The sequence below is a fragment of the Sphingobium phenoxybenzoativorans genome (genome assembly GCF_018286635.1).
In the GTDB taxonomy this organism is placed as follows: Bacteria; Pseudomonadota; Alphaproteobacteria; order Sphingomonadales; family Sphingomonadaceae; genus Sphingobium; species Sphingobium phenoxybenzoativorans.
In genome coordinates this window covers 111829-168521 of record NZ_CP073910.1, presented here as the reverse complement: position 1 = coordinate 168521, position 56693 = coordinate 111829, and the positions used below count along the sequence as shown (strand labels likewise).

The 56693-nt window shown below is 64.6% G+C and carries 54 protein-coding genes and 1 pseudogene (2 of these 55 only partly in view); 33 read left to right on the top strand and 22 right to left on the bottom strand.

What is annotated here, in order from left to right; genetic code table 11:
• From KFK14_RS00830 to KFK14_RS00790, 9 genes and pseudogenes are all read left to right on the top strand, one after another.
• A protein-coding gene (locus KFK14_RS00830) for a YeeE/YedE family protein (protein ID WP_212609535.1) crosses the window boundary here: on the top strand, positions 1–256 show its 3' portion. 194 nt of this gene lie to the left of the window's left edge; the window shows 256 of its 450 coding nt (coding positions 195–450); the start codon falls outside the window, past its left edge; its stop codon occupies positions 254–256.
• A 16-nt stretch (positions 257–272) separates the two neighbouring features.
• The gene (locus KFK14_RS00825; protein WP_212609534.1) at positions 273–479 is read left to right on the top strand and encodes a YgaP family membrane protein; all 207 of its coding nucleotides are present in this window, start codon (positions 273–275) and stop codon (positions 477–479) included.
• Complete coding sequence (locus tag KFK14_RS00820) at positions 476–886, top strand: DUF6691 family protein (protein ID WP_212609533.1); 411 nt, start codon at positions 476–478, stop codon at positions 884–886. The genes KFK14_RS00825 and KFK14_RS00820 overlap by 4 nt, the downstream gene beginning before the upstream one ends.
• A 37-nt stretch (positions 887–923) precedes the next feature.
• Positions 924–2507: pseudogene (locus tag KFK14_RS00815) on the top strand (bifunctional protein tyrosine phosphatase family protein/NAD(P)/FAD-dependent oxidoreductase).
• Between the two features lie 3 nt (positions 2508–2510).
• The gene (locus KFK14_RS00810) at positions 2511–3296 is read left to right on the top strand and encodes a sulfite exporter TauE/SafE family protein (RefSeq protein WP_212609532.1); all 786 of its coding nucleotides are present in this window, start codon (positions 2511–2513) and stop codon (positions 3294–3296) included.
• Between the two features lie 12 nt (positions 3297–3308).
• Entirely contained in the window at positions 3309–4703 is a 1395-nt protein-coding gene (locus KFK14_RS00805) for a cytochrome ubiquinol oxidase subunit I (protein WP_212609531.1), read from the top strand.
• The gene (gene cydB / locus KFK14_RS00800) at positions 4700–5698 is read left to right on the top strand and encodes a cytochrome d ubiquinol oxidase subunit II (protein WP_212609530.1); all 999 of its coding nucleotides are present in this window, start codon (positions 4700–4702) and stop codon (positions 5696–5698) included. The genes KFK14_RS00805 and cydB overlap by 4 nt, the downstream gene beginning before the upstream one ends.
• Complete coding sequence (locus tag KFK14_RS24320; RefSeq protein ID WP_212609529.1) at positions 5698–5802, top strand: DUF2474 family protein; 105 nt, start codon at positions 5698–5700, stop codon at positions 5800–5802. The genes cydB and KFK14_RS24320 overlap by 1 nt, the downstream gene beginning before the upstream one ends.
• The gene (locus KFK14_RS00790; RefSeq protein WP_212609528.1) at positions 5787–6473 is read left to right on the top strand and encodes a DUF2490 domain-containing protein; all 687 of its coding nucleotides are present in this window, start codon (positions 5787–5789) and stop codon (positions 6471–6473) included. Before KFK14_RS24320 ends, KFK14_RS00790 begins: the two co-directional genes overlap by 16 nt.
• Before the next feature lie 518 nt (positions 6474–6991).
• Here KFK14_RS00790 and KFK14_RS00785 read toward each other — a convergent pair.
• Both KFK14_RS00785 and KFK14_RS00780 read right to left on the bottom strand, forming a co-directional pair.
• Positions 6992–7393 carry a hypothetical protein gene (locus tag KFK14_RS00785; protein ID WP_212609527.1) on the bottom strand — a complete coding sequence of 134 codons (402 nt, stop codon included), beginning with the start codon at positions 7391–7393 and terminating at the stop codon, positions 6992–6994.
• Positions 7386–7706 carry a hypothetical protein gene (locus tag KFK14_RS00780; RefSeq protein WP_212609526.1) on the bottom strand — a complete coding sequence of 107 codons (321 nt, stop codon included), beginning with the start codon at positions 7704–7706 and terminating at the stop codon, positions 7386–7388. The genes KFK14_RS00785 and KFK14_RS00780 overlap by 8 nt, the downstream gene beginning before the upstream one ends.
• A 437-nt stretch (positions 7707–8143) precedes the next feature.
• Here KFK14_RS00780 and KFK14_RS00775 point away from each other — a divergent pair, with 437 nt between their 5' ends.
• Genes KFK14_RS00775 through KFK14_RS00765 form a run of 3 tightly spaced genes read left to right on the top strand, consistent with a single transcriptional unit; the run spans position 8144 to position 9902 of the window.
• Positions 8144–9295 carry a cation:proton antiporter gene (locus KFK14_RS00775; protein ID WP_246524793.1) on the top strand — a complete coding sequence of 384 codons (1152 nt, stop codon included), beginning with the start codon at positions 8144–8146 and terminating at the stop codon, positions 9293–9295.
• A 56-nt stretch (positions 9296–9351) separates the two neighbouring features.
• Positions 9352–9609, top strand: coding sequence for a type II toxin-antitoxin system ParD family antitoxin (locus KFK14_RS00770; RefSeq protein ID WP_212609525.1), 258 nt, complete (start codon positions 9352–9354; stop codon positions 9607–9609).
• Positions 9606–9902 carry a type II toxin-antitoxin system RelE/ParE family toxin gene (locus KFK14_RS00765; RefSeq protein ID WP_212609524.1) on the top strand — a complete coding sequence of 99 codons (297 nt, stop codon included), beginning with the start codon at positions 9606–9608 and terminating at the stop codon, positions 9900–9902. The genes KFK14_RS00770 and KFK14_RS00765 overlap by 4 nt, the downstream gene beginning before the upstream one ends.
• Before the next feature lie 36 nt (positions 9903–9938).
• On the opposite strand, the gene msrB is transcribed toward KFK14_RS00765, so the two are convergent.
• The 10 genes from msrB to KFK14_RS00715 form a co-directional block, all read right to left on the bottom strand.
• Positions 9939–10337 (bottom strand): peptide-methionine (R)-S-oxide reductase MsrB, encoded by a 399-nt coding sequence (gene msrB / locus KFK14_RS00760; protein ID WP_070156091.1) that lies wholly within the window; start codon positions 10335–10337, stop codon positions 9939–9941.
• A 173-nt stretch (positions 10338–10510) separates the two neighbouring features.
• Positions 10511–11962, bottom strand: a complete 1452-nt coding sequence (locus tag KFK14_RS00755) for an NAD-dependent succinate-semialdehyde dehydrogenase (RefSeq protein ID WP_212609523.1) — start codon at positions 11960–11962, stop codon at positions 10511–10513.
• Between the two features lie 199 nt (positions 11963–12161).
• Entirely contained in the window at positions 12162–14288 is a 2127-nt protein-coding gene (gene pbpC / locus KFK14_RS00750; RefSeq protein ID WP_212609522.1) for a penicillin-binding protein 1C, read from the bottom strand.
• Positions 14289–14522: 234 nt separating this feature from the next.
• A complete protein-coding gene (locus KFK14_RS00745) occupies positions 14523–20261 on the bottom strand; it encodes an alpha-2-macroglobulin family protein (protein ID WP_212609521.1) in 5739 nt (1912 codons plus the stop codon).
• A gap of 404 nt (positions 20262–20665) precedes the next feature.
• The gene (locus KFK14_RS00740; protein ID WP_212610960.1) at positions 20666–21523 is read right to left on the bottom strand and encodes a D-amino-acid transaminase; all 858 of its coding nucleotides are present in this window, start codon (positions 21521–21523) and stop codon (positions 20666–20668) included.
• A gap of 11 nt (positions 21524–21534) precedes the next feature.
• The gene (gene rpoN, locus KFK14_RS00735) at positions 21535–23070 is read right to left on the bottom strand and encodes an RNA polymerase factor sigma-54 (protein WP_212609520.1); all 1536 of its coding nucleotides are present in this window, start codon (positions 23068–23070) and stop codon (positions 21535–21537) included.
• 46 nt (positions 23071–23116) lie between these two features.
• Positions 23117–23893 (bottom strand): LPS export ABC transporter ATP-binding protein, encoded by a 777-nt coding sequence (gene lptB / locus KFK14_RS00730; RefSeq protein WP_070158102.1) that lies wholly within the window; start codon positions 23891–23893, stop codon positions 23117–23119.
• Positions 23894–24051: 158 nt separating this feature from the next.
• Positions 24052–24615: an LptA/OstA family protein gene (locus tag KFK14_RS00725; RefSeq protein ID WP_070158099.1), complete on the bottom strand. Its 564-nt coding sequence runs from the start codon at positions 24613–24615 to the stop codon at positions 24052–24054.
• A 2-nt stretch (positions 24616–24617) separates the two neighbouring features.
• Complete coding sequence (locus KFK14_RS00720; protein WP_212609519.1) at positions 24618–25262, bottom strand: LPS export ABC transporter periplasmic protein LptC; 645 nt, start codon at positions 25260–25262, stop codon at positions 24618–24620.
• A gap of 16 nt (positions 25263–25278) precedes the next feature.
• On the bottom strand, positions 25279–25896 hold the full coding sequence (locus KFK14_RS00715) for a ribonuclease D (protein WP_212610959.1): 618 nt from the start codon (positions 25894–25896) through the stop codon (positions 25279–25281).
• 307 nt (positions 25897–26203) lie between these two features.
• Here KFK14_RS00715 and KFK14_RS24170 point away from each other — a divergent pair, with 307 nt between their 5' ends.
• Positions 26204–27019, top strand: coding sequence for a cold-shock protein (locus tag KFK14_RS24170; RefSeq protein WP_212609518.1), 816 nt, complete (start codon positions 26204–26206; stop codon positions 27017–27019).
• Positions 27020–27217: 198 nt separating this feature from the next.
• Here KFK14_RS24170 and KFK14_RS00705 read toward each other — a convergent pair whose 3' ends face one another.
• The 3 genes from KFK14_RS00705 to KFK14_RS00695 all read right to left on the bottom strand — a co-directional run bounded on the left by KFK14_RS00705 (position 27218) and on the right by KFK14_RS00695 (position 28724).
• Positions 27218–27709, bottom strand: a complete 492-nt coding sequence (locus KFK14_RS00705; protein ID WP_212610958.1) for a Dps family protein — start codon at positions 27707–27709, stop codon at positions 27218–27220.
• 116 nt (positions 27710–27825) lie between these two features.
• The gene (locus tag KFK14_RS00700; protein ID WP_212609517.1) at positions 27826–28392 is read right to left on the bottom strand and encodes a TMEM165/GDT1 family protein; all 567 of its coding nucleotides are present in this window, start codon (positions 28390–28392) and stop codon (positions 27826–27828) included.
• 14 nt (positions 28393–28406) lie between these two features.
• On the bottom strand, positions 28407–28724 hold the full coding sequence (locus tag KFK14_RS00695; RefSeq protein WP_070157529.1) for a hypothetical protein: 318 nt from the start codon (positions 28722–28724) through the stop codon (positions 28407–28409).
• 222 nt (positions 28725–28946) lie between these two features.
• Here KFK14_RS00695 and rpmG point away from each other — a divergent pair, with 222 nt between their 5' ends.
• Entirely contained in the window at positions 28947–29114 is a 168-nt protein-coding gene (gene rpmG / locus KFK14_RS00690; RefSeq protein WP_070157530.1) for a 50S ribosomal protein L33, read from the top strand.
• Between the two features lie 271 nt (positions 29115–29385).
• Here the strand turns inward: rpmG and KFK14_RS00685 are convergent, their stop codons facing one another.
• Both KFK14_RS00685 and KFK14_RS00680 read right to left on the bottom strand, forming a co-directional pair.
• On the bottom strand, positions 29386–31263 hold the full coding sequence (locus KFK14_RS00685; RefSeq protein ID WP_212609516.1) for a PhoX family protein: 1878 nt from the start codon (positions 31261–31263) through the stop codon (positions 29386–29388).
• Positions 31264–31382: 119 nt separating this feature from the next.
• Positions 31383–31775, bottom strand: a complete 393-nt coding sequence (locus KFK14_RS00680; protein ID WP_171905907.1) for a response regulator — start codon at positions 31773–31775, stop codon at positions 31383–31385.
• Between the two features lie 41 nt (positions 31776–31816).
• Here KFK14_RS00680 and KFK14_RS00675 point away from each other — a divergent pair, with 41 nt between their 5' ends.
• Genes KFK14_RS00675 through KFK14_RS00655 form a run of 5 tightly spaced genes read left to right on the top strand, consistent with a single transcriptional unit; the run spans position 31817 to position 35088 of the window.
• Complete coding sequence (locus tag KFK14_RS00675; protein WP_212609515.1) at positions 31817–32095, top strand: DUF3572 family protein; 279 nt, start codon at positions 31817–31819, stop codon at positions 32093–32095.
• Complete coding sequence (locus tag KFK14_RS00670) at positions 32092–32721, top strand: hypothetical protein (protein WP_070157533.1); 630 nt, start codon at positions 32092–32094, stop codon at positions 32719–32721. Before KFK14_RS00675 ends, KFK14_RS00670 begins: the two co-directional genes overlap by 4 nt.
• A gap of 31 nt (positions 32722–32752) precedes the next feature.
• Positions 32753–33217, top strand: a complete 465-nt coding sequence (locus KFK14_RS00665) for a RidA family protein (RefSeq protein WP_070157534.1) — start codon at positions 32753–32755, stop codon at positions 33215–33217.
• Complete coding sequence (locus tag KFK14_RS00660; protein ID WP_246524791.1) at positions 33195–33959, top strand: glycerophosphodiester phosphodiesterase family protein; 765 nt, start codon at positions 33195–33197, stop codon at positions 33957–33959. Before KFK14_RS00665 ends, KFK14_RS00660 begins: the two co-directional genes overlap by 23 nt.
• On the top strand, positions 33952–35088 hold the full coding sequence (locus KFK14_RS00655) for a GNAT family N-acetyltransferase (protein WP_212609513.1): 1137 nt from the start codon (positions 33952–33954) through the stop codon (positions 35086–35088). The genes KFK14_RS00660 and KFK14_RS00655 overlap by 8 nt, the downstream gene beginning before the upstream one ends.
• A gap of 117 nt (positions 35089–35205) precedes the next feature.
• Here the strand turns inward: KFK14_RS00655 and KFK14_RS00650 are convergent, their stop codons facing one another.
• On the bottom strand, positions 35206–35502 hold the full coding sequence (locus tag KFK14_RS00650; protein WP_212609512.1) for an SEL1-like repeat protein: 297 nt from the start codon (positions 35500–35502) through the stop codon (positions 35206–35208).
• A 179-nt stretch (positions 35503–35681) separates the two neighbouring features.
• Complete coding sequence (panC, locus tag KFK14_RS00645; RefSeq protein WP_212609511.1) at positions 35682–36527, bottom strand: pantoate--beta-alanine ligase; 846 nt, start codon at positions 36525–36527, stop codon at positions 35682–35684.
• Positions 36528–36642: 115 nt separating this feature from the next.
• Here panC and KFK14_RS00640 point away from each other — a divergent pair, with 115 nt between their 5' ends.
• The 5 genes from KFK14_RS00640 to KFK14_RS00620 all read left to right on the top strand — a co-directional run bounded on the left by KFK14_RS00640 (position 36643) and on the right by KFK14_RS00620 (position 43320).
• Entirely contained in the window at positions 36643–37434 is a 792-nt protein-coding gene (locus KFK14_RS00640) for a division plane positioning ATPase MipZ (RefSeq protein ID WP_212609510.1), read from the top strand.
• Positions 37434–37892 (top strand): DnaJ domain-containing protein, encoded by a 459-nt coding sequence (locus KFK14_RS00635; RefSeq protein ID WP_212609509.1) that lies wholly within the window; start codon positions 37434–37436, stop codon positions 37890–37892. The genes KFK14_RS00640 and KFK14_RS00635 overlap by 1 nt, the downstream gene beginning before the upstream one ends.
• A 48-nt stretch (positions 37893–37940) precedes the next feature.
• The gene (gene pgmG / locus KFK14_RS00630) at positions 37941–39323 is read left to right on the top strand and encodes a phosphoglucomutase/phosphomannomutase PgmG (protein ID WP_212609508.1); all 1383 of its coding nucleotides are present in this window, start codon (positions 37941–37943) and stop codon (positions 39321–39323) included.
• Between the two features lie 396 nt (positions 39324–39719).
• Positions 39720–42131 (top strand): ligase-associated DNA damage response DEXH box helicase, encoded by a 2412-nt coding sequence (locus KFK14_RS00625; protein WP_212609507.1) that lies wholly within the window; start codon positions 39720–39722, stop codon positions 42129–42131.
• A 223-nt stretch (positions 42132–42354) separates the two neighbouring features.
• Positions 42355–43320 (top strand): aspartyl protease family protein, encoded by a 966-nt coding sequence (locus KFK14_RS00620; RefSeq protein ID WP_212609506.1) that lies wholly within the window; start codon positions 42355–42357, stop codon positions 43318–43320.
• Positions 43321–43498: 178 nt separating this feature from the next.
• On the opposite strand, the gene trhO is transcribed toward KFK14_RS00620, so the two are convergent.
• Complete coding sequence (gene trhO / locus KFK14_RS00615; protein WP_212610957.1) at positions 43499–44356, bottom strand: oxygen-dependent tRNA uridine(34) hydroxylase TrhO; 858 nt, start codon at positions 44354–44356, stop codon at positions 43499–43501.
• Positions 44357–44406: 50 nt separating this feature from the next.
• On the opposite strand from trhO, the gene KFK14_RS00610 reads away from it, so the two are divergent.
• The 3 genes from KFK14_RS00610 to KFK14_RS00600 all read left to right on the top strand — a co-directional run bounded on the left by KFK14_RS00610 (position 44407) and on the right by KFK14_RS00600 (position 48519).
• A complete protein-coding gene (locus tag KFK14_RS00610; RefSeq protein WP_212609505.1) occupies positions 44407–44847 on the top strand; it encodes a hypothetical protein in 441 nt (146 codons plus the stop codon).
• A 63-nt stretch (positions 44848–44910) separates the two neighbouring features.
• Positions 44911–45573, top strand: a complete 663-nt coding sequence (pdeM, locus tag KFK14_RS00605; protein ID WP_212609504.1) for a ligase-associated DNA damage response endonuclease PdeM — start codon at positions 44911–44913, stop codon at positions 45571–45573.
• Between the two features lie 165 nt (positions 45574–45738).
• Positions 45739–48519: a TonB-dependent receptor gene (locus tag KFK14_RS00600; RefSeq protein ID WP_212609503.1), complete on the top strand. Its 2781-nt coding sequence runs from the start codon at positions 45739–45741 to the stop codon at positions 48517–48519.
• Positions 48520–48644: 125 nt separating this feature from the next.
• Here KFK14_RS00600 and KFK14_RS00595 read toward each other — a convergent pair whose 3' ends face one another.
• Entirely contained in the window at positions 48645–49346 is a 702-nt protein-coding gene (locus tag KFK14_RS00595; protein WP_212609502.1) for a YggS family pyridoxal phosphate-dependent enzyme, read from the bottom strand.
• Between KFK14_RS00595 and KFK14_RS00590 the strand changes: the two genes are divergently transcribed.
• Complete coding sequence (locus tag KFK14_RS00590; RefSeq protein ID WP_425516648.1) at positions 49345–49959, top strand: thiamine phosphate synthase; 615 nt, start codon at positions 49345–49347, stop codon at positions 49957–49959. The genes KFK14_RS00595 and KFK14_RS00590 overlap by 2 nt on opposite strands.
• 8 nt (positions 49960–49967) lie before the next feature.
• Here the strand turns inward: KFK14_RS00590 and KFK14_RS00585 are convergent, their stop codons facing one another.
• Positions 49968–50678 (bottom strand): hypothetical protein, encoded by a 711-nt coding sequence (locus KFK14_RS00585; RefSeq protein ID WP_246524789.1) that lies wholly within the window; start codon positions 50676–50678, stop codon positions 49968–49970.
• Between the two features lie 322 nt (positions 50679–51000).
• Here KFK14_RS00585 and KFK14_RS00580 point away from each other — a divergent pair, with 322 nt between their 5' ends.
• From KFK14_RS00580 to KFK14_RS00560, 5 genes are all read left to right on the top strand, one after another.
• Complete coding sequence (locus tag KFK14_RS00580; RefSeq protein ID WP_212609501.1) at positions 51001–51453, top strand: DUF3576 domain-containing protein; 453 nt, start codon at positions 51001–51003, stop codon at positions 51451–51453.
• A gap of 44 nt (positions 51454–51497) precedes the next feature.
• Entirely contained in the window at positions 51498–54086 is a 2589-nt protein-coding gene (gene leuS / locus KFK14_RS00575) for a leucine--tRNA ligase (RefSeq protein ID WP_212609500.1), read from the top strand.
• Positions 54083–54610 (top strand): LPS assembly lipoprotein LptE, encoded by a 528-nt coding sequence (gene lptE, locus KFK14_RS00570; protein ID WP_212609499.1) that lies wholly within the window; start codon positions 54083–54085, stop codon positions 54608–54610. The genes leuS and lptE overlap by 4 nt, the downstream gene beginning before the upstream one ends.
• Positions 54607–55632 (top strand): DNA polymerase III subunit delta, encoded by a 1026-nt coding sequence (gene holA, locus KFK14_RS00565; protein WP_212609498.1) that lies wholly within the window; start codon positions 54607–54609, stop codon positions 55630–55632. Before lptE ends, holA begins: the two co-directional genes overlap by 4 nt.
• Before the next feature lie 119 nt (positions 55633–55751).
• A protein-coding gene (locus tag KFK14_RS00560) for a type III polyketide synthase (protein WP_425516647.1) crosses the window boundary here: on the top strand, positions 55752–56693 show its 5' portion. The gene runs 135 nt beyond the window's last position; 942 of the gene's 1077 nt are visible here — the first part of the coding sequence; the start codon lies at positions 55752–55754; the stop codon falls past the right edge of the window.

Genomic DNA, 56693 nt, shown 5'->3' with positions numbered 1-56693 from the left:
GCCGCTTGGTGCGCTCCTCGTCATACTGTCTTCCGGCAGTATCAGACCGCTTTTCACAGGATCAGTCCTGCAACTGGTCATTGCCGGACTGCTCGTAGGTTTCGGCACGCGCCTTGGTTCAGGCTGCACGAGCGGTCACGGGGTCTGCGGTCTCTCCCGACTTTCGCGCCGGTCGATGGTCGCAACGCTGACCTTCATGGTCAGCGGCTTTGCCACCGTTGGGCTGATGCGCGCTTTCGGTTTCATCAACGGATAGTCGGAGGACACCGGACATGAAGAGGAATATGGGAACGGTCGACCGGATGCTGCGCACCATCGCAGCCTTGGCGATCGGCTATCTCTGGTGGACCGGAACGATCAGCGGGGACCTCGGTGTCGGCTTGGCGATCCTCGCAGTTGTATTCCTTCTGACAAGCGCGGTCAGCTTCTGTCCGCTCTACCGCCCGCTCGGCCTTTCAACCTGCGGCACTGGGAAGTGAAGGTCCCCGCCATCTCGTTGCTAGCGGGCACCTTGTTCGGAGCTGGGCTCACCATATCCGGCATGGCTGATCCCGCGCGCGTGCGCGCTTTCCTCGATCTGTTCGGGGCGTGGGACCCCACGCTTGCCTTCGTAATGGCGGGTGCGATGATGCCTATGGCGATCGCCTGGCTGATCCAGAAGCGGATGCCCAAGCCGATCGCCTGCGACGCCTTCGACTTGCCTGGCACAAGCCTACTAGATGCCAAGTTGCTTGGTGGAGCGTCGCTGTTCGGAATCGGTTGGGGGATCGCGGGCCTATGTCCCGGCCCCGCACTCGCCGACCTTGCCATCGCACCAATTGAAGCCGGAATTTTCGTGGCCGCCATGCTCGCCGGCATGACCGCGCACCGCATCATTACAAAATGAAAAGAGGCCCGCTTCAGAGCGGGATCGAGGAGAAGCCATGGATATCAAGCCGCTCAATCGCGACTTTGCAATCTCCCCGCAGATTGATCTCGCCGACCTTCCGGCAATCGCCGCTCAAGGTTACAAGGCGATCATCTGCAATCGACCTGATAACGAGGAGAAGGGTCAGATTGCCGCCACGGAGCTTCGTGAAGCTGCCGAACGACTGGGCTTGGAGTTCACGCATGCACCCGCACGCTCGGGGGCGATTACCGATGCGAATGTCGAGGCCATGGCAAGTGCGCTAGCGCGCCTTCCTAGGCCGATTTTGGCATTTTGCCGCTCCGGCGCAAGGTCGACGAAGTTGTATGAGCTGGCCTCCTCTCGGAGCCAATCGGCCCCTGTAGTCCATATTCACGATGTCGTGATTGTCGGCGGCGGTGCAGCGGGGATTGCGACGGCAGCAAGCCTTCTAAAGCGCAATCCGAAGCTCGATATTGCAGTTATCGAGCCATCCGAGGAGCATTATTATCAGCCCGGTTGGACTATGGTCGGCGCCGGTGTCTTCGAGAGAGAGTTCACACGACGCACTGAAGCGCAGATCATGCCGAGCTGAGTGAACTGGATCCGCGCAGCAGCCTCGGATTTTGCCCCCGACGAAAACAAGGTGATCCTCCGTGATGGCGGCGAAGTCCGCTACCATGTTCTCGTTGCCTGTCCGGGTATCAAATTGGATTGGAACGCTATTCCGGGCTTGGCCGATACGATCGGCAAGAACGGCGTGACGTCCAACTATGGCTATGATCTTGCGCCCTACACCAACAGACTGGTGAAGCAATTTAAGGGCGGACGGGCGCTGTTCACCCAGCCAGCAATGCCGATCAAGTGTGCCGGCGCGCCGCAAAAAGCGATGTACCTTTCCTGTCATCGCTGGGAGAAGGCAGGCGTCCTGAAAGACATCGACGTCCAGTTCCACACCGCCGGCGCGGTGCTGTTCGGCGTTGCCGCCTATGTCCCGGCACTGATGGAATATGTCGAGCGCTATGGCGCGCACCTCAACTTTGAATCGAAGCTCGTCGCGATCGATGGCGCCGCAAAAGTGGCGACTTTCGAGCGCAAGGGTAGCGACGGCACCCGACGCGTCGAAGAGCGCTTCGACATGATTCACGTCGTGCCGCCACAGGTCGCGCCGGATTTCGTGCGCACCAGTTCCCTCGCAGCAGCCTCCGGCTTCATCGAAGTCAACGAGGCGACGCTTCAGCATGTGCGCTATCCCAATGTATTTGCATTGGGCGACGCCTGCTCCGCCTCGAATGCCAAGACCGCCGCTGCGGCGCGCAAGCAGGCGCCGGTTGTCGCGGTCAATGTACTTGCCGCGCTCGAGGGCAAGCCGCCGACCGCTGACTATGACGGCTATGGCTCCTGTCCGCTAACGGTCGAGGCCGGCAAGATCGTGCTCGCCGAGTTCGGCTATGGCGGCAAATTGCTGCCCAGCTTTCCCAACTGGTTGATCGACGGAACGAGGCCGTCGCGCCTGTCCTGGCTCCTGAAGGATACGATCCTGCCGTCGATTTACTGGCATGGCATGCTCAAGGGCCGGGAATGGATGGTCACGCCACACGCGATCAAGACGGCGCACTGAGCCATGCTGGAACCAATGCAATATGCTCTGGGCGGCCTGTCAGGTGCACTTGTCGGGTTTGTGCTTGGACTGGTGGGTGGTGGTGGCTCGATCCTTGCCGTGCCCCTGCTTCTGTATCTTGTGGGGATACGCAATCCACATGAGGCCATCGGCACCAGCGCGCTCGCCGTTGCGGCTAACGCACTTGCCGGGCTCTGGAGCCATGCCCACGCCCGCACCGTGAACTGGCGGTGCGGCGGCATCTATGCGGCCGCCGGCGTCGTCGGCGCGCTCGGCGGCTCGACGCTCGGCAAGAGCATAGATGGGCACAAGCTACTCTTCTTGTTTGCGATACTGATGATCGTCGTCGCGGTCCTGATGTTCCGCGGACGCGGTGACCAAGGGATCGAAGGCGCACAGTGCAATCGGGAGAATGTCGGCAAGGTCGTCAGCTACGGTCTTGGTACTGGCGCCTTTTCCGGCTTCTTCGGGATCGGCGGCGGTTTCCTTATCGTGCCGGGCCTGATCGCTTCGACGCACATGCCCATATTGCGCGCGATCGGCACGTCGCTTGTCGCGGTCGCGGCTTTCGGCCTGACGACAGCGCTCAACTACGCGCTCTCGGGCTATGTCCTGTGGGGCCTGGCCGGCGTGTTCATCGTCGGCGGGGTTGTCGGTAGCGTGATCGGCACGCAAGCGTCGCAAGTGCTGGCAGCTGAAAAGGGTCGGTTGAACAGCCTATTCGCAGTCTTCGTGCTTATCGTCGCTATCTACATGCTATTCAAGAGCTGGTCCGAACTAGCCAGCTGAACGGGGATATTCATGGACGCCATCATTCTTGCAAGGGCGCAATTCGCGTTTACAGTGAGCTTTCACTTCCTCTTCCCGGCCTTTTCTATCGGGCTGGCGAGCTATCTGGCGGTGCTCGAAGCTCTGTGGCTGAAGACCGGCAAGGGCGTCTATGCGAACCTGTTTCGCTACTGGCTGAAGATCTTCGCCGTCGTGTTCGCGATGGGCGTCGTCTCGGGCATCGTCATGTCCTATCAGTTCGGCACCAACTGGTCGGTATTCTCCGACAAGGCAGGTCCGGTCATCGGCCCGCTGATGGCCTACGAGGTGCTAACCGCCTTCTTCCTCGAGGCCGGGTTCCTTGGCGTCATGCTGTTCGGGATCAACAAGGTCGGACGCAAGCTGCACTTTGTCGCGACGCTTGCGGTCGCGCTTGGCACCTTCATCTCCGCATTCTGGATCCTGGCGGTCAACAGCTGGTTGCAGACGCCTGTCGGCTATGAGGTTGGCGCCAACGGCCAGTTCCTGCCGGGGCCAAGCTGGTTGACGATCATCTTCAATCCCAGCTTCCCCTATCGGCTCTTTCACACGGTCCTTGCCGCCTATCTGACGACCGCTTTCATCGTGGGTGCCGTCGGAGGATGGCATCTCTTAAAGGACCGCACCAATCCCGGCGCACGCAAGATGTTCTCTATGGCGATGTGGATGGCGGCGCTCGTCGCTCCGATCCAGATCTTCGCCGGCGATATGCACGGGCTCAATACTCTCAAGCACCAGCCGGTGAAGGTGATGGCGATGGAGGGCCATTTTCAGAGCCACCCGCACGGTGCGCCTTTGATCCTGTTCGGCATCCCCAACAGCGCGAAGCAACGGGTGGATTATGCCGTCGAGATACCCAAGGCGTCGTCGCTGATTCTCAAGCACGAACTCGATGCGCCCTTGAGGGGCCTGGACACCGTGCCACCAGCTGATCGTCCTCCCGTCGGTATCGTCTTCTGGGCCTTTCGCGTAATGGTCGGGATCGGTTTCGCGATGCTCGGGATCGGGATCCTGAGCCTCATCGCGCGCTGGCGCAAGGCGCTCTACGACTGGCCGCTGCTGCATCGCTTCGCTGTGCTGATGGGGCCGTCGGGACTGATCGCAGTGCTGTCCGGCTGGATCGTAACGGAAGTCGGACGGCAACCCTTCACAATCTATGGCCTATTGAGGACCGCCCAAAGCGCCTCACCGCTGGATGCTCCTGCGGTCGCTACCTCTCTGCTGGCATTCGTGGTCGTCTATTTCACCGTTTTCGGCATGGGCATTTTGTATCTGCTTCATCTGATGAAGAAGCCACCTGAGGCGCATGAAACGCCGTTAGGCGATGCGCCTATTCGCAGCGCGGGCATCACGCCCGCGCCGGCCATAATCGAGGGAGCATCGTCATGATCGATCTCACCGTCATCTGGGCCTGTATCATCGGCTTCGCCATTATCGCCTATGTCGTGATGGACGGCTTCGACCTCGGCATCGGCATCCTGTTTCCCTTCTTCAAGGTCGGTCAGGACCGCGACACCGCGATGAACAGCATCGCGCCTGTCTGGGATGGCAACGAAACCTGGCTGGTGATGGGCGTCGGCGGCCTGTTTGCCGCATTTCCTTTGGCTTACGCCATCATCCTGCCGGCGCTTTACGCGCCAATGATCGCCATGCTGCTGGGACTTGTGTTCCGCGGCGTGGCTTTTGAATTCCGCTGGCGGGACCCGGCGCACCGGGCATTCTGGGACAAGGCGTTCACGTCAGGATCGGTTATCGCGACTTTAGCGCAAGGCATTGCGCTCGGCGCTCTGCTACAGGGCATCACGGTCGAAGGGCGCAGCTATGCCGGGGGCTGGTGGGAATGGCTGTCGCCCTTCAGCCTGCTGACCGGGGTTGGCCTACTGGTCGGCTATGCTCTGCTCGGCGCCTGCTGGCTCAACTGGAAGACTGAAGGCGGATTGCAGCGGCAGACAGTGACCTATGCCGGTCGGCTCGGGATCGGCCTGCTCATCATGATTGCCGTCATCAGCTTCGCAACGCTTCGCCTTGATACCCAATACTATCAGCGCTGGCTGAGCTTCCCAGACGTCGTTGCAACGGCGCAGGTACCGCTTGCCACACTGATCGTGACATTCCTGTTTTATCGCAGTCTCCGATTGAAGCGAGATGCACAGCCGTTTTTCTGGGCACTGGCCCTGTTCGGACTGTGCCTGGTCGGTCTTGGCGTTTCGATATGGCCGGACGTCGTCCCGGCGCGCGTGACGATCTGGGAAGCGGCCGCGCCTGTGCGCAGCCAAGTATTCATGTTGATCGGCGCCTCGATCATGGTGCCCGTGATTCTGACCTACACTGCTTGGTCCTACTGGGTGTTCCGAGGAAAGGTCGGCGCGGAAGGGTATCATTAATGCGCCTTTGGTTAAGCCGCTGCGGATGGTTTGTAGGCATTTGGGCCGGGAGCGTTCTCGCCTTGGCACTCGTCGGTGGCGTGATTCGATGGTTTCTGCGCTGAACTGCCGGTGGCTGTCAGTCACCGGATTTCTAATTGCATCCGCGGTTTCGGCCACACCAGCGTCGGCCGACGACGCGCAGCTCTGGACGCTCTCTCGTGTCAACGTGAAGGTCGCGCCTCGTCTCTTGCTCGGCAACGAAACGATATTCAGAACTAGCGAACAGCGCGGCGATTATGACCTCGTCGATCATGTGCTACTCGGCTATCAACTCGATCGAAAAATAACGGTCTGGATCGGCTACACCCATCAGACCGCTATGAACCACGGCCGAACGTCGGCTATCGAGCAACGCTTCAGGCAACAACTCAACTTCGACAACGTCGCTAGCTTCGGCCCCGTCATATTCGGCGGCCGGGTGAGGTTGGAGGAGCGCTGGAGAACAGGTCAGATCGGAACCGGCTGGCGCCTACGTCCACAGATTAGGCTTACCATGCCCCTTACAGACAAAGTTGCTCTTGCAGCCAACCATGAGAGCTTCATTGATTTGAATAGGACAAGTTTCCAATCTGTCAGCGGTGAAGAGCGAATGCGGAATGCCATTACGTTGTCGGCCATACTGAACAAACATTTTTCAGCCGAAGCTGGTTATCTCCAGCAACATCTATTTTATCCTACAAACACGGTGCGCAACGCAAATGTTGCTACATTTTCACTCGCCGCTAATTTTTAGTTTTTCCCGCCTTATCCATGGGCGCCGACTTTTATTAATCAGAATCCGAAAACTTCGCTTTGATTTCGATGTCTGTGGCCCTGACCGTCCCAGCAGCCAAGACGAATGATAGGCAGGATTTAGGAAGCGTGCCGAGGGGTAATGACAGAAAGGGCGCGTAGAGACCACGCCTTTTCCAGCTTGCGAAAGACCGGTTTCGGCATCAGCGGACACTCCAACACCATGCTGGAACGGCGGGATCTAGTCGATAGCAGTCAGTTGAACCTAAGCAGCGACAACTGGTCAGTAAGCGTACTCCTGACTGTTAGTCGTCCGCGTCCAGAAGAGTAATACCCGCCGCACGAGAACGTTTGGCGATCTGCGCAAGAGCTGCGCGTTTTCGCGCCGTTCGCCGAAGCCCTGAGTTGCGCATTGCCCCGGTGCGCTCGGGGCTGTCAACGATACCAAGTTCGACTTTGCGAGCACGTATGCGCGACAGATGTTCGAGGAGAGTAACGTTCATTTTTGTTCCTGCCGCTTCACCAGCTCGCGTTGTTCTCGACATCATCGTCGGGTTTGGGAATCAGCACCCTTACGTGGCGCATGGGAGAGAAATTAGCAGGTTCAAACCCTTCCGAATGTTGTGAGCAAACGGTCGCGTAAAACCCATCAGTCGTTCGCGAAAGAACGGCAGGTTCCGCGCATGTTTGACACAGGGTACGAGAACGAGCCGTAGCGGCGTCAGTAAGGGCAAAAGCTGGTTCGCTGTAAGCCTTCAAATAGACCCGCATTTCGCCAAATTTCTCTTTTGCTTGGACTACCGTTGCGGTTCCATCGACCTCTGCTACATCGTGGATCAGTTGCCGATAGAGCGCTTGCCATCCGGTCGGTAGAGCGACTGCCAATTCGAGATTCCTTTGGAGAATTTCATCCTCAGTCATCTCGACCCGCTCCTATATTGAACATGCTGAATTCCATGTCCTCAGGCCGATCGCGGAACGTGATAGTCTCCGGCGCTTGAAGTTGCACAACGGTTGGAATGGCAGCCAATTCTTCGCCTGGTATCGTCAACGTTGCCATGAACCCGTCGCTGTCAACCGCTTGCCGTCGCTCTCCTCCGGCACTCCATGCAAGAAAATCAAGGGTGACGCTGTTTATCTTCGCGACGCCCTCTTCCGCGAGCACGCACATAGCTGCTGCTACAACCCGATCAAAATCCTCGGGCTTAATATTACCCGTAAACTCGATACGCATGCTCAGTCCTCCAACGCTGCGAGCAGGGGCGGACCGGCAAAGCCGGGTGTTGGTAACTTAGGCTGATGCTCCAAGCGCCGTCGCCTTTAGGCGAGCCTTGGACATGCGCGACGGCCACCCGGCCGCAACACTTTGCGACCGGCCATCAGCTAGAGAGGTTACCACGCCCCATCGTCGGGCTTACCACCAACGACGTCCGATCAGTCGCAGATTGGATTCTGCTCTGCAAGAACAGAGATGAGAAAATTTGGCCGCGTTTTCGCTTTTATTACTTCACCCTCTTCGCCAGGAATTGCACGTCTCAAGTGTTTGACCGGGCCTCCGGCAGAGCCGTCGGCAGGTGCTCAAACGCCCGGAGCGGCTGCTCCGCTTCGCGTAGCTGATGGCTACGCTACGCAGCCGCCCCTTCCTTCGGTTTCGGGGGCTAGGGAATTAAGGTGGGAAAACTGCTGGAGGGGGAAAGCCTGCTCAACGACGTCAGCGGCCTCGTCCTTTTCCGCTTCGCCATCGCCGCCGGGGTGACCGGCGCGTTCAGCACGGTGGATGCGCTGGAAAGCTTTGCGCTGCTCGCCGCCGGCGGGGCGGTGGTCGGCGCAGTCGTGGGCGCCGTCTGGGTGCTCACGGTCAAGCGGCTGGGCGACGAATATCTGATGATCGCCGCGTCCATGCTCGCGCCCTGGGCCGCCTATCTGCTGGCGGAGATGCTGCATGTGTCGGGCGTGATCGCGACGGTGATGACCGGCCTTATCTGCGGCTGGTATCAGCATGTCGTGTTCACCGCCGCCGTGCGCATGCGCGGCACCGCCTTCTGGGCCGTTATGATCTTCCTGATGGAGGCGGCGGTGTTCCTGCTGATCGGCTCCTCGCTGCGCGACGTGGTGGATCGCGTCGGCGGCTTCGGCGTGGTGATGGGCCAGATGGCGGTGCCTGTCCTGCTGATCCTGATCGCGCTGGTCGCCGCGCGCTTCGTCTGGGTGTTCGCGTCGGAGGGCGTCATCCATGTAGCGCGGGCGTTGGGCCTGCGCCGTTATCGCCCGATGGACTCGCGTTCCGCCGTGGTGCTCAGTTGGGCGGGAATGCGCGGCGTGGTGACGCTGGCCGTGGCGCTCAGCGTGCCCGCCGATTTCCCCGGCCGTGATTTCATGCTGGTCGCGGCCTTCGGCGTGATCCTGGGCACGGTGCTGGTCCAGGGCATGACGCTCGGCCGCCTGATCGGCTGGGCGCGGCTGTCGGAGCCGGAAAGCGACCGCCCGCGCATGACGATGAGCGAGGCGGAGGCGGCCATGGCCAAGGCGCAGGTCGCCGTGGTCGAAACCGGTGCCTTTGACGCGGACGGGAAGCTGGTCCACCCGCAATTGCTGGAACGCTACCGCCGCCGCGCCATAATCTCGGCTGATTATGCGGGGCGGGAGGACCATTTTTCGGACACGCTGCACGCCCATTTCGATCTGGTGCTGGTGGCGATCGCCGCCGGCCGCGCCGAACTCATCCGCCTCCACCGCGCAGGCGACATCGACGAGCGGACCCTGCACGAACTGGAGCGCGACCTGGACCTGGAGGAACTCAGCGCCCTGTCGGCGAAGGCGTGAGGGGAGTTTGATAATAGTTGATAACAAGATTATAGTGGCGATGTAGGAGACCGCCGATGATCAGCGCCGACTTGGGCCAGCAACTCGAATCCTTCGTTTCGAAAATGGTGGAATCGGGCCGCTATAATTCGAAAAGCGAAGTTCTGCGTGAAGGCGTGCGTCTCGTTCAGGACCGCGAGGCGCGGCTGGCGGCGCTGGACGCGGCCTTGGCGCGCGGGCTGGCGGATGCGGACGCTGGGCGCACGCAACCGGCGGATGCCGTCTTTGACCGGCTGGAGGCGAAATATAGAGCGATGCTGCGCGACCCGGAATGATCGTCGAAATATCGGCTGAGGCCGAGCGCGATCTGGAAAGGATCGGCGACTTCATCGCCCGTGATAATCCGCGCCGTGCACTGACCTTCCTGCAAGAACTGCGCACCAAATGCATGAGCCTTGCCGGCCTGCCCAACGGCTTTCCACTTGTCCCGCGCTACGAGGCGCTTGGAATCCGTAAACGCGGACATGGCGATTATCTGATATTCTACCGGGTAGACGCAGAGAAAGTAGTCATTATCCACATCCTGCATGGCGCGCAGGATTATGGTGAAATTCTTTCGCTTCTATAGGCCGCATCCTGGCCAATCATACGCCGGTAAAAGGACCTATTCTTCCCGCGGCTTGAAATCCAGCGACGCGCTGTTCATGCAGTAGCGCAGGCCGTTCACGCCCGGCCCGTCCGGGAACACATGGCCCAGATGCCCTTCGCACTTGGCGCAGAGCACCTCTACCCGGCGCATGCCGTGGCTGACGTCGACCTTCTCCTCGACCGCGTCGGCGTCGACCGGCGCGGTGAAGCTGGGCCAGCCCGATCCGCTGTCATATTTCTCGTCCGCGTCGAACAGCTCCGCGCCGCATCCCGCGCAATAATAGGTGCCGTCCGCCTTGTTGGCGTTATATTTGCCGGTAAAGGCCCGCTCGGTCCCCGCCTCCCGCAGCACATGATATTGCTCCGGCGACAGCTTCTCGCGCCATTCGGCATCGGTCAGGTTCAGCTTTTCCATGGCCGGAATATGGGATGGGTTTGGCAAAGGATCAATGGTCCTCAGGTCTCACCATTCCCGTTCGGGCTGAGCGAAGTCGAAGCCTTCGCCTGAACGCAGTGAAGGCACCTCGCTTACGCTCGGCGGAACCCTTCGACTTCGCTCAGGGCGAACGGATGTGGCGGAGCCGCCCCCTACGAAATATGCACCGCCTTGGTGATCATATGCGCCATGATCCCCTCCGGGCCGTCCTCTGATCCGTGGCCGCTGTCCTTGATCCCGCCGAACGGGCTGTCGGGCCAGCTCAGCCGCACAGTGTTGATCGCGACCATGCCCGCCTCGATCGCGTCGCCCAGCATATTCTGCCTGCGCCCGCTCTCGGTGAAGCAATAGGCGGCGAGGCCGAAGGGCAGGCGGTTCGCCTCCGCCACTGCCTCGTCGAACGTGCCGAAGGGGCGGATCATCGCCAGCGGACCGAACGGCTCCTCATGCATCGCCTTGGCGGACAGCGGCACGTCGGCCAGCACGGTCGGCTGGAAGAAGAAGCCCGCATTGCCCCCTCCCGCACCGCCAATCCGCTCGCCGCCGGCCAGCACCTTTGCGCCCTCCGCGCGCGCATCCTCGACCAGCGCTGCGATGGCTTCGGGGCGGCGGGGATTGGCCATCGGCCCCATCTGGCTGGCCGCGTCCATGCCGTCGCCGATCTTCAGCGCCCTGGTCCGCTCAGCGAAACCGGCGACGAAGCGGTCGTAAATCCCCTCCTGCACGGTGAAGCGGGTCGGCGCCACGCACACCTGCCCCGCATTGCGGAACTTGTGGGTGACAAGGACGTCCAGCGTCTTGTCCAGGTCGCAATCGTCGAACACCAGCACCGGGCCATGCCCGCCCAGCTCCATCGTCGTGCGCATCATCGTGTCGGCGGCCAGCTTCATCAGATGTTTGCCGACCGGCACGGACCCGGTGAAGCTCAGCTTCTTGGTGACGGGCGACGCCAGCAACTGGCGGGACACCATGTCGGGCACCCCAAACACGCATTGCGCGACGTCGCCGGGCAGGCCCGCATCCTGGAAACAGCGCAGCACCTCAACCGCGCAGCCCGCGGTCTCCTCGCTCGGCTTGATGATGATGGAGCATCCCGCCGCCACCGCAGGCGCGATCTTGCGCACCACATTCATCACCGGGAAGTTCCATGCGCAGAAGGCGGCGACCGGCCCGACCGGCTGATGCAGCACCAGCGATCGCGTGCCGCTCGGCCGCGGCAGCACCCGGCCATAGATGCGCACCGCTTCGCCCGCGTGGAAATCGAGCAGCGCCGCCGCCGCCATCACTTCGCCCTTGGCCTCCGCCTGGATCTTGCCTTCCTCCAGCGTCGCGAGCCGCGCCAGCAGGTCGGCCCGCTCGCGGATCAGGGCGGCGGTCTTGTTGAGCACGGCGGCGCGCTGCTCCGGCGCGGTCTTGCTCCACTTGGCGAAGCCGCGCTGCGTCGCCTCCAGCGCCCGGTCCAGATCGTCGGGCGTCGCCAGCGGCAATCCGCCCTGCCCCGCGCCGCTCGCCGGGTTCAGCACGTCATGCGTATCGCGCCCCGCGCCGGCCAGCCACTCGCCGCCAATATAGAGTCCAAGCCGTGCCTCATATGCCGTCGCCATGTGCGTCCTCGCGTCGATTGGGGAAGGGAAGGATGATGTGAGCGCAGATAGAATGTTGCGCGGCGCAACACCAGAGGGTGTCCTGTGTTAAAGCTCTGTTGCTCAACATCCGTTCGTGTCGAGCGAAGTCGAGACACTGCGCGTTATGCTTCTCGACTTCGCTCGAAGCGAACGGAAGTGGGTACTATAGCGGTATCCCTCACCGCACCACAAACCGCACCTGGTCCACGATCCGGCCTGAAGGATCGGCCAGCGCCAGCCGGTGCGCGCCCGGTCCGGCCAATATCTGCGGCCGCGCATCGGCTTCGCCCAGGTCGCGATTGTCGAGCAACAGCCGGTGTCCCGCCACCAGCCCCGTCACCTCCGCGCCCAGCCGTTGCCGGTCGATGGGAATGTCCGGGTCCAGCGCATAGACGCTGCCATTCACCGGATTGACGATGCGCGGGCGGCGCGCGGCCTCCGGCGCGAAGGCCAGCGCCGGCTGGCCTGTCCCCTTCACGAACCATTCGTCCCGCTGCGGCTCTATGCTGTTCTGAAAGGCGACCCGCCGCTGCTCCATGCCGTCCGGGCGCGGCGGGGTCTGCCCCGGCTGCCCGGCATGCAGCGCCAGCATCACGTCGCGCCACACCGGGGCCGCGCCGCTGGTGCCCGACACCGCCTTCATCGAATCCCCCTCCAGATTGCCGACCCACACGGCGACGGTGAAGCGGTCGGAATAACCCACGCACCAATTATCGCGCATCGCCTTCGACGTGCCGGTCTTGACCGCCGTCCAGAAGGGCAGGCGCAGCGCGGAATCGACGCCGAAGGTGCGGGTGCGCGCCGAGGCGTCGGACAATATGTCGGATATGATCCATGCGGCCTGCGGCGACACGATGCCGCGCGGCGCGTCATGCCCATCCTCCGCGCGCAGCCGCAGCGGCGACCATTGCCCGCCATTGGCCAGCGTCCGATAGGCGTTCGCCTGTTCCAGCAAAGTCACCTCCGCCGACCCCAGCGCCAGGCTGAACCCGTAATAGCTGCCATCCTCGGTCAGCCCGCGATAGCCCAGATCCCACAGGCGATCGCGGAACGTCTCCACCCCGTCGAGCAGCAGCGCGCGCACGGCCGGGACGTTCAGCGACCCTGCCAGCGCGCTGCGCACCGACACCGGCCCCTTGAAGCTGCGGTCGTAATTTTGCGGCACATAAAGGCCAGACGCGGTGTCGAGCTGCACCGGCGAATCCTCCAGGATCGACGCCGCCGTCAGCCACCCGCGCTCGATCACCTGCGCGTAGAGGAAGGGTTTCAGGGTCGATCCCGCCTGCCGGTATGCATCCGCCCCGTCCACCGCCGCCGCCGTCGATCCCAGCCCGACGCCGCCGACATAGGCCAGCACGTCGCCGCTGGCGTTATCGACCACCACCACCGCCCCGTCGCGCGCCCGGTCCGGCCCCAGCCCCTGCAACTGCCGCTTGAGCGCGACCGCCGCCAGCCGCTGCAACCGCGCGTCGATGGTCGTCGTCACCTTCATGCCCGGCTTGGTCAGCAGATGCGCGGCGAGGTGCGGGGCAAGACCCGGATCGAGCGCCCGGCTCCGCGCCACCGACAGCGCGCTCGCCGCCGCCGCCCGCATCGCCGAACAGTCGGGCAGTTTCCCCAGCCGGCACGCCCGCGCCGCCACCTGCTCCGGCCTTGCCCCCGGATTGGGGAGAAGCGCGGTCAGCATCAGCGCATCCTGTCGCGACAGCGCGTCCGCGCCCTTGCCGAACAGGCTGACCGCCGCCGCGCCGATCCCCTGCGCCTCGCCCCGGAACGGCGCGAGGTTGAGGTATGCGGCGAGGATCTCGTCCTTCGACCACCGCGCCTCCAGCGCCCGCGCCGCGCGCATCTGGCGCAGCTTCTCCCGCCACCCACGCGCGCCGGGCCGGGCGAGGTCGGGCGCAAGGAAGGCCGCCACCTGCATGGAAATGGTCGACGCCCCGCGCGATCTGCCGCCCGTCAGGCGCAGCCGCACGGCATTGCCCATCGCCACCCAGTCGATACCGTCATGATAGCGGAACCGCCGGTCCTCGGAGTTCAATACGCTCTCGACCAGCGCCGGACTTACCTTGTCCAGCGGCGTCCACGCCAGCCGCCGCGCCCGGAAATCCACCCGCTCGCTATCGATCAGCCGCCCGTCCCGGTCATAGAGCCACGCCTCGCTCGGATGCCAGTCAGCGACGACCTTGTCATAGGCGGGAAGGGCTGGAGGCAGGGTGAGGAAGTAAAGGGCAGCGAGCGCGAGCAGCAAAACCGCGCCTACCGCGATCAACGCATGCCTGATCGTCAGAAACCGCCGGATCACGCCGCCGTGTTCCTGCGCAGGCAGGAACCCTGTCCCGCCATCCGATCTGGACTCCTGCGTGCGCAGGAGCACGTTGTAAGGAAGTCACCCCTCACGCCTGCTACCAACATCCGTTCGGGCTGAGCGAAGTCGAAGCCCTCCACTGAACGAAGTGAAGTGCCTTCGCCAGGCTCAGGCTGGCCCTTCGACTTCGCTCAGGGCGAACGGACGTGAGAGCCGCGCGCGCATCCGCCCTCACCGCCTAACCACCGTCAGCCCCCGGTTCGGTACCTGCGCCCGGATTTCCGGCGAGTACATAGCCTCCACCCGGCTCGGCGGCAGGCCGAAGCTGCCGGTGCCGTTCAGCCGCACCACATAGCTTACCGTGAACCGTCCGGCGGGCACCCAGGCGAAATAGCCCCGCCATGCGTCGCGCCCACGCTCGACATAGCTTGGCTGCACGCCCTCCCCGCCATCGGCGGCCGCGCCGAAGATGGAGGACTGCCCGCCCAGATCGCCGACGATCGTCGCCCCCGGCGGCACCGGATCGCTCACCACCACCCAGTTGCGCTCGGCGGTGGCGTCCACGGTTATGCTGACCTTCATCACGTCGCCGCGCGTGATCCTGTCGGGATGCTTGCGGGAGACGAAGGAGACCGCCTTGGTCATGCGATAACCTGCGAACAGGGGCTGGCGCAGCGGCACGGCGGCGGACACGGACACCGTCGCCCAGGGTCCCGCCCCGCCGCTCTGCGTCAGGCTCAACCGCCCGTTGCTCAACGGCAACCGCAAGGGCGAAGCATCCGCCGCCATCGGCCAGCCCTGGCTGCGCGTCGCATTGCCCAGCGCCACGGTCGTCGTGCCCGTGATTGCGCTTGCCGGATAGAGGCTGGCGAAGCGCCGCGCGACGATCGCGCCCCAGGCGTTTGCCGGGGTCGTGTCCCAATGGCCGCGCTTCTGCCGCTGGGCGACGCCGACCATCATCTTGGCCGCCTCATCCTCCCAGCCGCGCCGTCCGAGCACCGCGTCCATCGCCTTGATCGCCATCTCGTCGCTGCTGACCATCATCCACCAGGGCGCATTGGCCCGGTCGGCCAGGTCCAGCCGCGTCCCTTCATAGACCAGGCGGCTGCGCAACATCTGCTCCGCCGTCGCCCGCATCTGCGCGGCGTTGGCGAGGCCCGGCGTCCGGTCGATGATCGTCATCCAGTCGGCCAGCGTGCCGGTCGGCATGTCGGCCGGCACGAGGTCGATGCCGCCCGCCAGCGCCGGGCTGGACTGGCCATTGCGCGCCAGCGCCGCCAGCGCCGCGACCTTCAGCAGCCGTGCGTCCGCCGGTCCCTCGCCCTCGCGCTCCAGCCTGCCCTCGACCACGGCCTTCATCGCCTCGGTCATCCGCGCCTTCGACGCTTCGGGGATCGCAAAGCCCGCCGCCGCCGTGGCGGACAGCACATAGGCGGTCAGCTCCGGCGATCCGCTCAGCCGGTCGCTGGGGAAATACCGCAGCAGGCCATTGCCATCGAGATAGGTCGGGATCGACCCGGCCAGCGCGCCCCACGACCCCGCATCGCCCAGCGCGATCGCCCGCGACGTCTGCTGTTCGAAGCAATTGAACGGATAGGCCGCCATATAGGCCCGCACGCCCCCTAATGGCGGCGCCAGCGTGTCGGACAGCTTCACGTCGACATAGCCGCCGCCCAGCGCCCCGGCGGGCGCGGCCACCGGCACCGAAGCGCCCGGCCCGACCCGCATCAGCGTCGCCGCCCATATCTCCACCGGCACGGCGGGCACGACATCCTGCGACACGACCACCCGGTCGACCGCCCGCCCGTCCGCCGACTTCGCCTCGACCGTCCAGCCGATCCGGTCGATGCCGGCCGGCGCGCGCAGGTTCCACGTCACCGGCGCGGCCCCGCCCGCCGGGATCGTCACGGTCAGCGGCTTGCCGGTGGCGATGCCGGGATTCAGCTTCACCGTCGCCGTCACCTGCATCGCCCGCGCCGATCCGTTGCGCAGGGTGAAGGTCGATCCGAACCAGTCGCCGCTGCGCACCAGCGGCGGCACCCCGGAATAAATGGTCAGGTCCTGCACCGTCCGTACGCTCGTCTGCCCGGTGCCGAACAGGTCCGCGCCCGACGTCGCAATCGCGACCATGCGGAAGGAGGAAAGATTGTCGGACAGCGGCACCGCGACCCGCGCACGGCCGTTGGCGTCCAGTCTCACCCGGCCCTTCCACAGCAATACGGGGCGGAAATCCTCGCGCGTCACGGCGGACTCATTGCCGCCGCCGCCGCCCGCCTCGACCGCCTTCTTGCCATAATGGCGCTTGCCCACGACCTGCGTCTGCGCGGTGGAGGTGAGGACATCCAGCGTCCGCTCCCCCATCATCGCGTCCAGCAGCTTCCAGCTTTCATTGGGGGCAAGCTGCAACAGCGCCTCGTCCACGGCGGCGAAGGCGATCTCCGCCGACTGCGCCGGTTTGCCGCCCGGCTCCGTCACCGCGACATCGACCTGCGCCGTCTCGCGCACGGCATATTTCGCCTTGTCGGTCTTGACCGCAACGCCCAGGCTATGCCCTTCCCAGCCGACCTGCACCTTGGCCATGCCGATGCGGTAACTTGGCTTGGCGAGGTCGACCAGCGCGGTCGGGCTTGCCCCTTCCCGGCTGAAGAAAGGCAGGTTCCACCGCCGTGCAAGGTCCGCGAACCACAGTTTCCACCCGCCGATCCGCCCGCGCACCGCCATCACCGACACATAGACATCGGGCGCGTAGGATGACGGCATCAGCACTTCCACCACCGGGTCCTTCCCCGACAGGTCGGTGACGAAGCTGGACAGCACGCCCTCCCGCTCCACCGTCACCAGCGCGGTTGCGGACCGGAACGGCATCCGCACCTGGAATTTCGCCGTCTCGCCCGCCTTATAGGCTTTCTGTTCGGGGATCAGGTCCATCCGGTCGCCATTGTCGCCGCCGAACCACCAGTCATCCTCGCCCGCCAGCCAGACGGAGCGCACCGAGCGCGCGACATTGCCCTGCGCGTCGGTGGTGGTCGCGACCACCGTCACCTCGCCGGACAGGCCGGGGTCCATCGCGCAATCGGCCAGCCCTTTTTCATCGGTCTTGGCCGAACAGTCGACATCGACTTTCGTCACCTTCTCCTGATTGTCATAGGCATAGAATCCGCCGATCAGCCGCCGCCGCGCGGTGATGATCTCGCGGCTGTAGAGGGCGACGGCGATCTTCTGTCCCCGGACCGGCTTGCCATCCAGCCCCAGCGCCACGAATTTCAGGCGCAGGTCGCTATCGCGCATCAGCCACCCGTCGGTTTTCATGCCTAGCCGCACCGCGGCGGGGTGCAGGGCGATCCGGCGGCTTGCCGTCAGAGTCTCGCCATTGGCGTCCTGATAATCCATCTCGACGGTCAAGGTCGTTTCATTGTCGATCGGCTGGCCGATCTCGACCGATGTCTGCGCCGTGCCGCCGCCGTTCAGCGTGACGGGCAATGTCTGGGAAAATGGCAGGGGTTGCGTAGGCGCTTCGCCATTATCGTCCAGCCGGGTGATCCCCTCCTTCACCGCCGCGCCGCCGAACGTCCATCCGTCCCATCCGTCCGGCGTCGCGCCGCCGCTGTCGAAGGCGGTACGGATGGAGACCGGCAAGTTCGCCGCCCCGCCGCCGGACAGATAACCGACGAACAGCGACAGCGGCACACTGGACGGGCGCACCACTTCCTCCTTCGGCCCCGTCACCGTGGCGCGCATCGTCGGCAGGCGGAACTCGTCCAGCCGGATCGACTGATTGGTGTAGATCGTCCGGTCGCCAATCATCAGTTGCAGGTCATAATCGCCCATCGGCGCGCCCTGGGGGGCGGTCCACACATTCTCGCCGATCCCGTCCCGGCCGATGGACAGCGGCATGTCGAACTGCGTGTCAGACCCGCGATGCGACAGGCGCAGCGTGCCCTTCAACTCTCCCGCCAGCGTGAAGCCCGTCGCCACCGGACGGCGCAGGATATGCTTCATGTTGACCGTCTCGCCCGCGCGGATCAGCGTCCGGTCGAAAATCGTGTGCACAATGTCGTCGCGCGCCGACCAGCCATAGGGCAGGTCGAAATCATAGGGGCGGATGCCCTGCCCCCAGTCGGTAAGGGTAAAGCTGTAATCGTCCCCGCTGCGCGCCGACACCATCAGGACATGGGTATCACCGTCGCAATTGCCGTAGGTTTCCGGCTCCGGCAGGCCGGACTTGATGAACAGCCGCCCCTGCCCGTCGCTGCGCCCGGCGGCGAATTGCTGGCCGGTGCAGCTATCGGTCACGCGCACGTCCGCGCCCGCCACCGGCTTGCCGCTGTCCAGTGAAGTCACCCAGGCGAGCGATCCCTGCCGCCCCCATTTGAAATGCACCGCCATGTTGGTGACCAGCGCGCCTGCCGCCACATAGCGCGGCTGGTCCCGACCCAGCAGCGCGCGGCCCAGCGCCGGGCTGGCCAGCTCGACCACATAGAATCCGGGCTTGGTCAGCGGAATGCCGACCACCTCGAACTGCTTGCCGCCGCCCGGCAGCGCCAGCTTCATCGCGCTGCCCTTGCCCTCCAGCAGCGATTGGCTGCCGGTGTAATTGACGCTTTTCGTCCCGCCCTTGCCGTCCGGCTCGTCGCGATAATCATCGTCGTCGGCGTCATCCAGCTTGCGCAGCCATTCGGCGACATCCTTGTCCGCATTGGCGACCCGCAGGCTCGCCCCGCCGATGGACGACACGCGCCGCGCCAGTTGCGGCTCGACGGCGCGCACCGTGACGGGCAGGACGCCGCCCTCCTTCGCCTCGACAATGCCGAAGGGCGCGGCGAACTTCACCAGCGGCGGCATATGGTCGAACGCCACCTTCAGCGGGAAACGCTCGGCATTTTCCAGCGCCCGGCCGCTGAAATCCTTCACATCCTTGGGCAGTATGATCTGCGCGCTCACCGCCTCGGGGAATGGCCCCTTGAAGGTGATGTCGGAAATCTCCTGCGCGCTCTTGTCATCGTCTCCGAAGGTCGGCGTGCGGCTCGACCCGTCCGGCAGGGTCAGGCGGATCGCCTCCGCCGTGGCGCGGGGGATGGGCGCGGCGAAACGGACATAGCTGTCCTGCACCGGATTGCATCCCGCGCGCGGATTGACGCGCGGGCATTCGAAGCGGGCGGTGAACGCCTTGCGCACGGTGAAGTCGAACCGCTGGTCGCGCCCGGCCTGCTTGCCATGCGCGTCGGCGATATGGGCGTCCCACACCAGCGCCATGTCGCGGCCGGGCGGCAGAGGGCGGCGGCACTTGACCGCCAGCACCCGCGACAGGCTGTTCGCCCGGTCGGCCGGCGTCGCGGACAGTTTCATCGGCAGCCCGGCATTCTCCAGGAAATTGCGCAGATACCAATTATTGTCGCCAAGGCCCGTCAATATCTGCTCGGAAACCTTGCCCGGCAGCACGTCCAGCGCGATCCGCTCGCCCACGCCATCGACCGCGCAATAGCCATAGGCGCCCACCGACCGCAGGTCCGGCGCGACATTGGTGGCGACCAGGAACACCTGCCCCTCCTCGATGTCGCCATAGCCGCCCGCCAACACCGCCCGCGCGGACGGGCCGCCCGTGTCGATGGTGAAGCTGCGCGTGCCGCCAATCGCGACGCCGCGCGTGCTGGCAAGCCCGTCGCGCAGGGACACGGTGCAGGTGAGGCCGCCGGGCAGTGCCCTCTCGAACTCAAACACATAGGTCTGCTGGTCGGCCCAGCGCCCGGTGGCCGGAACGGGGCATTCCAGCTTCGCGGGGGCGGTCGCGCGCGGGTCGCCCAGCGGCACCATCGCCTCGGAAAAGCGCAGGGTGAACCGCTCGATCGCGCCGCTGCGCGGGTCGCCTGATCCGGGCACCGCCAGCGTCACCTGCGGCGCGACGTCGCTGACGGCGGCCACGGGGAGCAGCGCCAGCATCGTCACCAGCAGCAGCCTGAAAAAGCGCGTCATGCCCGTCTCCCCATCTCCTGCCGCCTTTGTGCGCGCTCTGGCGATTGCAAGCCAGATGAAATCATCCGGCGGCGCGGAAATCGCGGCCATGCCTGACGGGCGGGGCTATCCAGCAACCTGTTGGAAGTGTCGACTTCGTTGGAACGGGAAAAGCTGGATAGTTATGTTATATCAATGATTTAGTATGATTTTATGGCTCCATCAAAATGTCCGGATACCGTCGCATTCGCCCGCGCATTTTTGGACACCAGGAGCGCCGAACAGGAGCGCGCTGGGATTGGGGGTGATTGGCAGGCTTACCCTCCTCCGTTCGGGCTGAGCTTGTCGAAGCCCTGTCCTTTTCTTCAGAAGTGAAGGGCAGTCCTTCGACAAGCTCAGGACGAACGGTCCGATAGTTTGCGCGCTCAGGCCAGCCCAGCGCCCCGCGCCGCGGCGATATAAAACTCCCGCAAGCGCCCCGCGACCGGCCCCGGCTTACCGTCGCCGACTGCCTGCCCGTCAATCTCGACAACCGGCAGCACGAAGGTCGAGGCGCTGGTGATGAACGCCTCCTTCGCCGCCAGTGCCTCCGCGACGCTGAACGCCCGCCGCTCCAGCCCGATGCCCTGCTCCGCCGCCAGCGCCCGCACCGCCGCGCCGGTGCAGCCCGGCAGCACCGCGTGCGAATCCGGCCGCGTCACCAGCACATTCTCCCGCGTCAGGATGAACGCCGTCGACGATGCGCCCTCGGTCACCAGCCCATCCTCGACCATCCAGGCTTCCTGGCACCCGGCGGCGGCGGCCTCCCGTTTCGCCAGCACCTGCGCCAGCAGGGCGGTGCTCTTGATGTCCCGCCGCGCCCAGCGCAGGTCGGGCATCGTCCTGACCCTGATGCCGCTGCGCGCCGCCGGCACGTCGATCAGGTCTTTGTGCTGCACGAACATCACCAGCGTCGGCGCGGTCCCTGGCGCGGGCAGGAAATCCCGCCCGCTCTCCGTCCCCCGCGTCAACTGCACATAGACCAGCCCGCCATCCACGCCATTCCGACGCACCAGCTCCGCCTGCACCGCCGCCACCTCGTCCAGCGCGATCGGCAGCGCGATGCCTAGCTCCCCGGCCGACCGCGCCATTCGGGCAAGGTGCGCGTCATTGTCGATCAGCTTCCCGTCCAGCACCGCCGCGACCTCGTAAATGCCGTCGGCGAACAGGAATCCCCGGTCCAGGACCGAAACCCGCGTCTCGGCGAGCGGCAGATAGTCGCCATTGAGGTAAGCGATGGACACGGGCGCCTCGCTCATGCCGCGCGGCTGCCCAGCAGCTTCTGCCGCCGCCGCTGCACCGATGATCCGATGCCCATCGCCTCGCGATATTTCGCCACTGTCCGCCGGGCGATGTCGAAGCCTTTCTCGCGCAGCATGTCGACCAGCGTGTCGTCGGACAGGATTTTCTTCGGGTCCTCGGCGGAAATCAGCGCCTTGATCTGGCTTTTCACCGCCTCGGCCGACACCGCCTCGCCGCCGTCCGCCGACTGGATCGAGCTGGTGAAGAAATATTTCAGCTCATACAGCCCGCGCGCGCAGGACAGATATTTGTTCGACGTCACCCGGCTGACGGTCGACTCATGCATCTCGATCGCGTCGGCAACCATGCGCAGCGTCAGCGGGCGCAGATGGGCGACGCCCTTGCGGAAAAACTCCTCCTGCTGCTTCACAATCTCGCTCGCCACCTTGATGATCGTTTTCTGCCGCTGGTCCAGCGCCTTCACCAGCCAGTTGGCGCTGGCCAGGCAATCGGCCAGCCACGCCTTCGACGCCTTGTCATGCGCCCCGCCCGCCAGTTCGACATAGTAACTGCGGTTGACCAGCACGCGCGGCAGGGTGGCGGTGTTGATCTCGATCGCCCACCCGTCGGCCCGCGGCGCAACGAACAGGTCGGGCACGACCGCAGGCGCGCTCTCGCCGGAAAAGCGCAGGCCCGGCTTGGGGTCGTATCCGCGCAGTTCCTGGATCATGTCGGCCATATCCTCCTCATCCACGCCGCAGATGCGGCGCAGGTGCGGCAGCGCGCCCTTGGCCAATATGTCCAGATTGTCGAGCAGCCGCGCCATGCACGGGTCGTACCGGTCCGCCTCCTTCGCCTGGATCGCCAGGCACTCTGACAGGCTGCGCGCGCCGACGCCGGACGGGTCGAATGTCTGGATCACCGCCAGCACCCGCTCCACATCGGCCAGGGCCACTTTCAGGTCATAGGCGGTCTGCAACAGGTCCGCCTCCAGATAGCCGGCATCGTCGATCTGCCCGATCAACTGCCCCGCAATCACCAGGTCCATGCCGGACAGTTTCGCGCCGGCCTGCGCCAGCAGATGCTCGTGCAGGCCACCTTCGGGGTTGGCGAAACTGTCAAAATCCGGGCCATCCTCGCTATAGCCGCCGCCCGATTCCATGCCACTCGATCCAAGGCTCCGCTCGGCGCTCGCGATCCGGTCGCCCGGCCCGTCGTCGATGAAGGTCTCGGCGGCATAATCGACGTCCAGCGGGCTGTCCGCCGCACCCATGCCCTGCGCGATCAGGGCGTCGGCCCCGCCCTCCTCGGCCTGCACAGCCAGTTCGCCATTGCCCGCGTCATAGTCGAAGTCCGGCAGGTCGGACATCGGCCCGTCCTCGCCGCCCGCCGCCGGGGCCTCCAGCAGCGGATTCTTCTCCAGCTCACCGGAAATGAAGGTCTCGATCTCCAGATTGGACAGCGCAAGCAGGCGGATCGCCTGCTGCAACTGCGGCGTCATCACCAGAGACTGGCTCTGGCGGATATCGAGGCGGGGACCGAGCGCCATCGGCTAGTGCGCCGTTACGGCCTGGGGGAATGCCCGGCCATCATCGTCAGAGCGAGAAGCTCTCGCCCAGATAGAGGCGGCGGACATCCGCATTGGCGACCAGTTCGGTCGGGCTTCCGGCGAACAGCACCCGGCCGTCATAGATGATGCAGGCGCGGTCGACGATCTCCAGCGTCTCGCGGACATTATGATCAGTGATCAGCACGCCGATGCCGCGCGTCTTGAGCTGTCTCACAAGGTCGCGAATATCGGCGATCGACAGGGGGTCGATGCCCGCAAACGGTTCGTCCAGCAGCACGATGGACGGGCTGGCCGCCAGCGCGCGGGCGATTTCGCACCGCCGCCGCTCGCCGCCGGACAGCGCCATGGCCGACGCCTCGCGCAGCCGCGTCAGGCCGAATTCCTCCAGCAACTGCTCCAGCCGCTCCGCCCGCGCGGCGGCGTTGGGTTCCGCCAGCTCCAGCACGGCGCTGATATTCTGTTCGACCGTCAGGCCGCGAAAGATCGACGTTTCCTGCGGCAGATAGCCGATGCCCAGGATCGCGCGGCGGTACATGGGCAGCGCCGTGATGTCCGCGCCGTCCAGCAATATGCGCCCGCTGTCCGGTTTCACCAGCCCCATGATCGAATAGAAACAGGTGGTCTTGCCCGCGCCGTTCGGCCCCAGCAGCCCGACGACCTCGCCCTTCGCCACGGTCAGCGACACGTCCGCCAGCACGCTGCGCCGTTCATAGCTTTTGGCGATGGAAATCACTGACAGGCCGTCGCTCACCTCCTGCGGGATAGGCGTCGCATGTCTGTCCAGTGTGTCGATATCGCTCATCACCATTCCCTTGCTGACGATATTCCGAACGGTGGAAGTTCGAAGGCCGCGTCGGCTGGCCTAATTTGGCTGGCCCCAATTTGGCAAGCTTTGTGCATGGGGGAAAGCCCCGGACGCGAATTTAATATGATTATTCCCGAATTCCGGGCCTTTGGGCGCTATTGGGGCGTGCGCTGCGGTACGCTGAACGTGCCGGACACACGGCCTGACGAGCTTGACGACGGACCGGCCGCCGATCGGCCGTCCACAGTGGAGCGGCCGGATGTCAGGTCGATGACCAGCCTGCCGCCGGTCAGCCGGTTGGACCCCTGGTTCAGCTCGACATTGCCCAGCATGGTGATCAGGCGGCGGTTGAGGTCATATATGGCGACATTGCCGCGCGCCGTTTCATTGCCCTTCACCACCACGACATTGCCCGATGCGTCGATGCGGTCGACCGTCACATTGCTGGTCGCCGATCCGCCAGCGGGGTTGGATGTCTTGGCGTTGGGATCGTTGCGATAGGCGACCGTCATGCGCGCGGCGTTCAGGGTCAGCCCCGCCTGGTCGACCTCCACCTTGCCGGACAGGACAACGCGGTCGGACCGGTCCTGCACCTCGATGCGGTCGGCGCTGAAATTCACCGGCGCATTGCTGTTGTGATTCTTCATGATCTGCGCGGACGCCGCGCTGCCCGCAACCAGCGCGGACCCGACCAGGAGGAGGGAGAGAGAACGGTTCATCTTCAGCGCCCTTTGAGGCCATTTTGCTCTATGCGCAAGCGCGCGCGGCCGTTCAGCGTCACTGTCCGCCCGGCCATGTCGGCTTCCAGATGGTCGGCGGTGAAGGTCCCCACCGGCATCCGGCCGTCCACCTGGCCCTGGCTGCGCAGCGTGCGCGCTTTCAGGTCGATATTCACGTCGCGGGTCGTCAGGCGATAGCCGCCCGCGGACTGGAACTGCACCGGTCCGTCGACAGCGACCTTCTCCGTCTGCATGTCGTAACGCCCGCGCCGCGCGTCAAGCACCGCCGGGCCATCGGTCAGCAGGATGCGCGCGGACATTTCGTTCAGGTCGACGACGGGCACGGCCGATGTTTTCTGGACGGCGGACCCTGCGCGCAGGGAAAAGGGCTGCCCCTTGCTGTCCTCGCCGCGATACAGCGCCTCGGTCACGCGCATGCGCTCTTTGGCGACTTCGACCTTCTTCTTGTCGAGGACGAAGCTGACCTCGCCGCTGCTGGAGAAAGGCGCGACGGCCAGGAAGGCGGACAGGACGCCGATTCCCACCGGCAGCGCGCCTTTCAGGAACGTCACCAGCCGGTCGTGGCTGCCGCCGGGCAGCGCCCAGTGCTGGCGCGCGCTTCGCTGCTGTTCCGCCTGAAGGGACACGGGCTGCGTCTTGTCCTTACATATGGGCGAAGATGTCGGCTTCCGGCCACCCGGCCAGATCGAGCATCGCGCGGTGGGGCAGGAAATCGAAACAGGCCTGCGCCAGTTCCGCGCGGCCCTCCCGCTGCAGGCGGCGGTCCAGTTCCTCTTTCAGCAGGTGGAGGTAGCGCACGTCGGACGCGGCATAATCCTTCTGCGCGTCGGACAGCACCGGCGCGCCCCAATCGGAACTTTGCTGCTGCTTGCTGATGTCCTGGCCCAGCAATTCGCGCACCAGCTCCTTCAGGCCATGCCGGTCGGTATAGGTGCGGATCAGGCGGGAGGCGATCTTGGTGCAATAGACCGGCGCCGTCAGCACGCCCAGATAATGCTGGAGCGCGGCGATGTCGAACCGGCCGAAATGGAACAGCTTCAACCGGTTCGGATCGGCCATGATGGCTTTCAGGCGCGGCGCGTCATAGGCGCTTCCGGGAGAGAATCGGACAAGATGCTCGTCGCCCTTGCCGTCGCTGATCTGTACGACGCACAGGCGGTCGCGCGGCGTGATAAGGCCCATTGTTTCGGTATCCACGGCGACGGAGCCTTCCGTCAGGACGCCTTCGGGCAGATCTTCTTCATGGAAATAGACTGTCATCATCTTCCCTTAGAGGGCCGAGCGTGACAACTCAATGAACCGTTTTCGGCAGTATCGGCGCGGTATCGGCGCAGGATTGCGGCTGAGGCCGCGTCCGCCGCATCGTCCGCCGCCCGTGCGGCAGATCGTCCGGGGCAGCCAAAACATAAGGCAACACTGGGAAAATTGCGGAAAATCATTCGCTCTTGACTGGAAAGCCGTCTATACTGATTCTCAAACCGTATTCTGCGGCGGATTCTTCATGTCTTTTCGTCCGACATGGTTATCCGGATTTTTCGGCGGGCGAAGCGAAAGTGACTAACAGGGCATGAGTTTTGACAGAGGTCGCCGCGGACGCGGCAAGGACAAGCGGGACGGTTTCGGCGACGAGAGTTTCTATTCCGATCAGGGCGGCGGCGGCGGTGGTTTCCGCGGCGGCGGCTTTGGCGATCGTGGCGGTTTCGGCGGCGGTGGCGGCGGTTTTGGTGACCGCGGCGGTGGTGGCGGCTTCGGCGGCGGCGGCGGTGGTTTCCGCGGCGGCGGCGGTGGCGGCGGCTTTGGTGGTGGCGCTGGCGGCGGCGGTGGCCGCGGCATGCCCGCCCAGGTTGTCGGCGAAGGCAAGGGCGTCGTTAAATTCTTCAACGGGCAGAAGGGCTTCGGCTTCATCGTCCGTGATGATGGCGGCGAGGACGTGTTCGTCCATATCAGCGCTGTCGAGCAGGCTGGCCTGACCGGTCTGGCCGAGGGTCAGCCGCTGGGCTTCACCCTCGTCGATCGCGGCGGCAAGGTGTCGGCGACCGACCTGGTCATCGACGGAGAGCCTCTGCCCGTGACGGATCGCGGCCCCCCGCGCGAACCGCGCGCCGGTGGCTTCGGCGGTCCGGCCGGCGGTGGCGACCGTGGCGGTCCGCAGCGCCAGCTCACCGGTGAGAAGGCCAGCGGCACCGTCAAGTTCTTCAACGCGATGAAGGGCTTCGGCTTCATTCAGCGCGACGATGGACAGCCGGACGCCTTCGTGCACATCAGCGCCGTCGAGCGTGCGGGCATGAGCGCCCTTAACGAAGGCGACCGGCTCGATTTCGAGCTGGAGGTTGACCGCCGCGGCAAATATGCCGCCGTCAATCTGGCGCCGAAGTCGGAATAATCCGGCTAACGGAATGAAAAAAGGGCCGCCAGAAATGGCGGCCCTTTTTGTATGTCTGTGCGGCGGCTGGATTGATCTTGCCAGAAGGACATGTGCTCCTGCGAAAGCAGGAGCCCAGATCAGACGGTGGGACTGGGCTCCTGCTTTCGCAGGAGCACGCCATTTCGGACCGTCAGTTGAGCCCCTGTCGCTTTTCGTTCACCCCTTGCGGCCGGCTTCGAACAGGAACCATGCGCGTTCCTCGGCCTGGTCGGTCCAGTCGTCGATAATGCCTTCGGTCGCATTGTCGCCCGCTTCGGTCGCTGCGGTCTTGGCGGCGCGCAGCGCCTCTACCAGCGCCAGATTGTCCTGGCGCAGCTCCTCCAGCATATCGTCCGGGCTGACATAGTCGGCGTCATTGTCCTTCACCGACTGGTGGCGGCTGATGTCGCCGATCGACCGCAGCGTGACATTGCCGGTCTTGCGCACCCGCTCCGCGATCAGGTCGGTCGTGCCCAGAATCTGCGTCGCCTGATCGTCGAACATCAGGTGATAGTCGCGGAAATGCGGGCCGGAAACATGCCAGTGGAAATTCTTGGTCTTGAAATAGAGCGCATAGCTGTCGGCGAGCACGCCGTTCAGCGCCTCCGCCACGGATTTGGTGGCGTTGCTTTTCAGGTCGGTGGGGGTCTTTAGCTGCTGGGCGGTCATCATATCCTCCTGGTGCGAAAAAGTTTCGCCTACATAATGATCGACTAGCAGGTTGGTGCCATCAAACGGAGCAGAATCGAAGGAGAAACTTCGCTCTGTTTGATCGATATCGTCGATCAGAGCAGGCCGAGCGCCCCAAGCCCCATGGCGGCCCCGGCGATCAGCAACAGGATTCCGCCGATCCGCCGGATCCAGCGCAGCGGCAGACCGATGAAGAATTGCGATTTCAGCAGGATGACGGGAATGCAGGCCAGCGACATGCCCATGCCCGCGCCGATCGCGGTAAGTACCGGATCGGCCGTCCGCGCGGCGATGGCGGCGGTCAGGAACTGGGCGCTGTTGCCGAACGCCAGGATGAACAGGCCAAGCCCGCTGGTCAGTAGCGGCCCGATTCGCCACCCGTTCAGCAGGTCCGGCCGCTTGACCGGCATCAGCAGCCCCACGCCGCCGAACAGGAAGGCGAGGCCGAGCAGCAGGGTGCGGGCGTCCGGCCCGATCGTCTTGGAAAGCAGCCCCCCGGCGATGGCGGACAGCGCGGCGTTGGCGAAGGCGGCCAGGATGATGCCTGCGATCAGCGCCGCGCGGTTGCGATAGCGGACCGACAGGGCAAGCGTCAGCAACTGGCAGCGATCGCCCATCTCGACGAGGAGACAGGCCAGCAGGGCCAATAGCAGCGCGTCCATATTTTAAGGGGGCGTCAGGCGCCCATGCGCACCGACATGGCGGCGAGATAGGCGGTGTTGATTTCCGGCCCCGCCTGTTCGCACCCGGCGGCGTCGCGCATCAGGTCGAGATAGGAGAGAACGACCGGGCCATGGCCGTCCAGCGCAAGCGCGGATTCGAGCATGGAGGCAAGGCGCTCCACCGGCTCCAGGCCGTATGTGCGGGCGATATGGCGGATGCCGTCCACTTCCTCGCACGTCCGGGCGAGGCTGAGATGACCGCGCTGGGCCGCCAGCGAATCGATGCGGTTCACTATGTCTGTGCGGACCATCAGCATGGCGTCATATTTCATCGGCTTAACCCCCCGCCTTCTTCCCCATGCGGGATCATGCGCCGCTATGGTTAAGACAGGGTAAAGAAGCCCGGCTTTCAGGGACAAATCCGGCGGCTGTTGCCGCCTTGCACTGACTCCGACCTTGACAGGCGCGGGAATCTGCAGCAATGGGCAGCGCAGAAACGGGGCGGTCCCATTGGGCCGCCTTTATTTTTCGACAGATTTTTCAAGGATTGGGTCATGGCCAAGCCAGCCACCGTCAAGATCAGACTCGTCAGCACCGCCGAGACCGGCTTCTTCTACGTCACGAAGAAGAACCCGCGCACCAAGACGGAAAAGCTGAGCTTCAAGAAATATGATCCCGTCGCGCGCAAGCATGTCGAGTTCAAGGAAGCCAAGATCAAGTAAGCGCGCGCCGCCCCTTTCGGGGTGACGATGCGGCATGACGAAAAAGGCCCGCTCCGGCATTTCGGAGCGGGCCTTTTCGCATGTCCGTGGATCGGGATTCCCAGGTACCAAGCATGCCCTGAATAAACCGTTCGTCCTGAGTAGCCATTGAGCGAAGCCGAAATGGCATATCGAAGGATCAGCGCTTGGCGCAACGTACTTCGATACGAGCCTTCGACAAGCTCAGTCTCTACTCAGTACGAACGGTTCTAGTGTATTTCAGATACTGCCTTTAGTTGCCCACGGGCTGCGCGTCCGTGCGGCGCACGACGATGGTTGAGGAACGCGGCTGCGCCCCCGCCACCGGCCAGGCGCCTTCGGGATGCTGGATGTTGATGAAGAAGGTCTTGAGGTCCTGCGTATAGGCGATGCCGGTGATCTCGCAGCCGACCGGGCCGACCAGGAAGCGCTTCGACAGCTTCGTGGTCTGGTCGACATGGAACATCGCATTATTCCCGAACACGTCCACCAGCGCCTTGCCTGCGACGCCGGACGTGCTGGTGATGCTGTGGTCGGTCTGCACCCACATGCGGCCCTTCGGGTCAATGCGCAGGCCGTCCGGGCTGGAGAAGGTGTCGCCATTGATGTTGCCGACCAGATTGGCGTTGCCGCCATTGGCCGCGCTCAGCGACGGGTCGCCCGCCAGCACGAAGATTTCCCAGGTGAAGCTCGTCGCCAGCGGAGAATTGGCATTCTCCTTGAACTTGATGATGCTGCCGTTGCGGTTGCCCGTGCGGGGGTTGGCGGCATCGGCGACCTGACGGCTGCTGTTGTTGGTCAGCGTGCAGTATACGGCGCTGTTGTCGGGCGCGACGGTCAGCCATTCCGGGCGGTCCATGATGGTGCCGCCGGCGACGCGGGCGGCCGCCTGCGTACGGATCAGCACGTCGCTCTGGGTGGCGAAGTTCACCGTGACGGGCGTCGCCGGACCCTGGCTGACATTGCCTGGATCGGTCGCGCCGGGGACCAGGCCGTTCTTGCCCTGGGTCAGCTCCCGCCATTCGCCCGAACCGTCGGCGTTGAAGCGCGCGACATAAAGCGTGCCGCTGTCCAGCAGGTCGGTGTTGGCCGCGCGGTTGGTCGAGGAATAGGCGGCCGACGGCACGAACTTGTAAATGCAGCCCGGCGTCGTATCGTCACCCATGTAGAAGGCGACCCGGTTGCTGCTGTCGGCCATATAGGCGACATTTTCATGGCTGAACCGGCCCATCGCCGTGCGCTTCTTGGGCAGGCTGGTCAGCTCGGCATAGGGGTCCAGCTCGACGACCCAGCCATAATCATTGTTGGGCTGCGTCGGGTCGAGATAATTGTTCGTGGTTTCCTCGCACGTCATGTAGGTGCCCCACGGCGTGCGGCCGCTGGAGCAGTTGTTGAGCGTGCCCTTGATGCTGGCCGACAGGGCCGACGCCGCCGGGCCGCTCGGGGTGTAGAAGGAATTGCCGGTGTAGCGCTTGTTATACTTCGAACCGGCCTTCACCGCCCATTTGCCGTCGGCGCCCCTGGCGACTTCGATCACTGATACGCCCACGGCCGACAATGCGAGCAGCTTCTGCTCGGCGGTCGCGGTGGCGGCGTTGTAGCTGCCGGAAAACAGGATGTTATAGTCGGCGACTTCATGGTTGATCGCCAGCAGGCCGCCCGCATTGGGATCGACGCCGACCAGTTCGTAAAATTCCATGCCGTCATGATTGCCGCCGGCCTGCTTTTCGGTCTCGCTGGACGGCTGGAAGCTGCCCTTGTAGCCCGGCGCGCCTGCCTCGACCACATCGCCTGCGGAAAACAGCACGTCGACGGTGTAACCGGCGGGAACGGTCACCTTGTCCTCGCGGCTCGACGCAACGGACGAAAAGGCGATGGCGTAGCTGGCGGTCGGGGTAGGCGTGGGCGCCGGGGTAGGTGCGGGCGCGGGGGTCGACGTGCCGTCATCCTCGCCGCAGGCCGCGAGCGCGCCCATCATCGGCAGGATGGACAGGCCAAGCAGGCCGTTCTTCAGGATCGTGCGGCGGCCGGGATTGTTGGCGACGATCTCCTCCAGGCTCTGGCCCGGCAGGTCGATCGTGGGTTCCAGCGCGCGCCACGGAGCGCGCGCTTCATCGGTAATGTAGGACATGGCATTCCCCCTGATAGGAAATTATGCAGCCGGGCGGATGCCAGGCTCGCGGGGAATGGCATTGGCAGGGGGTAATGACGGGTTCGGGACGGGACCGTGTCGTTTCGCGGTAAGCTAGGTTACAATTCTGTGTCCACCTGCGCCGGGCGGTCGAGCAGGCCGTTCACAACGTCGATGAACTTCATCACCGATATCGGCTTGGAGACATAGGCTTCCGCGCCCGCTTCCCGGATCTGGTCCTCGTCGCCCTTCCCGGCATAGGCGGTGACGGCCATTACCGGCACGGGCGACAATGCCGCATCCTTCTTCAGCGACATGATCAGGTCCAGGCCGCTGACATGCGGCATATGGATGTCCATGACGATCAGGTCGGGCTTGAACGACCGGGCCTGGTCCAGCGCCTCCCGCCCGTCGGATACGCCCAGAGCTTCATGGTCGTGCACGCGCAGCAGGTCGCAGAAAAGTTTCAGATTGAGTTCGTTGTCCTCGACAACGAGCACGCGCTTTGTCACCAGTTGCTCCGAATTATCGACCCGATTGAAGGCCGTACTGGATGCTCCCCGACAAGACAAATGGCAAGATCGCCGATCCCCACACGCTTGCCCTGCTCGCGCTTGGCTGGCTGCTTTCCGACGAGCGGCGGGCGGACCGGTTGTTGGCCCTGACGGGTCTGGACGCTGACGCCCTGCGCGCCGGGATCGGCGATCCCGCGATGCTGGACGCGGTGCTCGGCTTCCTCGAAAGCCATGAACCCGATCTGCTGGCCTGCGCGGAGGCGATCGATGTTCCGCCCGCCGCCCTGGTCAATGCGCGCCGGACCCTTGGCGCATGAACCGGCCGCTGATCATCACGGATTGCGATGAGGTGCTGCTGCACATGGTCGTGCCGTTCCGGGCCTGGCTGGATGAAACGCATGACGTGCATTTCGACATGCGCGGACAGGAATTTACCGACGCGCTGCGCCACAAGAGCAGCGGCATTCCGCTGGAGCGGGAGCTGATCTGGACATTGCTCGTCGAGTTTTTCGACACGGCGATGGATCGCCAGATGCCGATTTCCGGCGCGCTGGAGGCGCTGGCGAACCTGTCGGAGATCGCGGATATCGAGGTGCTCACCAATATCGGCGAGGCGCAGCATCAGGGCCGGATCGCGCAACTGCGCAAGCTCGGCGTTCATCACCGGGTGCACTGGAATCAGGGCGGCAAAGGCCCGCCGCTGGCCGCCATCGTTGCGGAACATCAACCCAGCGTCGCCTTCTTCATCGATGATCTTGGCATTCATCACCAGTCGGTCGCCGACCATGCGCCCGATGTCTGGCGGCTGCATATGGTCGGGGAGCCGGAGATTGCCGTGAATGTGCCGCCAGCGGAGGCCGCCCATGCCCGGATAGACGACTGGGCCAGCGCCGAACAATGGATACGCGCCCGGATTGCGGAGGGGCGGCCACAAGCCGCTTGACCCCCGCCCCGTCCATGCGCATTGACGGCGCATGAGCAGCATCGACGCACGCATCGCCGAACTCGGCATCACCCTTCCGCAGGCCGCCGCGCCCGTCGCATCCTATGTGGCGGCCGTGGAGATTGGCGGCCTGCTCTATATTTCGGGCCAGGTTTCCTTCAAGGATGGCGGGCTGATGACCGGCCGTCTGGGGGATGACCGGGATCTGGACTATGGCGTGGACGCCGCGCGCCAGTGCGGGCTGATGCTGGTCGCGCAGATGAAGGCGGCGCTGGGGTCGCTGGACCGGGTGGAGCGGATCGTGAAGCTCGGCGCCTTCGTCAGCAGCGCCGATGGCTTCACGGATCAGCCCAAGGTCGCCAATGGCGCGTCGGACCTGATGGTCGCCATCTTCGGCGATGCGGGCAAGCATACGCGCAGCGCCGTGGGCGTTCCCGTCCTGCCCCTTGGCGCGGCGGTCGAGATCGACGCCATTGTCGCCGTTCGCCCGGCTTGATTCCTGTCTTTCACCCGCGCCTGATGCGGCGCGGGTCGCTTTCCTGAGGGCGCAGCCTTTCGCCCATCGCGGGCTGCATGGCAAAGGGCTGGTCGAAAACAGCCTCGCCGCCTTCGACGCCGCCATTGCCGCCGGATACGGCATGGAATGCGACGTGCGCGCCAGTCAGGATGGCGTGGCTTTTGTCTTTCACGATGCCGATCTTGACCGGCTGACGGCGGAAAAGGGCAAGCTGGCGGATCGTTCGGCCAGCCTGCTGGATGCCGTGATCCTGTCCGGCGCGCGCGAGCCGCTGCCGCGCCTCGATGCGTTGCTTCACCGCATTGACGGCCGCGCCCCCCTGCTGATCGAGGTGAAGGCCCCGACGCGCAATGTCATTCGCATCTGCCGCGCCACCCGCCGGGCCTTGGAGGGATATCGCGGGCCGGTCGCCATCATGTCCTTCAATCCGCTGGTCGCGTCATGGTTCAGGCGGGAAGCGCCGCATATCGTGCGCGGCCTTGTCGTGACGGAGGAAGGCAAGCAGGGATATCGTGGCCGGATCGCGCGCACCCTTGCCCTTTGGAAGGCGAAACCCGATTTCCTTGCCTATGACGTTCGCGACCTCCCCTCACGCTTTCCCGCCCGCGCTCGCCAGCGGGGGCTGCCGGTGCTGACCTGGACGGTGCGCAATGCGGCGGCGGAGCAGGTGGCTTTCGCCCACGCCGATGAAAGCATTTTCGAGATTCCCGGCGATGGCTGATGTCTCCGTGACCGCGCGGGTCGCGGGCGGCGTCCGGGAGGTGCCGAAGGATCAGTGGGATGCCTGCGCCGGGCCGGACAATCCCTTCGTCTCGCACGATTTCCTGTCGATCCTGGAGGAATCGGGCAGCGTCGGCCCCGACACCGGCTGGCAGCCGCTACCCCTGTTGATCGACGGGCCGGACGGCCGGATCGCCGCCGCCCTGCCCGCCTATGCCAAGACGCACAGCCAGGGCGAATATGTGTTCGATCATGGCTGGGCGGACGCATGGCACCGGGCCGGCGGCGAATATTATCCGAAGATTCAGATCGCCGCGCCCTTCTCGCCCGTGCCCGGCCCGCGCCTGCTGCTGCGCGACCCCGCGCTCGCCCCTGCCCTGATCGCGGCGGCGGAGACGCTGGTGGATCGGAACGAACTGTCCTCCGCCCACGCGACATTTGTCGAGGAATCGCAGATTCCCCTGTTCGAGGCGGCCGGGTGGCTGATCCGGGAGGACAGCCAGTTCCACTGGGCCAATCGCGGCTATGCGTCGTTCGAGGATTTTCTGGGCGACCTGTCCAGCCGCAAGCGCAAGGACATCCGCAAGGAGCGGGCGAAGGCGGTGGAGGGGCTGGACATCCTCCATCTGACCGGCGCGGATCTTCAGGAAAGCCATTGGGACATTTTCTGGCGCTTCTATCAGGACACTGGCGCGCGCAAATGGGGGCGGCCCTACCTGACCCGTACCTTCTTCTCGCTTCTGGGGGAGCGGATGGCGGACCGGACGCTGCTGATGCTGGCGATGCGCGATGGCCGGGCGATTGCGGGCGCACTCAACATGATTGGCGGCGACACGCTCTACGGCCGCTATTGGGGATGCACGGAGGAGGTGCCCTTCCTCCATTTCGAGCTTTGCTATTATCAGGCGATCGACGCCGCCATCGCGCGGGGTCTGTCGCGGGTGGAGGCAGGCGCGCAGGGCGGGCACAAGCTGGCCCGCGGCTATAGCCCGGTGCCCACCTGGTCGGCGCATTATATCCCCAACCCCAGCTTCCGCCGCGCCATCGCCGATTTCATCGAGCGTGAGCGCATGGGCGTCCAGCAGGACCGGCTATGGTTGGAGGAGCGCGCGCCGTTCCGGAAGGGTTAGGTTCTCATTTCCCGTTCTCCTGCGAACGCAGGAGTCCAAAGTTCTAGGCGCAGCGCGAACGGCCCTTGGTTCCTGCGTTCGCAGGAACAGGAAGGACGTGCTCGCAGAGAGAAAGCCTCAGGCCGCGCGGCGGCCCGTTTCTGCGATGAAGGCGCGGGCGAGGCGCTGAGCCTCCGCGATTTCACGGCCGGACATTTCCTCGGCGACGTCGGCGCGGCAATATTGCGCTTCCTCCATGCCGCGGAGAGCCGCGAGGTTGAACCATTTATGCGCCGCGATCAGGTCGACGTCGACACCGCCGGTGCCGCAACTATAGGCCATGCCCAGATCGTAGCAGGCGTCGGCGCATCCGCTGGCGGCTTCGGCCATACGGCTGGCCAGCAGAAACTCTGCACTCTTGATGCTGATTCCCATGATCTTCCCAAACCCCCACAATGGATTACCAATTTACGGTTGCGACCATTGCTATCCCGCGAATGCGAAATTCGCCTCCAGACCATAAAAAATGGTTAACAACAGGATGGGATGAGGGGCGGAGCTTACGACTTTGGTAGGACGCGAAGGTTAATGGCTCTTTTTCAGCGCCTTGGACCTCAAGCCGGATCGACTGCAATATTGTCGATCAGCCGCGTATTGCCCATCCGCGCCGCCGCCAGCAGGCGGCCGGGCCGGTTCAGGACAGGTAATATCTCAAGCGTCGCGGCGTCGCGCAACTCAACATAGTCGATCGGGCCGAAACCCGCCTCCGCAAGCGACGCCACCGCCTCCGCAAGCACTGCCGCGACCGCCTCGCCCCCCGCGATCCGCCGGGCGGCGGCGTTCAGGGCGTCCGGCAAAGCCACCGCGGCTTTGCGCTGTTCCGCGGAAAGATAGACGTTGCGGGAGGAGAGCGCGAGGCCGTCCGCCGCCCGCTTTGTCGGCACGCCCACAATCTCCAGCGGCTGGTCCAGGTCGGCCACCATGCGGCGGATAACCGCGAGCTGCTGATAATCCTTCTCCCCGAACAGCGCGACATCGGGGCGAACCTGATTGAACAGCTTGGTCACGACCGTCGCCACCCCGTCGAAATGGCCTGGCCGCGCCGCGCCGTCCAACTCGTCGCTGACCCCGGTGACGGACACGGTGGAGGCGAATCCGGCCGGGTACATGACGTCCACCGTCGGCGCCCACAGGATCGCGACGCCCGCCTGTTTCAGCATCGCCGCGTCCTGCGCCTCCTGCCGGGGATAGGCGTCCAGATCCTCGTTCGGGCCGAACTGCTTGGGATTGACGAAGATCGATGCGACGACATGTTCCGCCCGCGCCGCGCCCTCGGCGACCAGCGCCATATGTCCCTCATGCAGCGCGCCCATCGTGGGCACCAGGGCGATGGAGCCGCCGGTCGCACGCAATGCCGAAACGGCGGCGCGAAGTGTGTCAAGGTCACGGATGATTTGCACGCGGGCCGAGCCTCCGATAAGGGCGATGGTCTGGCGACCTGCTAGGCAGCCTCGATGATGGCGGTCAAGTTCGGCGGCTTAATCCGGGGCGAATTTCTGGGGAATATACGGTCCAATGGCGAACCCGCATGTCATAACCTTCGCCAATGAAAAGGGCGGCACCGGCAAGTCGACGACTGCGGTGCACACCGCCGTCGCCCTGTCTGCGCTGGGGTATGATGTCGGCATCATCGACCTCGATCCGCGCCAGCGCACCGTCACCCGCTATATGGAGAATCGCGCCGAAACCGCGCGCCGCCGCGGCATTGCGCTGCCCACGCCCGCCTTTTCCGTGCTGAAGGGCGACAGCGTGGACGCGCTGGAGGCGGAATGCGCAGCGATTGGCGCCGGGCGGGATTTCCTGATCGTCGACACGCCCGGCCGCGACGATCCGATGGCGCGCGCAATGGCGGCGAAGGCCAACACGCTGGTCACGCCGATCAACGACAGTTTCGTCGATTTCGACCTGATCGGTCAGGTTGACCCGGAAACATTCAAGGTGAAGCGCCTCAGCTTCTATTCCGAACTGATCTTCGAGGCGCGCAAGGAGCGGGCCAAGAGCGACGGCGTGTCGATCGACTGGGTGGTGCTGCGCAACCGCGTCCAGCATCATGACGCCCGCAACAAGAAGCGCGTGGGCGACGCCCTGATGGAACTCTCCCGCCGCGTCGGCTTCCGCGTCATTCCCGGCCTGTCGGAGCGCGTGATCTTCCGCGAGCTGTTCCCGTCCGGCCTGACCCTGCTCGACAAGGGGCATCTGGGCGACCTTGGCATCAGCCACATCGCCGCGCGGCAGGAGCTGCGGGAGATGGTCGCCGGATTCGCCCTGCCCACCGTCGCCGAGCGCGAGGAACTGGGCGCCGCCTGATGGCCATATTCGCGATGCTGCTGATGGGTCTGGCCGGTTGGCTGATATGGACCGGGCGGCTGCAGCGGATGAGCGGCAAGGACGGCATGGCGCTTGGCCTGGCCATTGTCGGCGCTGTTCTGGCGGCGAAGGGCAAGCCGGTGATTGGCGCGCTGCCGCTCATTCTGTCCGCCGGCTATTTCGCCCTGCGCATCCGGCGCAAGACCCGGCCCCTGTCCAGAGCGCCCAAAAGCGGGACGAAACCGGTTCCGCCCGCGCCCAACGACGCTGTTGCCGAGGCAAGCGCCCTGCTAGGTCTGCCTCGCGATGCCGATGCGGACGCGATTCGTGCCGCGCATCGCCGCCTGATAGCCTCCGTCCATCCCGACAGGGGTGGAACCGAGGCACTGGCCGCCAAGATCAATGCCGCGCGGGACACCCTGCTGCAGCATCATGAAAACGCCAAAGGGTCGCGCTAAGCTGTTCACAGCCCGCAAAGGGCATCCATCCAGAGACTAGGACGATCTATGACGCACAACTTCCACCCGACTTCCCTGCGCGAATATGACATCCGTGGCATCATCGGCGAAACGCTGGGCGAGGCGGACGCCTATGCCATCGGCCGGGGATTCGGCACGCTGATCGGCCGCGCGGGCGGAAGCAAGGTGGCGGTGGGCTATGACGGCCGCACCAGCTCGCCGGTGCTGGAGGCGTCGCTGGTCAAGGGCCTGAACGACAGCGGCATCCATGTCGTGCGGATCGGCGAAGGCCCGACGCCGATGCTCTATTATGCCGAGGCCGTGCTGGACGTTGACGGCGGCATCGAAATCACCGGCAGCCACAACCCGTCCAACTATAACGGCTTCAAGATGGTGTTCCAGCACCGCCCCTTCTTCGGTCAGGACATTCAGGGCCTGGGCAAGATGGCGGCCGAGGGCGACTGGGACGATGGCGCGGCGGGCAGCGAGACCGTGGACATCATGGACCGCTATGTCGCGCGGCTGATGGAGAATTTCGACGGCGCCGCCTATCGCATCGGCTGGGACGCGGGCAACGGCGTCGCCGGGCCGATTGTCGAGAAGCTGATCAAGCTGATCCCCGGCGAGCATTACACGCTCTACACCGACGTCGACGGCAATTTCCCCAATCACCACCCCGATCCGACCGAGGAAAAGAATCTCGTCGACCTCAAGAAGCTGGTCGCGGACAAGAAGCTCGACTTCGGCGTCGCGTTCGACGGCGACGGCGATCGCATCGGCGCGATCGACGGCGAGGGCCGGGTGATCTGGGGCGATCAGCTCCTGTCCATCTATGCCGAACCGGTTTTGAAGGAGCTGCCCGGCTCCACCATCATCGCGGACGTGAAGGCCAGCCAGGCGCTCTACGACCGGATCGCCGAGCTTGGCGGCAAGCCGCTCATGTGGAAGACGGGCCACAGCCTCATCAAGTCGAAGATGAAGGAAACCGACAGCCCGCTCGCCGGCGAGATGAGCGGCCACGTTTTCTTCAAGCATCAATATTACGGCTTCGACGATGCGCTTTATGCGGCGATCCGCCTGATTCGCGCCTCGACTTCGCTGGGCAAGAGCGTGACGGAATTGCGCGGCGCGATGCCCGCCATGGTCAACACGCCGGAAATGCGCTTCCAGGTCGATGAAAGCCGCAAATTCGCTGTGATCGACGAAGTGCTGGCGCGGCTGAAGGCGGCGGGCGCGACGGTCAACGATACGGACGGCGCGCGCGTCAACACGCCCGATGGCTGGTGGCTGCTTCGTGCGTCGAACACGCAGGACGTGCTGGTCGCCCGTGCCGAGGCAAAGGATGAGGCGGGTCTGGCGCGACTCATGGAGCAGATCGATTCGCAGCTCGCCGAGTCGGGTCTGAAACGCGGTCCGCAAGCGGCGCATTGAGGCCAGACAAAGCGTAAAACGTAAAAAAGTTCCGCAGAAGATGGTGAAGTTTACGTTACGGAAAGCCCGGAAAACGGAACGGTTGCAATCTTTGCAATCGGGAATCTGTTTTTCGCATTTGCGATAATCGCTGCTGCAGCGCACAAAGATCGTGCCTTTCAGGCATCCTCTCCTAAAACTTTCAGCCGCCCTTCGGGGCGGCTTTTTTTTGCTCGTTGAACTTGGCGCGCGCAGAAATGTTTAGGCGTTTGCCGTGGTCGCCGAAGACTCGGCGTGCTCCTGCTTTCGCAGGAGTCCAGTCCCACCGCCCGATCTGGGCTCCTGCGTTGGCTTCGCCACACTTCGGGTCGCAGGAGCGCGCTTTCTTCCAAACGGGAGCAGGTCTAGTCTGTCACGATGGCCGCACGGCTTCCCCAACCCCTTACTGACTGGTTCGCCGACCGGGGCTGGACGCCGCGGCGGCATCAGATGGACATGCTGGCCGCTGCCGATGCGGGCCGCCACGCGCTGCTGGTCGCGCCGACCGGGGCGGGCAAGACGCTCGCCGGTTTCCTTCCTACCCTCGCCGACCTGATCGATAACCCCGTCGAGGGTCTGCACACCCTCTATGTCTCTCCGCTCAAGGCGCTGGCCGTCGATGTCCAGCGCAACCTGCTGACCCCGATCGCGGAGATGGACGTCCCGATCCGCGTCGAAACCCGCACCGGCGACACGCCAAGCGATCGCAAGGCCCGGCAACGCGCGCGCCCGCCGCAAATCCTGCTGACCACGCCCGAATCGCTGTCCCTGCTGCTCAGCTATCCCGACAGTTTCACCCTGTTCGCCAATCTGCGCACCGTGATCGTCGATGAGGTGCATGCCTTCGCTACGCAGAAGCGCGGCGACCTGCTGAACCTGTGCCTAGCCCGGCTGCAGGCGATAAACCCGGCGCTCCGGCGCGTGGCGCTTTCGGCAACGGTGTCGGATGTCGATGCCTACCGCGCATGGCTCGCGCCCGATGGCGATATCGATATGGTGACGGCGGTGATGGGCGAGGAGGGGGCCGATCCGCTCATCTCCATCCTGATTCCGGAGGGACGGGTGCCCTGGTCCGGGCATAGCGGCAAATATGCCGCCGCGCAGGTGATGGCGGAAATCGAACGGCGTAAAACCACGCTTGTTTTCTGCAACACGCGCGGCCTTGCCGAACTGATCTTTCAGGAACTCTGGTCGGTCAATGACAAGACCCTGCCCATCGGCATCCATCATGGCAGCCTGTCGCGCGAGGCGCGGCGCAAGGTGGAGGCGGCAATGGCGGCGGGCAAGCTGCGCGCGCTGGTGGCGACCGCCTCCCTCGACCTGGGCGTCGACTGGGGCGATGTCGATTGCGTGATTCAGATGGGGGCGCCCAAGGGCAGCTCGCGCCTGCTCCAGCGCATCGGCCGCGCCAATCACCGGCTGGACATGGCGAGCGAGGCGATCCTGATCCCCGGCAACCGCTTCGAATATCTGGAGGCGCGGGCAGCGCTGGATGCGGTCGAGGCGGGCGAGCGCGACGCCGACGATTTCCGCCCCGGCGGCCTCGACGTCCTTGCCCAGCATATCATGGGCCTCGCCTGCGCCGCGCCGTTCGATGAACAGGCGTTGCTGGCGGAGATACGCTCCTCCCTGCCCTACAGCGCGCTTACCGAGGAAGCCTTCTCCAACGTCCTCCATTTCATTGAAGGCGGCGGCTATGCGCTAAAGGCTTACGACCGGTTCAAACGGCTGGTGCGCGACCCGGATGGGAGCTGGCGCGTGTCTCATCCCCGCTTCATCCAGCAACATCGCATGAACGCGGGCATTATCGTCGATCAGCCGGTGCTGGACGTGCGCTTCGCCAATGGCCGCAAGCTCGGTACCGTGGAGGAAGGGTTCGCCGCGCAGCTTGCGCCGAAGGACTGCTTCTTCTTCGCGGGCATCTCTCTGGAGGTGGTGCGGATGGACACCACGGACCTTATCGTCCGCGCCACCACCCGTCCCGCCCGCGTCCCAAGCTGGGGCGGCACCCGCATGGCCATGTCCACCCGCCTCGCCGATCGCGTCCGCCGCTTCCTCGCGAGTCCCGGAGAGTGGCACCGTTTCCCGGAGGATGTGCGCGAATGGCTGGAGATGCAGAAGCTGCGCTCCGCCCTGCCCGAACCGGGCCAGCTTCTTGTGGAAACCTTCCCGCATGAAGGGCGGCATTATATGGTCGCCTATAGTTTTGAGGGCTGGAACGCGCATCAATCGCTCGGCATGCTGCTCACCCGCCGCATGGACGCGCAGGGGCTGATGCCCATTGGTTTCGTGTCGAACGACTATTCGCTCGCCGTCTATGGCCTGAAACCGATCACCGATCCGCAGAGCCTGTTCACGCCCGATATCCTCGACCATGAATTTGTCGAATGGGTCGAACAATCCAGCCTGCTGAAACGCGCCTTCCGCGACGTGGCGGTGATCAGCGGCCTCATTGAGCGCCAGCATCCCGGCAAGCGCAAGACCGGGCGTCAGGTCACTTTCTCCACCGACCTCATCTATGATGTGCTGCGCAAATATGAGCCGGACCATATGCTGCTGAAGGCCGCATGGGCGGATGCGCGGGCGCGGATGACCGATGTCGGGCGGCTGGGCGACCTGATCGACCGCGCGGCGGGCACCATGCTCCATATCGACCTTGAACGGGTCAGCCCCCTCGCCGTCCCCGTGCTGATCCTGATCGGCCGGGAAAGCGTCGCGCAGCATGATGTCGACGACGCCCTGCTGATCGAGGCGGAGGCGCTGGTCGAGGAAGCGATGCGGGTGGACTGAGCATTTCGGATCACTTTTTCCCGTTCACCCTGAGCGAAGTCGAAGGGCATCACCGAACGGAGTGAGGTGCCTTCACTGCGTTCAGGCGAGGGCTTCGACTTCGCTCAGCCCGAACGGTTTGATTTCACATCTTTGGCCACACCCCATTCACCATGAATCGATTTGGGGGTGTCCCGCATACGTGATACACTCGCCCGACAAGATATTCGGGAGGAGGGGTGCCATGTCACGTTTCCGGAAGACGCTGGCCCTGATCGCGATCATGGCGCCCGCGCTTGCCGTCGCGCAGGATGCGCCTTCGCTCGACCCTGACGATCCGCCCGCCCTGGTGCGGACCGGCGTCGACAAGTCCGACCGCATCACCATTCCCATCCGCATCGGCGGCTCCGGTCCCTATGATTTCATCATCGATACGGGGTCTCAGCGCACCGTATTGTCGCGCGAACTCGCCGCCCGCCTTGCCCTCGCCGCCAGCGACCGGGTGAAGGTGCTCAGCATGACGGGGCTTAGCGATGTGGACACGGTGACTGTCCCGGACCTGTCCTTCGGCTCCAGCCGGATGACCGGCGTGCAGGCCCCGGTCTTTGCCGGCGACCATATCGGCGCGCCGGGCCTGCTCGGTCTGGACGGATTGAAGCGCAAGCGGCTGGTCCTCAATTTCCGCACCGGCCAGATGAACATCACCCCCAGCGCGCCGAGCTCCAAGCGGGAGGATTCGGACACGATCATCGTCGAGGCGCGGACGAAGCTCGGCCAGCTCATCCTCGTCGATTCCAATGCCGACGGGCGGAAAGTCCATGTCATCCTCGACACCGGATCGGAATATAGCATCGGCAATCCCGCCCTGCTGGCGAAGCTCGCCCGCAAGAAGCCCGGCGCCTATTCCGGCACTGTTTCGATCACCAGCGTCACTGGCGAACAGTTGCTGGGCCAATGGGGCTTCATCCACCAGATCAAGATGGGCGGCGTGGTGATCAAGGATGTGCCGGTCATCTTCGCCGACGCCAGCCCGTTCAGGGAACTGGATCTGGAGGATAAACCCGCCCTGCTGCTCGGCATCAACGTGCTGCGCGGGTTCAATCGCGTGGCGATAGATTTCGGCCGCCGCCGCGTGGATTTCGTCCTGCCCGATCAGGGCGCGGCCGCCGGGCGGCAACTGGCGCTGCTGGATGCGCCATCCGAGCCGTGACATTATCTGTCAGGTAACGTGCTCCTGCGAAAGCAGAACTGCACATATCCATTTATAGCCACCGCCGTTCGTCCTGAGCTTGTCGAAGGACTGCACTTTTCTTCAACAGGAAAGGCATGGCTTCGACAGGCTCAGCCCGAACGGGAGTAGGATGATCCCGATTTAATACCGCCGTCCCCTACGCCTGCCAGTCGTCATTCCCGGTACAGCCCGCCACATGGTCCGCCAGCGCCTCCGTCCGCACCGGGCCGCCGCATTTCCGGCATAGCGCATGATCGCCCGGCGCCAGTCCGTGGGTGACCGCCACCCGCTCGTCGAACAGGAAGCAGTCGCCCTGCCACCTGCTTTCGGAAGCCGGCACTTCCTCCAGATATTTCAGTATGCCGCCCTTCAGGTGATAGACCTCATCAAAGCCCTGCTGCTTTGCATAGGCCGTCGATTTCTCGCACCTGATGCCGCCGGTGCAGAACATGGCGATCTTCGGCTTGCGCCCCTCCGTCTCCAGATCCCGCGCGAGCCCGTCGAACCAGGCGGGGAAGTCGCTGAAGAATTTCGTGCCGGGGTCTATCGCCCCGTCGAACGTCCCGATGCCCACCTCATAGCTGTTGCGCGTGTCGATCAGGATGGTGTCGGGATCGGCGATCAGCGCGTTCCAGTCGCGTGGCTCGACATGGATGCCTGCATTGGCCGCCGGGTCCAGATCGCCCGCGCGCAGCGTCACAATCTCCGGCTTTACCCGCACCTTCATCTTGCCGAACGGCATGACGGGCGCGGCGGAATATTTGACGTCCAGTTCGTCGCACCCCGGCAGCGCGCGGATATGCGCGATCAGCCGCGCGATCCCGCCCTCCGGTCCCGCCACCGTGCCGTTGATCCCCTCGCGCGCCAGCAACAGCGTCCCCGCAATGCCTTCCTCCAGGCACAGGGCGCGCAGCGGCGCGCGCAACGCTTCCGGATCGTCGAACCGGGCAAAGCGGTAGAGCGCAGCGACCTGAAACGGGCCATCCTGGACGCTATTCCGCTTTGCAGATTGCATTAATGGCGACGTATCGGTCATCATCATCATTCTAGTCATAGGGGGCTTCAATGAGGATAATTGCAACAATAGGTACGCTGCTTCTTTTAACGGCGTCTTTTGTTCAACCAGCCTTTGCCGGATGTGCTCAAACTCTCGAACGGGTCCCTGAAGCAGAGGCGAAATCCGATCAAGTGCTTAACCTGCTCAAAGCAGGCAAGGGAGCGGAAGCCGTCACAACGCTCATGACATCATCACCCCTCATGGCCGGACGTACCACTGAACAAACCCAGATAACCACTCAAGTCCAAGGGGCGCTTGATCTCTATGGTCCGGTTTCGGGCTTCGAATTGGTGGAAAGCCAGCGGCTCGGCTCCTTTTTCGTGAAAGAATATTATGTGGTTCAGCACCGCAACATGGTGACGCGCTGGGAATTTGAAATGATCAAGACCGGTGCGGGATGGACATATGGCTATTTTGGTTTTGAGGATCAGGTTCGTACTTGGTGCTAGGTAAAGCCAAAAATCCTCTCCAAAATCGTTGATCCGGATTCAGGGACGGCGCATAGCGGGTCCATGGTTCCCCTTTCGTTCGCTGGCCATGACTTTATCGCCTTGCCGCAGGCCGCGCTTTTCTGGCCCTCGCGGCGCGCGCTGCTGCTGGCCGACCTGCATTTCGAAAAGGCGAGCTGGTTTGCGCGGCTTGGCCAGATGCTGCCGCCTTATGACAGCGCGGCGACCCTCGATGCGGTTGAGGCGCTGGTCGCCGCGACCGGCGCGCGGGAGGTCTGGTGCCTGGGCGACAGTTTCCATGACAAGGGCGGCGCGGCCCGGCTGCCCGCCGATGTCCGGGCGCGGATCGCTGCGCTGACGCAGGCGGTCGACTGGACCTGGGTCACCGGCAATCACGATGCCGGGCTGGATCCGGAGATGGGCGGGCGGATCGTTGTGGAGGCGCAGGTGGACGGGGTGATCCTGCGGCATGAAGCGGACCCAACTGACTCCAGACCAGAGGTATCGGGACACTTTCACCCGAAACTGCGTTTGTCGTTGCGCGGGCGCAATGTGTCGCGCCGCTGCTTCGTGCGTGGGCCGGGGAAACTGGTGATGCCTGCGTTCGGGGCGCTGACGGGAGGTCTGGATGCGGGCCATGACGCGATTCGCAAGGCGGTGGGCGCCCGCGCAGAGGCGCTTGTGCCCGTTTCCGGCCGTTTGCTCCGTTTTCCCCTCGACGCTTGACGTTACGGAAAAGCCGGACGCTTCATCCGCTGCCGCCGGACTGTTGCAGAAGTGGCGCACAACCGCAGAAATCCGCCACTTCCCTTTGATTGTCGTCCCAGATTTCGCTTATCCTTCGAAACAATCGACGCATCCGGAAAGGATGCGCAACAGGAGAGATGCATCATGAAAACGGGTCTACGGTCGCTGTCGACCGGCGCAGCCATGTTCGCAATCGCGGTCGCCCTTCCCCTCCATGCGCAGGAGCAGGCCGGCGCTGAGCAAGCGCCGCAGGCGGCCGAGGACGATATGGCCAGCAATGACATCATCGTCACGGCGACCCGCCGCGCCAGCCCGCTGTCGGATGTCCCCATCGCCGTGTCGGCGGTCACCGCCCAGTCGCTGCAGAACAGCGGCGCCAGCGACATCCGCCAGCTTAACCAGCTCGCCCCGTCCCTGCTCGTCTCCTCCACGGGCAGCGAGGCGAACGGCTCCGCCCGCATCCGCGGCATCGGCACGGTTGGCGACAATCCGGGCCTCGAAAGCTCGGTCGCGGTGTTCATCGACGGCGTATACCGCTCCCGCACCGGCGCTGGCCTCAACGAACTGGGCGAGATTGAGCGTGTCGAGGTGCTGCGCGGTCCGCAGGGCACGCTGTTCGGCCGCAACGCCTCGGCCGGTCTGCTCAACATCGTCAGCAAGAAGCCGGAGTTTAATTTCCACGCCAATGGCGAAGTCACCTATGGCAATTATGATTTCTGGCGGCTTTCGGGCCGCGTGACCGGGCCGATCACTGACAGCCTGGCCCTCAGCCTCGACGGCGTATATTCAAAGCGCGACGGCTTTTACGATCTGGTCGACACCAGCGGCAACAAGGTCGGCGACACCAACGACCGCAACCGCTATTTCCTGCGCGGGCAGGCGCTGTTCGAACCGACGGACGCCCTCTCCGTCCGCATCATCGGCGATTACACCAATCGCGACGAAAGCTGCTGCGGCGCGGCCTATATCGACACCGGCGAAAAGGTCGGCACGGCCCCCAATAATTACACGCTCAACCCCTCCAACCGCATCGCCACCATCCTGCAGCGGCAGGGCGGCTTCTTCCCCAATCCGGGCGATCCCTTCAGCCGCAACCTGTCGATCACGCCAGGCCGCGATTATGTCAGCAAGCTCAAGGACTGGGGCGTTTCGGGCGAGATCAATTATGATTTCGGCGGCGCGAAGCTGACCAGCATCACCGCCTATCGCGATTACAAGTCGCAGGATTATGGCGATTATGACTATAACACCGCCGACCTTCTCTATCGCGATCCCGGCACCTTCCGCCAGTTCAAGACCTTCACGCAGGAATTGCGGCTGCAGGGTTCGGCCTTTGGCGACAAGCTCGACTGGCTGATCGGCGGCTATTACGCCAATGAGAAGCTGACGCTGCGCGACAATATCCGCTTCGGCAATGATTATGGCCCCTTCGCCGCCTGCCGCCTGCTGGCGGGCACCGCGAACACGCAATCGCCCTTGCTCGCCGCCGGACTGCTCAATCCCGCGTCACCCGGCTGCATGACCCCCACGGCGCGGGCGGCGGTCACGGCGCAGCTTGGCGCGCTCGCCCCGCTGCTGGTGCCGGGGCTGGATGCGCTCTCGTCGATCCGCAATGCGGGCGACGTCGACTCCCGCTATTTCCAAAAAAGCACCAACTGGGCGCTGTTCACGCACAATATCTTCCACATCACTGATCGCCTCGATCTGACCGTGGGCGTCCGCTACACGCATGAACGCAAGCGTTTCTCGGCCGATCTGAACAATGACAATGCCGTCTGTTCGGCGCTGCAGGTTCGCCGCCCCGGCGCGCCCAACGATCTGTATGACGTTGCGACCAACCCGGCCTTCGGCGCCGGCGCGTCGCTGGCGCAGGGCATCCTGACCCTGGGGTGCCTCGGCAATGGCAGCCCGGCGCTCAACGCGCTGGACCTGCAGGACGGCTTCAAGGATGGCGAGTTCTCCGGCACCGGCGTCCTTTCCTACAAGGCGACCGACGACCTGCTGCTCTACGCCAGCTATTCGCGCGGCTATAAGGCGGGCGGTTATAATCTCGACAGGTTCGAACTGGGCAGCACGGGCCTCAATCCCGTCCCGGCCGTATTCTCGCCCCGGACGAACGCGGACGCATCCTCGCTTCGCTTCGCGGCGGAGAAGGTCAACGCCTATGAGCTTGGCCTGAAGTTCAGCCAGCGCCACTGGAGCGCCAATATCGCCGCCTTCCGCCAGGAATTTTCCAACTTCCAGCTCAACACCTTCAATGGCACCAGCTTCGTCGTGCAGAATATCAATGGCTGCGGCAGCGCGCTCAGCGCCACGCGGACCTGCGACAATAGCGATGTGAAGCCCGGCCTGATCAGCCAGGGCGTCGAACTGGAGCTGACCGCCTCGCCGGTGCGCAACTTCACCGTCACCGGCGGCCTGACCTACGCCCGCGCGAAATTCGCTAACCGGCTGGTCGGCAGCGGCGACGGTTCAGTGCCGCTTGACCCGGCGCTGTTCCTGCTGCCCGGCAGCATCAATTCCAACGCGCCGGAAATCGTCACCACCGCCAGCATGGCCTGGACGCCGGAACTGGGATCGAGCGGCCTCTCCGGCCTCGTCTATGTCGACGGCCGCATGACCAGCGATTTCAACACCGGGTCCGACCTGTTCCCGGAAAAGGCGCAGGATAGCTTCGCCGTCGTCAACGCCCGCATCGGCATCCGCGGGCCGGAACAGAAATGGGCGGTCGAATTCTGGGGTCAGAATATCTTCAACCAGAATTACCAGCAGGTCGCCTTCAGCGCGCCCCTGCAGAGCAGCAGCCCGGCCAATTCGACCATCGGCCAGCTCGGCATCGGCACCACGACGATGGCGAACCAGCTCATCACATCCTATCTGGCCGAACCGCGCACCTACGGCATCACCCTGCGCGGGCGGTTCTAAGAATTTACCTTTCCTCCGTTCGTCCTGAGCCTGTCGAAGGACTGTCCTTCTCTTTGAAGTAGGACAGGGCTTCGACAGGCTCAGCCCGAACGAGGATAGGGACCGTCAGTCAGCCCGTATGCGCATCACAAAGGCGGCCGCCCGCCGAACAGGGCGGTTCCCACCCGCACATGCGTCGCGCCCAGCATGACCGCCGTTTCATAATCGCCGGACATGCCCATCGACAGGCCGGTCAGTCCGTTGTCCCGCGCCATCTTCGCCAGCAGCGCGAAATAGGGCGCGGGTTCCAGATCGGCGGGCGGCACGCACATCAGGCCGGGGACCTCTATTCCCGCGTCGCGCGCCTGCGCCAGCAGGGCAGGGACATCGGCGATCGCGCACCCGCCCTTCTGCTCCTCCGCGCCGATATTGACCTGGATGAAGCAGGGAATGCGTCTGTCCGCCGCGTTCATCGCTTTCGCCAGCGCGGTGACGAGGGAAGGGCGGTCCAGCCCGTGAATGACATCGAACAGCGCCACCGCGTCCGCCGCCTTGTTCGACTGAAGCTGCCCCACCAGATGCAGCTCTATCCCCGGCGTTGCCTCGCGCAGTTGCGGCCATTTCCCCTGCGCTTCCTGCACCCGGTTCTCCCCGAACGCGCGATGCCCGGCGGCGATCAGCGGCGCGATCGCGGCGGCGTCATGCGTCTTGGATATGGCGATCAGCGTCACGTCATCGCCCTTGCGCCCGGCGAGGGCGGCGGCCCGGCCGATGCCCTCCCGCACTTTCGCAAGGCGGCCGGCGGCTTCTGAGGATTCCGTGTCGGAGAGTTGGCTAGGCGCAGTCATGGCGGGTGCTATAAACGGGCCGATGACCGCCCGCCACCGCAATATTCCCCGCCTCTGGCTGATGACGGACGAGCGGGTGGGCGATGCCGCGCTGTTGACCGCGATTGCCCGGCTGCCGCGCGGGGCGGGGGTGATCTTCCGCCATTACGGCCTGAACGCCGGGGCGCGCAGGGCCTTGTACGATCAGGTCCGGGCGATGACGCGGCGGCGGGGCCTGCGCCTTATCCTCGCTGGCGGCACGCAATTAGCGGCCGCATGGCATGCGGACGGATGGCATGAAAGGGCAGGGAGGCAGACTGGGGGCTTGGAGGAGGGCCGGGGAAGGAGGCGGGGCGGCGCGGCACGGCGGCTCCTGCACAGCGCGCCCGCGCATGACGCCAGGGAACTGCATGCCGCGCAAGGGGCGGGGGCGGACCTGCTGTTCGTCTCGCCGGTCTTTCCGACTCGCTCGCATCCCGGCGCACCGGCATTGGGCCGCGTCCGCTTCGCCCTGCTCGCCCGTCAGGCGCGCATTCCCGTCATTGCGTTAGGCGGCATGAACCGGCCGCGCGCCGCTTCGCTCAAATCGTCCGGAATATGGGGATGGGCGGCGATCGATGCGCTGACCCGGTAGACATCAGGTCAGAATTTGAAGATCGTGCCCAGATAGACGGCCTGATTGTCCTGCCTGTCATCCGTCAGCGGGGCAAGCCGCGCAGCCGGGCCGCCGCGATAGCGGATGCCTGCGGTGACGTTCAGGTTGCGGGTCAGCGAATAGGAGCTGCCCAGATCGACCGAATAGGTCTTGTCCCCGGCAAGCGTCGCCGGAGTCGCGCTCATGTCGCGCTTGGTGTCGACCAAGACATTGGTGCTGAACCGGGTCTTTTTCTGCTGCTCAAGCGCGAAGCCCTTGGCGCCGCTGCTCAATGTTTCCACAGCGACCGGATCAAGCTGCTTGCGGCCCATGCTGTCGGGCAGGGCGAACTTGCGCCAGCCGCGCGACACGTCCAGGTTGAACGCGACCGGCGTGATGCCGACGGCGGGCAGGGTGCGGGCGACATTGACGCCGCCCTTTTCGCCCGCGCGGACCAGCACGGTGATCGACCGGCGGCCGCTCATCGACCCGCTGGTCGGCGTGAAGCGGAAGCTCAGATGATTGCCGCTCAGCGCCGCCTTGGCATAGGCGGCGGCAAGGCGCGGGTCCTTGGTGGTCGGCGTGAAGGAGGAAATGCTGCCCAGCGACACCAGCGAAACCGGGTTGTCGGCGCGCATGGAAAGCAGGCTGGAGACCGAGCCGATAGCCGGGGAGAGGGCAAGGCCGAGCGCCGCGAAAGCCGCGCCACCCAATGCCATATATGTCGCCGTCCTGCCCATAGCTCTAAAAACCGAGTCTCGTCCCTGGATTCTCTTTGGGTTGGCCTTATCACCAACGCGCGGCGATTGGCTAGTGCATGGAATCGCTTTCGGGTTGGATTGTTGCATCCATCACACAGAAAATTATCGTTTATGTTGGGCGCGGGACTGGAAAGATCGCGCAGCCGGGCCGGAGATAAGGCGGGGCCGGGCTGGCGACAGGCCGATAACGGAGACGACTCCTCCGCCAAACGCGGGCTTGCCGATTGACGCGGGACCACTATAGATGCCCGTTCTGCCCCAAAAGCATCAAGGATGCGTCATGTCCCGCCGGTCCCTTTCCCGTTTCGCCATCGCCGCACTTGCCGTTGCCGCTGTCCTGCCTCTGGGCGCCTGCGGGTCCAAGCGCGAGCGGCCCAAGGCCGACTTCGCCGCGTCGAAGGTCACGCAGATCGGCGTGAACAGCTATCTGTGGCGCGCGACGCTCGAAACCCTCTCCTTCATGCCGCTGGTGCAGACCGATTCCAACGGCGGCGTCATCGTCACCGACTGGTACGCCAATCCGAACTCGCCCGGCGAGCGGATGAAGCTGACCGTCTCGATTCTCGATCAGGACCTGCGCGCGGATGCGCTGGCCGTCGCGGCCAGCCGTCAGGTGAACCAGAACGGCCAGTGGGTCGACGCCCCGGTTCAGGCCGCGACGGTGCAGAAACTTGAGGAAATCATCCTGTCCAAGGCGCGCGACCTGCGCCGCTCGGCCATCGGCGCCGGTTGATCTGGAGGCGGCGACCGCGCCGCCCGTCCATATTGGAGTAACGCATGCAAAGCCGCTTCAACCCGCTTGAGGCCGATGCCCGCTGGCAGAAGGTCTGGGAAGAGAAGCAGAGTTTCCGCGCATCGGACGACAGCGGCAAGCCCCGGTCCTATGTGCTGGAGATGTTCCCCTATCCGTCGGGGCGCATCCATATCGGCCATGTCCGCAACTATTCGATGGGTGACGTGCTCGCGCGCTTCCGCCGGATGACGGGGCATGAGGTGCTGCACCCGATGGGCTGGGACGCTTTCGGCATGCCCGCCGAAAATGCGGCGATGGAAAAGAAGGTGCATCCGGGCGACTGGACCCGCTCCAACATCGCCTCCATGCGCGCGCAGCTCAAGAAGCTGGGTTTCGCGCTCGACTGGAGCCGCGAACTCGCCACCTGCGAGCCCGATTATTACGGGCAGGAACAGGCGCTGTTCCTCGACCTCTATGCCGCCGGCCTCGTCTATCGCAAAGAAAGCGCGGTCAACTGGGACCCGGTCGACATGACCGTGCTCGCCAATGAGCAGGTGATCGACGGCAAGGGCTGGCGCTCCGGCGCGCCGGTCGAAAAGCGCAAGCTCAGCCAGTGGTTCCTCAAGATCACCGACTTCGCCGACGAACTGCTGGACGGCCTTTCGACGCTCGACCAGTGGCCGGACAAAGTGAAGCTGATGCAGGAAAACTGGATCGGCAAGTCGATGGGGTTGCAGTTCAGCTTTGCCGTGGAGGGTCCCTCGACTGCGCTCGGAACGAACGGGGCAGGGGACACTAACCAACATCCGTTCGTGTCGAGCGAAGTCGAGACACTGATCGCGCAACGGCTGGAGGTGTTCTCCACCCGCCCCGACACCATCTTCGGCGCCAGCTTCGCCGCGATCGCCGCCGATCATCCGATCGCGCTGGCGCTGGCGAAGGACAATGCAGCGCTCGCCGCCTTCGCGGACGAATGCCGCCAGACCGGCACTGCCGCGGCCGAGGTGGAAACGCAGGAGAAGAAGGGGTTCGACACCGGCCTGTCAGTCGTCCATCCCTTCGATCCAACATGGAAGCTGCCGCTGTTCGTCGCCAATTTCGTGCTGATGGACTATGGCACCGGCGCGGTCATGGGTGTGCCCGCGCACGACCAGCGCGACCTCGACTTCGCCCGCAAATATATGCTGCCCGCCGAGCGCGTCGTCGCGGCGGAAGGAGACGCGGACAAGCCGATCCATGACGAGGCCTATACTGGCCCCGGCAAACTCGTGAACTCGCGCTTCCTCGACGGCATGACCGTGGAGCAGGCCAAGGCAGAGGTGATCAAACGCGCCGAGGCGGAAGGCTGGGGGCAGGGCACCACCGTCTGGCGTCTGCGTGACTGGGGCGTCTCGCGCCAGCGTTACTGGGGCACGCCGATCCCGATCATCCATTGCGATACATGCGGCCCGGTTGGCGTGCCAAAGGCGCAACTCCCTGTCGTGCTGCCAGAGGACATCAGCTTCGACATCCCCGGCAACCCGCTGGACCGGCATCCCACATGGAAGCATGTCGATTGCCCCACCTGCGGCAAGCCCGCCCGGCGCGAGACCGACACGCTCGACACCTTCGTCGATTCAAGCTGGTACTTCATCCGCTTCGCCAGCCAGCCTTCGGACAAGCCGTTCGACCGCGCAACGGTCGAAAAATGGATGCCGGTCGGCCAGTATATCGGCGGCGTCGAACATGCGATCCTGCACCTGCTCTACGCTCGCTTCTGGACCCGCGCGCTCAAGCATATCGGCATGCTCGACATCGCCGAACCCTTCACCGGCCTGTTCACGCAGGGCATGGTGACGCACGAGACGTACAAGGCAGGCGACGGAAGCTGGCTCTCGCCGCAGGAAGTGAAAAAGACCGGCGACGACTGGATTCACATCGAAAGCGGCCAGCCGGTCACCGCCGGCCGTGTCGAGAAGATGTCCAAGTCGAAGAAGAATGTCGTCGATCCCGATGACATCATCGACCAATATGGCGCGGACGCGGTGCGCTGGTTCATGCTGTCCGACTCCCCGCCGGAACGCGACCTGCCCTGGACCGAAAGCGGCATTGAGGGGTCATGGCGCTTCGTCAATCGGCTGTGGCGCTTGTTCGGGCAGATGGACGTGGCGGCGACCGGCGACGACAAGGCGGTCGACCGCAAGCTGCACCAGACCATTGATGGCATCGCCCGCGACATCGAGGCACTGGCCTTCAACAAGGCGGTCGCGAAGATTTACGAGCTGACCAACACGGTCGAGAAGGCCGCGCCGTCCGCGTCGCGCTCCGCCGCCATCCGCACGCTGGCTCTGCTGGTCGCGCCGATGACGCCGCATCTGGCCGAGGAAGCGTGGGAACTGATGGGGCAGGAAGGCCTGATCGCCGACGCTGCATGGCCCGCCGTTGATCCGGCGCTGCTGGTCGAGGATGAGGTGACCGTCGCCGTGCAGGTGATGGGCAAATTGCGCGACACCATCACCGTGCCGAAGGGCACGGCGAAGGATCAGTTGGAGGCGCTGGCCCTCGCCGCCCCGAATGTGCTGCGCACGTTGGATGGCGCGACACCGAAGAAAGTGATTGTGGTCCCGGATCGATTGGTCAATCTGGTCCTATGACGCGCCGTAACACCCTCGCTTTCACCATCGCCTTTGCGGCGCTGTTGTCGGGCTGCGGCCTGCGCCCGGTTTACAGCAATGGCAGCAACGGCGCGGTGGCGAAGGCGATCGGGCATGTCGAGGTTGCGCCGATCGAGGGCAAGGCGGGCTGGCTGGTGCGCAATGCGCTCAACGACAAATTGGCGGCGATCAATGGCGGCGCGGGTCCGGCTTATCGTCTGGTCATAAAGTTGGATGACAATATTCAGGGCTTCGGCGTCCGCACCGACGATACGATCACCCGCGAACGCCGCACCCTGCGCGCGCGCTATCAGTTGATCGACGGCGCCACCGGAACGCAGGTTCTGGACGACACCGCCGGGTCCGATGTCGGCATCGACGTGGTCAGCAGCGAATATGCGACCATCGCCGCGGAAGATACCGGGCTGGAGCGCCTGTCGCAGACCATCGCCGATCAGATCATTTCGCGCCTCGCCCTGTTCGCGATGCAGGATAGCAAGCGGGCCGCGCCCGCCGCGCCATGAAGGCGAACCGCAGCCAGGCCGAAAAGGCGCTGGACGCACCGGGCGGCGACATCCGCCTTTTCCTCCTCTACGGCCCCGATGAAGCGGGCAGCGCGGCGCTCGCCAAGCGGCTGGAGCGCGCCATGGGGCCGGACGCGGAGCGGATCGACCTCGACGGCGCGACGCTGAAGGCGGACCCCGCCCGGCTGGCGGATGAGGCGGCCTCCTTCTCCATGTTCGGCGACAAGCGGTGGATTCGCGTCATGCCCGTGGGCGATGAGGCGCTGCCCGCGTTCGAGGCGCTGCTGGAGGCGGAGCAGGCGGGCAATCCCGTGGTCGCGCTCGGCGGCCCGCTGAAGGCCACGGCCAAGATCGTCAAGCTGGCGCAGGACAGCAGGGCGGCGATGGCCTGCATCAGCTATGTGCCGGACGGGCGCGACGCGGACCAGATCGCCATCGCCATCGCCCGCGACGGCGGCCTGCGTCTGCCGCAGGAGCTTGCCCGGCGGATCAGCGAAATGACGGGCGGCGACCGCGCGCTGATGGCGGGCGAGATCGAAAAGCTGAGCCTGTATCTCGACGCCGCGCCCGACCGCCCGGTGGAGGCGACGATGGAGGCGTTCAACGCCCTGTCCGCCAGCGCGCAGGAGGAGGATATGGGCGTGCTGGTCAACGCCGTGCTGGGCGGCGACCTGAAGGTCATGCGGCAGCAGCTTGCCGCGCTTGGCGCTGTCGGCACGAATATGGGCGCGGTCCTGCGCCCGCTTCAAAATCGCGCGATCCTGCTCGCCACGATCCGGGGGGAATATGACCGTTCCGGCCGTCTGGACGCCGCCGTGGAGTCGGCCGGAAAGGCTGTGTTCTGGAAGGACAAGTCGGCGGTGCAGCGGCAGGTGAAGCTGTGGGACGCGCCCGGCATCGCCCGCGCCATCCGCCGCCTCAGCGCCGCAGAACGCGCCAGCCGGTCCAGCCGCAATGCGGGCGACGTGCTGGTGACGCACGAATTGCTGGCCATTGCGCGGCAGGCGGCACGGGAAAGATAAAGCGCAAACGTCTTATCGACAGGCGCGGCGGCGTTTTCAGGGGATCGACAGCCGCTCTGGACTGTTCGTATGTCATAAGCCGGACGCTCTGACCGCCGATGGCCGGGAACGCCTGAAAGGTGCACGCCATCGCCCTGCCATCCGCCTTTATCAACGCCATCGGGACCGCCGTTCCCGGCCATGACATCCACGCCGCCTTTATCGACTGGGCGGCTGGCCGTCTGGCGGAGGAACGCGACCGGAAACTGTTCGCCCGCATGGCCGCGCGCAGCGGCATTCGCCACCGCTGGTCGGTTCTCGCGCCCACGGCCGATGGCGGCTCTCCCATTGAATCCGGCGGCTTTTATGCGGGCGCATGGCCCGGCACGGCGGCGCGCATGCAGATGTATGAAGCGCTTGCGCCCGGCCTTGCGGGGCAGGCGGTGGAGGCGCTGGCCGCCAGGGCATCGCTTGACGGCGTCACCCATCTTGTCGTCGCGAGCTGCACCGGCTTCGTCGCGCCGGGCATCGACCAACTTCTTGCCGGGCGTTTCTCGCTGGGCGCGTCGGTGGAGCGGCTGCTGGTCGGCTATATGGGCTGTTACGCCGCCGTCGCGGCGCTGCGCAGCGCGCGCCATATCGTCCGATCCGAACCGGACGCCCGCGTGCTTGTCGTCTGTGTGGAGCTATCCTCGCTCCATCTGCAGGCCGCCGACGCCATCGAACCGCTGCTGGCCCTGCTCCAGTTCGGCGACGGCGCGGCGGCCGCGCTGGTGACGGGCGAAGCGTCCGGTCTTGAGATCGGCCAGCCCTTCGCCACCACCCTGCCGGACAGCGCCGGTCTCATCCGATGGGAAATCGGCGATCATGGCTTCGCCATGCATCTTTCCGGCGAAGTGCCCGGCGCGATCACGGCCGCGCTGGGTGATCCGCAGACCCGCGCCACCCTGTTCCCGACGCCGCCCGAACATGTCGACGCCTGGGCGGTGCATGCCGGCGGCCGGTCAATCCTCGATGCGGTGGAGCATGGCCTCGGTCTCGCTCCCGATGCGCTGGCGGACAGCCGCGCAATCCTCGACGCC

Coding starts and splice junctions, on each gene's coding strand:
- KFK14_RS00665 (WP_070157534.1), top strand. CDS start 32,753: ATGAGCAGCATCGACGCACGCATCGCCGAACTCGGCATCACCCTTCCG.
- KFK14_RS00805 (WP_212609531.1), top strand. CDS start 3,309: ATGGACGCCATCATTCTTGCAAGGGCGCAATTCGCGTTTACAGTGAGC.
- rpmG (WP_070157530.1), top strand. CDS start 28,947: ATGGCCAAGCCAGCCACCGTCAAGATCAGACTCGTCAGCACCGCCGAG.
- lptB (WP_070158102.1), bottom strand. CDS start 23,893: ATGAGCGATATCGACACACTGGACAGACATGCGACGCCTATCCCGCAG.
- cydB (WP_212609530.1), top strand. CDS start 4,700: ATGATCGATCTCACCGTCATCTGGGCCTGTATCATCGGCTTCGCCATT.
- KFK14_RS00675 (WP_212609515.1), top strand. CDS start 31,817: ATGCTCCCCGACAAGACAAATGGCAAGATCGCCGATCCCCACACGCTT.
- KFK14_RS00600 (WP_212609503.1), top strand. CDS start 45,739: ATGAAAACGGGTCTACGGTCGCTGTCGACCGGCGCAGCCATGTTCGCA.
- KFK14_RS00705 (WP_212610958.1), bottom strand. CDS start 27,709: ATGACCGCCCAGCAGCTAAAGACCCCCACCGACCTGAAAAGCAACGCC.
- KFK14_RS00755 (WP_212609523.1), bottom strand. CDS start 11,962: ATGGCGACGGCATATGAGGCACGGCTTGGACTCTATATTGGCGGCGAG.
- rpoN (WP_212609520.1), bottom strand. CDS start 23,070: ATGGCGCTCGGTCCCCGCCTCGATATCCGCCAGAGCCAGTCTCTGGTG.
- KFK14_RS00590 (WP_425516648.1), top strand. CDS start 49,345: ATGGCGGGTGCTATAAACGGGCCGATGACCGCCCGCCACCGCAATATT.
- KFK14_RS00650 (WP_212609512.1), bottom strand. CDS start 35,502: ATGGGAATCAGCATCAAGAGTGCAGAGTTTCTGCTGGCCAGCCGTATG.
- KFK14_RS00700 (WP_212609517.1), bottom strand. CDS start 28,392: ATGGACGCGCTGCTATTGGCCCTGCTGGCCTGTCTCCTCGTCGAGATG.
- KFK14_RS00790 (WP_212609528.1), top strand. CDS start 5,787: ATGGTTTCTGCGCTGAACTGCCGGTGGCTGTCAGTCACCGGATTTCTA.
- pdeM (WP_212609504.1), top strand. CDS start 44,911: ATGGTTCCCCTTTCGTTCGCTGGCCATGACTTTATCGCCTTGCCGCAG.
- msrB (WP_070156091.1), bottom strand. CDS start 10,337: ATGGAAAAGCTGAACCTGACCGATGCCGAATGGCGCGAGAAGCTGTCG.
- KFK14_RS00715 (WP_212610959.1), bottom strand. CDS start 25,896: ATGACAGTCTATTTCCATGAAGAAGATCTGCCCGAAGGCGTCCTGACG.
- KFK14_RS00610 (WP_212609505.1), top strand. CDS start 44,407: ATGAGGATAATTGCAACAATAGGTACGCTGCTTCTTTTAACGGCGTCT.
- trhO (WP_212610957.1), bottom strand. CDS start 44,356: ATGCAATCTGCAAAGCGGAATAGCGTCCAGGATGGCCCGTTTCAGGTC.
- KFK14_RS00640 (WP_212609510.1), top strand. CDS start 36,643: ATGGCGAACCCGCATGTCATAACCTTCGCCAATGAAAAGGGCGGCACC.
- KFK14_RS00585 (WP_246524789.1), bottom strand. CDS start 50,678: ATGGCATTGGGTGGCGCGGCTTTCGCGGCGCTCGGCCTTGCCCTCTCC.
- KFK14_RS00810 (WP_212609532.1), top strand. CDS start 2,511: ATGCTGGAACCAATGCAATATGCTCTGGGCGGCCTGTCAGGTGCACTT.
- pgmG (WP_212609508.1), top strand. CDS start 37,941: ATGACGCACAACTTCCACCCGACTTCCCTGCGCGAATATGACATCCGT.
- KFK14_RS00620 (WP_212609506.1), top strand. CDS start 42,355: ATGTCACGTTTCCGGAAGACGCTGGCCCTGATCGCGATCATGGCGCCC.
- KFK14_RS00625 (WP_212609507.1), top strand. CDS start 39,720: ATGGCCGCACGGCTTCCCCAACCCCTTACTGACTGGTTCGCCGACCGG.
- KFK14_RS00670 (WP_070157533.1), top strand. CDS start 32,092: ATGAACCGGCCGCTGATCATCACGGATTGCGATGAGGTGCTGCTGCAC.
- KFK14_RS00825 (WP_212609534.1), top strand. CDS start 273: ATGAAGAGGAATATGGGAACGGTCGACCGGATGCTGCGCACCATCGCA.
- holA (WP_212609498.1), top strand. CDS start 54,607: ATGAAGGCGAACCGCAGCCAGGCCGAAAAGGCGCTGGACGCACCGGGC.
- KFK14_RS00580 (WP_212609501.1), top strand. CDS start 51,001: ATGTCCCGCCGGTCCCTTTCCCGTTTCGCCATCGCCGCACTTGCCGTT.
- KFK14_RS00765 (WP_212609524.1), top strand. CDS start 9,606: ATGATCGTCGAAATATCGGCTGAGGCCGAGCGCGATCTGGAAAGGATC.
- KFK14_RS00635 (WP_212609509.1), top strand. CDS start 37,434: ATGGCCATATTCGCGATGCTGCTGATGGGTCTGGCCGGTTGGCTGATA.
- KFK14_RS00785 (WP_212609527.1), bottom strand. CDS start 7,393: ATGACTGAGGATGAAATTCTCCAAAGGAATCTCGAATTGGCAGTCGCT.
- lptE (WP_212609499.1), top strand. CDS start 54,083: ATGACGCGCCGTAACACCCTCGCTTTCACCATCGCCTTTGCGGCGCTG.
- KFK14_RS00695 (WP_070157529.1), bottom strand. CDS start 28,724: ATGAAATATGACGCCATGCTGATGGTCCGCACAGACATAGTGAACCGC.
- KFK14_RS00595 (WP_212609502.1), bottom strand. CDS start 49,346: ATGACTGCGCCTAGCCAACTCTCCGACACGGAATCCTCAGAAGCCGCC.
- KFK14_RS00745 (WP_212609521.1), bottom strand. CDS start 20,261: ATGACGCGCTTTTTCAGGCTGCTGCTGGTGACGATGCTGGCGCTGCTC.
- KFK14_RS00725 (WP_070158099.1), bottom strand. CDS start 24,615: ATGAACCGTTCTCTCTCCCTCCTCCTGGTCGGGTCCGCGCTGGTTGCG.
- KFK14_RS24320 (WP_212609529.1), top strand. CDS start 5,698: ATGCGCCTTTGGTTAAGCCGCTGCGGATGGTTTGTAGGCATTTGGGCC.
- KFK14_RS00685 (WP_212609516.1), bottom strand. CDS start 31,263: ATGTCCTACATTACCGATGAAGCGCGCGCTCCGTGGCGCGCGCTGGAA.
- KFK14_RS00780 (WP_212609526.1), bottom strand. CDS start 7,706: ATGCGTATCGAGTTTACGGGTAATATTAAGCCCGAGGATTTTGATCGG.
- KFK14_RS24170 (WP_212609518.1), top strand. CDS start 26,204: ATGAGTTTTGACAGAGGTCGCCGCGGACGCGGCAAGGACAAGCGGGAC.
- KFK14_RS00770 (WP_212609525.1), top strand. CDS start 9,352: ATGATCAGCGCCGACTTGGGCCAGCAACTCGAATCCTTCGTTTCGAAA.
- leuS (WP_212609500.1), top strand. CDS start 51,498: ATGCAAAGCCGCTTCAACCCGCTTGAGGCCGATGCCCGCTGGCAGAAG.
- KFK14_RS00655 (WP_212609513.1), top strand. CDS start 33,952: ATGGCTGATGTCTCCGTGACCGCGCGGGTCGCGGGCGGCGTCCGGGAG.